Genomic DNA, 56,892 nt, shown 5'->3' with positions numbered 1-56,892 from the left:
CGAGGATCGTATCTTGCGAGGTCAGGCCGCGGCGCAGGAGCAGGCTTCTGTCAAGGAGGCATGAGGTGTTTGAATTTCTGGTTAGCGCCGAGCAGGTCCAGGCCGAGCTGAACAATCCGCAGTGGTTGATTCTGGACGTACGCCATGATCTGGCCGATCATCAGGCCGGGCGGCGCGCTTATGAGCAAGGACATATTCCCGGGGCAGTTTTTCTGGATCATGAATTGGATCTGGCCGCGCCCAAGACGGGTTTCAATGGCCGCCATCCTTTGCCCAGCCGTCAGGAGCTGGCCCAGCTTTTGCAGGGAAAAGGGTTGAGCGATGACACGCAGGTGGTGGTGTATGACGCCCAGGGGGCGCTGTTTGCCAGCCATATGTGGTGGATGCTGCGCTGGTTGGGGCACTCCCGGGTCGCTATTTTGAACGGCGGCTGGCAAGCCTGGCAACAGGTGGGGGGAGCCGAGCAGCAAGGGGCCGCCACGCCGGTTCAGTCCACTGGCACGGTAAGCCTGCCTGAGCACGCCGCCATGCCTACGGTCAGCACTCAGGAAGTGCTCAAAAACCTGACGACGCCTGTTTTCACGGTACTGGATGCGCGCGCTGCGGAGCGTTATCGGGGAGATGTGGAGCCGATGGACCCCGTGGCCGGCCATATCCCCGACGCCTTGAATCGTTCCCATCTGAATAATCTGGATGAACAGGGGCGTTTCAAGCCGGCAGCGCAGTTACGTCAGGAGTTTCAGGATTTGCTGGGTGCCACTCCTGCCCATCAGGTCGTACATCAGTGTGGTTCAGGTATTACCGCTTGTCACAATCTTTTTGCGATGGAGTTGGCAGGCCTGACGGGTTCCGGTCTTTATCCGGGCTCCTGGAGTGAATGGGTGAGTGATGCGAGCCGCCCCGTAGCGCGCAGTTAGGCTTGCCCTGCCACCCTGGCAGAATTGAAAAGGCCGCCCACGGGCGGCCTTTTTACCGCCGGGCCTCCTCAAGGTAAAAGAGTCCCCGTGGGGAGCTGCAAGCCGCTGGTGCAGTATGGAGTATGTTTTACTGCCAGGTCGCCCCACGGTAAAAGTTTCCCCTTTGGGGGCCGCAAGCCGCAGATGCAGCGTGGAGGCACGTTTTACCGCCGGGTCGCCCCACGGTAAAAGTTTCCCCTCTGGGGGCCGCAAGCCGCAGATGCAGCGTGGAGGCATGTTTTACCGCCGGACCTCTCCAAGGTAAAAGAGTCCCCTTGGGGAGTTGCAAGCCGCAGGCGCAGCGTGGGGGGCATGTTTTTACCGCCGGGCCGCCCCAAGGTAAAAAGCGCCCCCCTTGGGGGGCAGCAAGCCGCAGGCGCAGCGTGGGGGGCATGTTTTTACCGCCGGGCCGCCCCAAGGTAAAAAGCGCCCCCCTTGGGGGGGCAGCAAGCCGCAGGCGCAGCGTGGGGGGCATTTTTCTTTTTTGTACCGGCTCTCTATCCGGATTGTAGACTACCCTCCCGCGCCAGCTCCCGTACAATGCCACTTCCAATTGGGTGTCGGCTTGTCCGGACCGCCCTCATTGATCAGGAATAATTATGGTTAAATCTCGCGATGATAATCAAAGCGCCCAGGCGCCAGCCCAGCAGGATTTCGAGTCCGCTCTGGCGCAACTGGAGGCGCTGGTCGCTCGTATGGAAAGTGGGGCGTTGCCGCTGGAGCAAGCCTTGCAGGCGTATGAGCAGGGCGTGGAGTTAGCCCAGTTGTGTCAACGCAAGCTGGACCTTGCCCAAGAACAGGTCAGCGTATTGCAAGGCAATCTGTTGCGTCCCCTGTCCGGGGATGAGGCCGTTGGAGATAGTTAAGATGAGTTCTACCAGTTTTTCTGATTGGCTTCAGGCTCGGGTTGAGCAAACTGAACATGTACTGGATCAGTCCTTGCCCCCAGTCAGTCAGGAGCCTGCTCGTTTGCACGAGGCCATGCGTTATTCCGTGCTCGGGGGGGGCAAGCGTGTGCGTGCCGCCCTGGTGTATGCTGCCGGTGAGGCTGCCTTGCAAGGCAAGCCGATGGCCGCTGCGCAACAAAAAGCTCTGGAGTTGGCGGCTGCAGCCGTGGAGCTGATTCACGCCTACTCTTTGGTACACGATGATTTGCCTTGCATGGACGATGACAAGCTGCGTCGCGGCCGTCCGACCACGCATGTGCAGTTTGACGAAGCCTGCGCCATGCTGGCTGGCGATGCTTTGCAGCCCTTGGCCTTCGAGCTGTTGGCGCAAATGCCAATTGCGCCCGCTCTCATCGTGCAGGCGATCACCCAGTTGGCTCAGGCTGCGGGCAGTGCCGGTATGGCGGGCGGTCAGGCCATTGACTGCGATAGTGTGGGTATTGCCCTGGATCGCGATCAACTGCAGGAAATGCACAGCATGAAGACCGGTGCCATGCTGCAGGCCAGTGTATTGCTGGGCGGTATTGTGGCAGGCGCCTCGTCTACCGTGCGCAATGGCCTGGAGGAATATGCCCAGGCTGTGGGTCTGGCTTTTCAGGTTGTGGACGACATTTTGGATGTCACCGCGGATACGGAGACCTTGGGCAAGACGGCGGGCAAGGATGCCGCTGATAACAAGCCCACCTATGTGTCCATTCTGGGTATGGAAGGATCGCGAGAGTTGCTGGGGGCGCTCAATGAGCAGGCCCAACTGGCGTTGCGACCTTTGGGGCCTGCCGCGACACGCCTGACGCAACTGGCCGATTACATCGTGGGCCGCGATCATTAGACCGTTGCCGGTCTGTGTGACTTTGGCACAGGCCGCGAAGCGTTTTACAATAGCCGATTGGCGATTGTTCTTGGACAGTCGTTTCACTTATTTGCCCGGATAGACGTCTTTTAGTATGACAACCGTTTCCCTAGAGCAGATCCACTCTCCCGCCGACTTGCGCCAGCTTGATCAACGCGATCTTCCCGAGCTGGCCCGTCAGTTGCGCGAGTTTGTTCTGCAGTCTGTATCCAAAACCGGTGGGCACTTGTCGTCCAATCTGGGCACGGTTGAATTGACCACGGCCTTGCACTATGTGTTTGAGACGCCGCACGACCGTATCGTGTGGGATGTGGGTCATCAGTCCTATCCGCACAAGATTCTGACTGGCCGGCGCGAACAAATGGCCGGCTTGCGTCAGCAAGATGGTATTTCGGGCTTTCCCAAGCGCTCCGAGTCCGAATACGACGATTTTGGCACCGCGCATTCCTCCACCTCCATCTCGGCGGTGCTGGGTATGGCCGTGGCCTCGCGCAATGCCGGTATCGAACGTCAGCATATCGCCGTGATCGGCGATGGAGCCATGACGGCCGGTATGGCCTTCGAGGCCCTGAACAATGCAGGCGTGACCCCCGATGTGAATGTGCTGGTGATCCTGAACGACAACGACATGTCGATCTCGCCACCCGTGGGTGCCCTGAATCACTATTTGGCGCGCCTGATGTCGGGCCGTTTCTATGCCGCTGCCAAGAATGTAGGTCGTGCTGTTTTGCAGCATGTACCGCCCGTACTGGATCTGGCGCGCAAGTTTGAAGGCCATGCCAAGGGGATTCTGACGCCCGCTACCTTATTTGAAGAGCTGGGTTTCAATTATGTCGGTCCGATCGACGGCCATGATCTGGATGCCTTGGTCTCTACCCTGAGCAATCTGCGCGATCTGGGCGGCTTGCAGTTTTTGCACGTCGTCACCCGCAAAGGGCAGGGCTACAAGCTGGCAGAGGCTGACCCTGTGCTCTATCACGGCCCTGGCAAATTTGATCCCTCCGTGGGTTTGGTCAAACCTGCCACCAAGCCGCGTCCGACCTTTACCCAGATTTTTGGTCAGTGGCTGTGTGACATGGCCAGACACGACCAACGCTTGTACGGTATCACCCCCGCCATGCGTGAGGGCAGTGGGATGGTGGAGTTCGAGCAGCAGTTTCCACGCCGGTATTTCGATGTGGGCATTGCCGAGCAGCACGCTGTCACCTTTGCGGCCGGCTTGGCCTGTGAGGGGCAAAAACCCGTTGTGGCTATTTATTCGACCTTTCTGCAGCGTGGCTACGATCAGTTGATTCACGATGTGGCCTTGCAGAATCTGGACGTGACCTTTGCGTTGGATCGTGCCGGAATCGTGGGGGCCGACGGGGCGACCCACGCGGGTAATTACGACATCGCTTTTTTGCGTTGCATTCCGAACATGGTCGTTGCCACGCCGTCGGATGAAAATGAAACTCGCTTGCTGTTGACCTGTTGCTACCAGCATCCCGGGCCCAGCTCGGTGCGTTATCCGCGGGGTGCCGGCATTGGGGCGCCGGTCAGTCAGGAACTCAACACCGTGCCGCTGGGCAAGGCGAATTTGCGTCGTCAGGGCAAAAATCTGGCGATTCTGGCTTTTGGCCCAGTGTTGCACGAAGCCCTGAAAGCGGCCGAGGCACTGGATGCCACCGTGGTGGATATGCGTTTTGTCAAACCCATGGACGAGGCCCTGCTGCAAGAGCTGGCGCAAAGCCATCAGGCTTTTGTCACAGTGGAAGAGGGTTGTCTGATGGGTGGCGCAGGCAGTGCCGTGCTGGAATTTATCAGCCGTGAAGCGCTGGTCATGCCCGTTTTGCAGCTGGCTTACCCCGACGAGTTCATCGATCACGGCGATCAAAAGAAAATTGCTCAGGATTTGGGTCTGGATGCGGTTGGCATCGAACGCTCCATTCGTGCGCGTTTCTCAAGTCTGTTCGAGGAATGAGGCAATTTCTGCACAGTTTAGGGTTTAAATACCCCAATATGCGCGTTCTTGTTAAGGTTATCGAAGCTCGCTTGCGATAAGCGTAAGATAATCATCAATTATTCTTTTTATTTACAGTGGCGGCTCTGCCGTCGCTGAAGCTGATGGATATGAATACAGTGTCGGAATCGCCCTTGGCCATGCCAGATGTGCAAAGCAGCATGGATACACGCCGTGTTGCAATTCAGCGCGTGGGTGTGCGCGGGGTGCGGCATCCGATGATGCTGGATCTGCAGGGGCAGGCTGTGCCCACCGTGGCGCAATGGGAGTTGACGGTGGCTTTGCCGCCGGAAGAAAAAGGCACCCATATGTCGCGCTTTGTGGCCTTGCTGGAAGAGTATCGCCGTCAAGCCCTGACCCCAGCCGGTTTTGTACAGATGGCCCAGGCCATGCTGCCTTTGCTGAACGCCGGTCGTGGCGATATGACAGCGACTTTTCCCGTATTTCTTGAAAAAGTCGCGCCTGTATCGGGAGTGGCCAGCCTGATGGATTACACCGTCAGCTGGACGGCGCGTGTTGGCGTGGATGACCAGCCCGAGTTCGAGCTGTCCGTGCTGGTTCCCGTGACCAGTCTGTGCCCCTGCTCGAAAGCAATTTCCGAATACGGTGCGCATAATCAGCGCTCGCATGTGACCGTGCAAGCCGTTTTTTCCCATCCGGACGCTCTGGATCTGCCCGCCTTGATCCGGTCGGTGGAGGAGCAGGCTTCGTGTCAGCTTTGGGGCCTGTTAAAGCGCACTGATGAAAAATACGTGACCGAGTACGCCTACGACAATCCCAAATTTGTCGAAGATCTGGTTCGGGATGTGGCTGTCAGCGTGCGCAGTCTGCCCGGAGTGTTGCGTTATAGCATCGAAGCCGAGAATTTCGAGTCGATTCATAATCACTCTGCCTACGCAAGCGTGCAGGGCTAAGGCTTTTGGCTTGTCAGCCAGGCTTTTTTGGTGCTAGTATCTATTGTTTCTTGCTCGACCCGGATTGAATGGGCGGGCTGTCGCGCTTGGTGCCTGACTGTTTTTGCAGCGGGTAGTAGGCGATATCCACAAGGAGTTGTTCCATGCGTCACTACGAAGTAGTGTTCATTGTGCATCCCGATCAAAGCGAGCAAGTGCCCGCCATGATCGAGCGCTATTCGGCGATTGTTACTTCCGAAGGCGGTGCTATTCATCGTCTGGAAGACTGGGGCCGCCGTCAACTGGCTTACCCCATCCAGAAACTGGTCAAGGCTCACTACGTGTGCCTGAACATCGAATGCGGTCAGTCCACCTTGGACGAGCTGGAGCATTCCTTCCGCTACAACGACGCCATCTTGCGTTACCTCGTCGCTGGCACGAAGAAAGCCCCTGAAGGCGCTTCGGTCATGATGAAGTCCGTCGAACGCGAAGAAGCACGTAAAGCAAGCACCGAAGCCAGCGCTCCTGCAGCGGCTGACGCTGAAGCTCAAGCTGAAGAGTAATAGCTCCGACTGCGTGAACCAGTTCTCTCTTGCCGGCCAGCTTATCGACATCAAGCCTTTGCGTTATACGCCGGCTGGTGTCCCTGCTCTGGAATTGGTCCTGGAACACGAATCTTCCGTAATGGAAGCCGGTCACTCCCGGCAAATCGCATTGACGATGCAGGTAGTGGCATTAGGCAATAACGCCTTGGGTCTGGCAGACACTCCTTTGGGAGCCCATTTGCAGCTACAAGGTTTTATAGCCCCGGCCCGTAAAGGTTCGACGCGTCTGGTGCTGCATGTACAGCAGTATCAGCGTCACTTTCCGGGACAAGGCTCTGTTACGGTCTGACTGGTCTGGCTCGATCGTCGCGAAGTGTTCAACACCTCGCTTCACACTGAATTCTCCCGGGTATAGCCCGGTTACTAACGAGGCACAAAATGGCTTTCCGTAGAGGCAAAGACAAAAAACGCAAATTTGCACAACAGAACCCACTGTTCAAGCGCCGCAAATTCTGCCGCTTCACCGTCGCTGGCGTTGAAGAAATTGATTACAAAGATCTGGACACCCTGCGTGATTTCATCCAGGAAAATGGCAAGATAATCCCTGCACGTTTGACGGGCACCAAAGCTCACTACCAGCGTCAGCTGGACACCGCCGTCAAGCGCGCTCGTTTCCTGGCTCTGTTGCCGTACACCGACAACCACAAATAATCCAGAGGAACCTTAGTCATGCAAGTTATTTTGCTCGAAAAAGTCGCCAACCTGGGTAATCTGGGTGATGTCGTGCGCGTACGTGATGGTTACGCCCGTAACTTCCTGCTGCCACGTAAAGTTGCTCGCCGTGCAACGGCTGCTGCTTTGCAAGAGTTCGAAGCACGTCGTGCCGAACTGGAAAAGCTGCAGGCTGAAAAGCTGGCCGCTGCTCAGGCTCAGAACGAAAAGCTGAACGGTCAGACGTTCACGCTGGTTCAGAAAGCCGGTGTGGATGGTCGTCTGTTTGGTTCCGTGACCACCATGGACATCGCCAATGCGCTGAAAGCAGCAGGCTTTGAAGATCTGGTCAAGACCCAGGTTCGTTTGATCGACGGTCACCTGAAAGCTGTGGGCGAGTACCCTGTCCAGGTTGCTCTGCACCCTGACGTGATCGCTGAAATCAACGTTGTGGTTCAAGGCGACGTCGCCTAAGACTAGTGCGTTGACGCATGGTACATTCTTCTTTGGAGTGTATCTGCCAAGCTAGAAAAAGCCGGTGCAAGCCGGCTTTTTTGTTTTCTCTCCAGCCTGCCCGGGCAATGCGATCGCGCCCGAGCCTGTTTGTACTGCCGCATCCGGTCCTGTCGGCTCAATGTCTTATTGAGTCTGACTGTTCTGACCCCAGATACACCTCCTGCTTAAGACCGCGCAACGCATTTTGCGGGCTGCGGCGTCGATTTTTTTCCTTGATTTGAAGGTATATGCATGGAAAGCAAGTCAGCCAAATCCGATTCAACGCTGGATTACCTTCGGGTCCCGCCTCATTCAATCGAGGCGGAGCAGTCGGTGCTCGGTGGCTTGTTGCTCGATAATGCCGCGTTTGACCGGGTGGCCGACATTGTCACCGACGAGGATTTTTATCGTTTTGATCATAAGCTGATCTGGCAACACATTACCCGTTTGATCGGACTGGCCCGGCCTGCCGACGTCGTCACCGTATTTGAGTCTCTGTCCGTGGCGGGCAAGCAGGAGGAGGTGGGGGGGCTGGCCTATTTGAATGCCCTGGCGCATAACACGCCTTCGGCGGCCAACATTCGTCGGTATGCCGAGATCGTGCGTGAACGCTCCACGCTGCGCAAGCTGGTGACCGTGGCCGACGAGATATCCTCTGCTGCCTTCAATCCACAAGGTAAAGAAGCCCGTCAGATTTTGGATGAGGCCGAAACGCGGGTGTTTCAGATCGCCCAGGAAGGAGCGCGTGGTTCGCAGGGTTTTCTGGAAATTCAGCCCTTGCTCAGTCAGGTGGTGGAGCGCATTGACGAGCTGTACCACCGTGAGGGCGACTCGGAAGTGACGGGCGTGCCGACGGGTTTTGTCGACCTGGACAAGATGACCTCCGGTTTGCAGCCAGGGGACCTGGTGATTGTGGCCGGACGTCCGTCCATGGGTAAAACCTCCTTTTCCATGAACATTGGCGAGCATGTGGCGATTGCTCAGGGCCTGCCCGTCGCCGTGTTCTCCATGGAAATGGGCGCGGTGCAGTTGGCCATGCGTATGGTGGGTTCGGTAGGGTTGCTGGACCAGCACCGCATGCGTACCGGCAAGTTGACGGCAGATGACTGGCCGCGCCTGACGCATGCTGTTCAGCAAGTGCAGGAAGCCCAGATCTATATTGATGAAACCCCCGGCTTGTCGTCCATGGAGGTGCGGGCACGCGCACGGCGGCTGGCTCGTCAGTGTGGGCAGCTCGGCCTGATTATTATCGACTACCTGCAACTGATGTCCTCTAGTGGTGGTGAGAACCGGGCGACGGAAATTTCCGAGATCAGTCGTTCCTTGAAGGGTCTGGCTAAAGAGCTTAACTGTCCCTTGATTGCTTTGTCGCAGTTGAACCGCAGTCTGGAGCAACGTCCTAACAAACGCCCGGTGATGAGTGACTTGCGAGAATCAGGCGCTATTGAGCAGGATGCTGACTTGATCTTGTTTATTTACCGTGACGAGGTCTACAACCCAGACTCGCCCGATAAAGGCACGGCTGAAATCATTATCGGTAAGCAGCGTAACGGCCCGATTGGTTCGGTGCGCCTGACCTTTGCGGGAGCCAGTACGCGCTTTCTGGATTACATGCCTACATGACGACGGGCGCCGCAGTGTGCAATGGGCTGCCCAAGTAGCGCTTTGTAGCGGATACGGAAGGAAAACAATAGGAGGGGCCTGTGCACATTGTCGGGCCCCTCTTTTTTATCGTCTTGCCCGCCTGATTCCCGGCTCAGTCAATCGTTCCCAAGGGCCCTCGTCTTTTTAGTCTCCGCGGCCGGCCGCCAGTCGCTTGGCCAACCACGCACAGACCAGAAGCTGCCACTGGTGAAACAGCATGATGGGCAAGATGACAGGCCCCACCATGACGCTGGGGAAAATCACGTTGGCAATCGGGATGCCGCTGCTCAGGCTTTTATTGGAACCGCACATCAGCAAGCTGACTCGGTCTTCAAAGGAAAAACCCAGCCAGCGTCCCAGATTCCAGGCCAGCACCTGCGCCAAGGTCAACAGAATGGCGTTGGACAGCACAATCAGTCCCAAGGCACTGAGCGGCGTAGAGGTCCAGAGTCCGCCTACTACAGCGCCTGAAAAAGCCGTATACACCACCAGCAGAATTGAGCCCTGATCCACGACTTTGAGCAGTTGCTGGCGTTTCATGACCCAGGCTCCGATCAAGGGGCGCAGCAGATGCCCGAAGACAAAGGGGAAAAACAGTTGCAGCATGATTTTTCCCACCGCCTCCAGGGATACCGTTGCCTGGGCACTGGTCGTTCCGGCCAACATGATGCCGACCAGCAGGGGAGTGATGAATACGCCAAGCAGCGTAGAGGCAGAGGCGCTGCAAATCGACACCGGCACATTCCCCCTAGCCATGGCGGTCAGAGCCACTGCAGATTGCACGGTGCTGGGCAGGCAAGCCAGAAACAGAATCCCCAAGTACAGATTGTCGGTTAGCCAGGGGCGCAGCACGGCTGCCACGCCACTGCCCAGAACCGGGAAGAGCAAAAAGGTAACGGACAGAATCAGCAGGTGCAAACGCCAGTGGGACAGGCCGCCCCAGATAGCCTCGCGTGACAGGCGGGCGCCATGCAGAAAGAACAACAGTGCAATGGCAATCTGCGTGATGTGTTGAAACAGTGGCACGCCCCAGCCTTGGGCGGGCAGCAGACTGGCCAGTGCAACGGTAGCAAACAGTTTCAGCAAGAACGGGTCAATCGGTAAACGCTTGATCATGCCTGGTAAGCGCTCATGGAAAGGGCCATACGGTAGGCATAGCGCAGTGATGAGGCATCGGCCTTGCCTTGTCCGGCGATGTCGTACGCGGTTCCATGGTCCACGCTGGTGCGGATAAAGGGCAGGCCCACCGTCACGTTCACCCCTTCGTCCAGGCCCAGCAGCTTGATGGGAATCAGTCCCTGGTCATGATATTGGGCCACCACAATATCGAACGCCCCCTGACGGGCACGCATGAAAATCGTGTCACCGGGCCAGGGGCCGCTGGCTTGTATGCCTTCGGCGCAGGCTTGTTCAATAGCCGGGGTGATCTGTTCTATGTCTTCCAGGCCGAACTTTCCGCCTTCACCGGCGTGGGGGTTCAAACCGGCCACCGCCACGCGTGGCTTGGCGATCCCCGCTTGGGTGCAGGCCAGTTGTGCCAATCGTATGGTTTGCAGCACGCGCTCTTTCGTAATCAGGGAAGGGACGCGTGCCAGCGGTTCGTGAATGGTGACCAGAATGGAGCGCAAGTGCTCGTTGGCCAGCATCATGGCGTAGTGCTCTGTGTGACTGCGTTCGGCCAGAATTTCAGTATGCCCAGGGGCATCAATACCGCCTTTTTGCATGGCCAGCTTGTTGAGTGGTGCGGTGACAATAGCGCGTATCAGTCCGGCCTGGGCATCATCAATAGCGTGACACAAATACTCATACGCGCCGCGTCCGGCTTGGGCGCTGACCTGCCCATAAGGGAGATCAGCGGGCAGAGCCTGCCAACGGTTGAGAACGGCAATGACGCCAGCAGGAGGGCAAATCGCTTGCGTCATTTCCTGGACACGCCAGTGCGGGTCAGCGCCGATCACGGACAAGGCGCGGCGCAGGGCACCAGCATCGCCATAGACGACTGCCGGGTGGGGCAGACCCTCAACAATCAGACGGGCGATGATTTCCGGGCCTATGCCGGCAGCATCGCCCATGGTGATCCCAATGGGTTGTTCGGTTCGGTTCATGATAATGGCTATAAAAAAACTTCTGCGCTACGCCTTTGGCTGGTTCCCCTGCGGGGAGCATTTTGCCGGGGGCTGGACTGACGGTAAAAACACTTCACGCCGCGCCTATGGCTTGCTGCCCCGAGGGAGCTGTTTACCTTAGGGCAGCCTGGCTAAAAAAAAACCGGGTTCATGACCCGGTTTGAGTGAGCAGGGATGCCGTTTAGAGCGCGTCGCTGGCGTAATCGGCCAAGCGGGAGCGTTCCCCACGCTGCAGGGTGATGTGACCGGCATGTGGCCAGCCTTTAAATCGGTCTACCACATAGGTCAGCCCTGAACTGCCCTCGGTCAGATAGGGTGTGTCGATCTGGGCAATATTGCCCAGACAGACGATTTTAGTGCCTGGGCCAGCGCGCGTCACCAGTGTTTTCATCTGTTTGGGCGTGAGGTTCTGTGCCTCGTCGATGATCAGAAACTTGTTCATGAACGTGCGGCCGCGCATAAAGCTCAGGGATTTGACCTTGATCTTGGAACGTACCAGCTCCATGGTGGAGTTGCGCGGCGCCTCCGAGCCTTGTGGGTTGCTCAGGTTACTGGACGATTTGCCGGTACCCAGATGCAGTACCTCCAGGTTGTCTTCCAGAGCGCCCATCCAGGGCTGCATTTTCTCTTCTTCAGTGCCGGGCAGAAAGCCGATGTCGTCTCCCACCGGCACGGTGGCACGGGTGATGATGATCTCGTTGTAGCGCTTGGTCTCCAGCGTTTGGGTGAGCGCGCTGGCCAGTGCCAGCAGCGTTTTACCCGTACCGGCATGGCCCAGCAGCGAGACGAAATCAAAATCGGGGTTCATCAACAGGTTCAGGGCAAAATTCTGCTCGCGGTTGCGAGCCGTAATGCCCCAGACATTGTTCTTGCCATGGCTGTAGTCGCGCAAGGTGGCCAGCACCGCGGTGTTGCCGGCGGTCTCGCGTACCTGGGCGTACAGGGGATCGTCGCCTTCGGTAAACACGAACTGGTTGACCATGAACTGGCTGCACAGCGGCCCGCTGATGCGGTAGAAGGTGGTGCCACCTTGTTGCCAGGATTCCATGTTCTTGCCGTGCTTGGTCCAGAAATTGTCCGGCAAGGGCATGACACCGTCATAGAGCAGGTCGGAGTCATCCAGCACGTGGTCATGGCGGTAGTCCTCGGCCAGCAGGCCCAGGGCCTTGGCCTTCAGGCGCATATTGATGTCTTTGGACACCAGAACCACTTCGCGCTTGGGCATGCTTTTGGTCAGGGCGTTGACCACGGCCAAAATGGCGTTGTCCGCCTTGCCCAGCGGTAGCTGGATGGGCAGGCTGGTATCGAGCGCGCTGGTCTGGAAGGTGACGGCGCCACGCGCTTCGGTATTGCCGATGCCATCCAGATTGATGGGCTTGTCTAGGCCATGATCGCCTACCAAGCCTTCCAAGGAACGGCTGACCTGACGCGCATTGCGAGCCACTTCGGACAGGCCTTTTTTCTGGTGATCCAGCTCTTCGAGCACCATCATGGGCAGGAAGATGTCGTGTTCCTCAAACTTGAACAGCGAATTGGAGTCGTGTAGCAAGACGTTGGTATCGAGCACAAACAGTTTGCGCTGAGTGGGAGCCAGACGGGTGCGCTTGCTGGCCGTGCCGGCCGCAGGCCTGGGGGCCTGAGCCGGATTGGCTGCCGCACTTTTGTCGGGAGCGGTCTTGGCGGCGGTGGCAGGCGCGGGCACTGCTGTCGGGGCCGCGGGCGCTGTTTTTACGGGCGCAGGTTTTTTGGCGCGGGGCGTGGCAGCTGCCTTGTTGCTGGCAGCGGCAGGGCGGGCAGGGGGCGTGTCGGGTTCGTCTGGTTGTACGGGTGGATCGGCAAGGATGACACTGTCATCTTTTTCGCTAAGCAGGGTTCCCAGCTTGGTGGGCAACGTTGGTAGCGGCATATAACACGTACTCCTGGTTGTGTGTCGGCCCGCGGGCCGACACGGTAAGGTTTCAGGCGGTTTGCTGGACAGCCTGTAATACAGCCTGGACGTGGCCTGGCACTTTGATGCCACGCCATTCCTGAATCAAGACCCCGTGGGCGTCGATCAAGAAGGTGCTGCGCTCAATGCCACGTACCTGTTTACCGTACATGTTTTTCATTTTCATGACCCCAAACAGTTCGCACAAGCGCTCCTCGGTGTCGGCCAGCAAGGGGAAGGTCAGACCTTGCTTGTCGATAAAGCGCTCATGTGAACCTAGCGAGTCGCGCGAAACACCAATGATCTGCGCGCCTGCGGCCTCAAATTCGGCCTGGGCATCACGGAAATTCTGGGATTCGGTGGTGCAGCCCGGGGTGTTGTCTTTAGGGTAAAAGTACAACACTGTCATTTTTCCTTTAAGATCAGCCGCGCTGAACTCGCCCTGCGTGGAGGGCACGGAAAAGTCGGGAATGGGGGCACCTATTTTTACGGCTGTCATGCTTTTTCCTGTATGAGTAAGGCGGCAACGACTTTGCGGCCTTCGGACATGAGGATATTGTAGGTTCTGGCAGCGGCCTGGGTATCCATGATTTCCACCCCTATGCCCCACTGCAGCATTTCCTGGGTGACGGCAGGGTGCAAAAAATGCTGACGCTGTCCGGTCCCAATCAAAATCAGTTCCGGCGCATTGTCCGGGCGTGCGGGCGGGGCGTCATCCAGAAAGGCCATGGGGTCTTGCTTGAGCGATTCCAGTCCCGCAATTTGTCGCAGCAAGGCAGCGGTCAGCTCGGAAGCGCTTTGAATAGCCAGGGTCTGCACCGGTCCTTCAGGGCTAAAGAAGATGGAATGATCGTGGTTTTGAAAGTTGATCGCCACGTAGTCCTCACCGTAGGCGGTGATGGCATTTAGGGCGGGGTTATGTTCGCGTTGCAGTTGCACGATGAGTCTCTCCGGTTTTCAGCTATCGATGATAGCGCAAAGCGTCAGCGACGATGCGGCAGCTGATCTGTTTGCAGTGATTCTCAGTCAGTCAATCATGGATTAAACTCTTTGATTTACTTCGCGCCTTCTGGTTGGGGTCTTCGCTTTTCTCTCATCAAGGAATGTCATGATTCGCTTTCCGCGCATCGAGCGTTTGCCGCCTTACGTGTTTAACATTACAGGCGAGCTGAAAATGGCTGCCCGCCGTCGTGGCGAGGACATCATTGATATGTCCATGGGAAACCCGGACGGTGCGACACCAGCGCATATTGTGGAAAAGCTGGTCGAGGCCGCTACCCGTCCGGACACACATGGCTATTCTGTCTCAAAAGGCATCCCGCGTTTGCGTCGAGCCGTGACCAATTGGTACGAGCGCCGCTACAATGTGCATCTGGACCCGGATCGCGAGGCGATTGTTACCATCGGCTCCAAGGAAGGTCTGGCCCATTTGATGCTGGCGACCCTGGATAAAGGCGACACCGTACTGGTGCCCAACCCCAGCTACCCCATTCATATTTATGGTGCCGTCATTGCCGGTGCCAATATCCGTTCGGTACCGATGGTTCCCGGAGTGGACTTTTTTGATGAGATCGAAAAAGCCGTTCGCGAGTCCATTCCCAAACCCAAAATGATGATTCTGGGTTTCCCCAGCAATCCGACGGCCCAGTGCGTGGACCTGTCCTTTTTTGAGCGTATTGTGGCGCTGGCTCGTGAGCACGGTATTTTGGTGGTACACGATCTGGCCTATGCCGACATTACCTTTGACGGCTACGTGGCCCCCTCCATCATGCAGGTGGAAGGCGCGCGTGAGGTAGCCGTCGAGTTTTTTACCATGAGCAAAAGCTACAATATGGCCGGTTGGCGTATTGGTTTCATGGTGGGTAACGAGTCCCTGGTCAATGCGCTGGCACGGATCAAGAGCTATCACGACTACGGCACCTTCACACCGATTCAGGTGGCTGCCATTGCGGCGCTGGAAGGGCCACAAGATTGTGTCAAGGAGGTGGTGGAGCAATACCGCCGCCGTCGCGACGTACTGGCCAAGGGCCTGCATGAGGCAGGCTGGATGGTCGATGTTCCCAAGGCATCAATGTATATCTGGGCCAAGATTCCCGAGTTCTACAAGGACATCGGTTCGCTGGAGTTTGCCAAGCGCTTACTGAGCGATGCCAAAGTAGCCGTATCCCCCGGCATCGGCTTTGGTGAGTATGGCGACAACTATGTGCGCTTTGCGCTGATCGAAAACGAGCAACGTACCCGTCAGGCGGTACGCGGCATCAAAGAAATGTTCCGTAAGGACGGATTTGTTCAATGAGTCCTATCAAAGTAGGTTTGCTGGGTTTGGGTGTGGTTGGCAGCGGCACCTGGAACGTATTGAAACGCAACGCAGATGAAATCGCTCGCCGCGCCGGTCGCCGTATCGAGGTGGTCGCCATTGCTGTGCGGGACCTGGAAAAGGCACGCGCGCTGGTGGGGGACGAAGTCACCCTGACCACGGACGGCATGGACGTGGTGCGCAACCCCGAGATCGACATTGTGGTCGAGCTGGTGGGGGGCGACACCGTGGCACGCGAATGGGTGATGGAAGCGATTGCCCAGGGCAAGCACGTGGTTACCGCCAACAAGGCGCTGCTGGCCAAGCATGGCAACAAGATTTTTGCTGCTGCTCACGAGCGCAGTGTCATGGTGGCGTTTGAAGCCGCTGTGGCCGGTGGTATTCCGATCATCAAGGCGATTCGCGAAGGCCTGACGGCCAACCGTATTCAGTGGCTGGCCGGCATTATCAACGGCACCACCAACTACATCCTGTCCGAAATGCGCAATCGTGGCGTCAGCTTTGCTGAAGCCCTGGCCGATGCCCAGCGTTTGGGTTACGCCGAAGCGGATCCTACTTTCGATATTGAAGGTGTGGACGCGGCGCACAAGCTGAGCCTGCTGGCCTCTCTGGCCTTCGGTATTCCGGTGCAGTTCAGCAAGGCCCACGTGGAAGGTATTACCAGCCTGGCACTGGAAGACCTGCACCACGCACAACGCCTGGGCTACAACATCAAGCTGCTGGGTATTACCCGCGCTCGTGAAGAAGGCATTGAGCTGCGCGTCCACCCCACACTGGTTCCGCTGCAAAGCATGCTGGCCAATGTGCAAGGTGCCATGAATGCGGTGCTGGTGCACGGCGACGCCGTGGGCCAGACCGTGTACTACGGCGCCGGTGCCGGCGCCTTGCCCACGGCCTCGGCCGTGGTGGCCGACCTGGTGGACGTCACCCGTCTGCAAACGGCAGAACCCGAGCACCGTGTCCCTTATCTGGCTTTCCAGCATAACGCCATGTCCGATACGCCCATCCTGCCTATGGATGAAGTGGTGTCCTCGTACTACCTGCGTTTGCGTGTGGACGACCGTCCAGGTGTGCTGGCGGATGTGGCCCGTATTCTGGCTCAAGCCTCGATCTCGATTGGTTCCATGTTCCAGGAACCGGCCGGCGAGCAGGCCGACATCATTTTCCTGACGCACGAAGCGCGTGAAGGTGCCATCAATGGCGCAATCAGCCAGATTCAGAATCTGCCCTTTGTACAGTCTGCCGTGACCCGTTTGCGCGTGGAGAACCTGTAATGAATTACATATCCACGCGTGGCGGCATGAAGGCCCAACCATTTTCGGACATCTTGCTGGAAGGTCTGGCTCCCGATGGCGGTCTGGCCATGCCGGAAAGCTACCCTCAGGTCAGCGCCCAGATGCTGGAATCCTGGCGCGCGCTGAGTTATCCCGAACTGGCCGCCAAGGTGTTGGGGCTGTTTGTCACGGACATTCCCGCTGACGAACTGGCTACCTTGACTGCCCGCGCTTACGCACCCGGTGTGTTCGACAGCGAGCAGGTGGTGCCTGTCAAGGAGCTGGAGCCCGGTTTTGCTTTGCTGGGTTTGTCCCAAGGTCCGACCCTGGCTTTTAAAGACATGGCCATGCAGTTCCTGGGCCAGGTTTTTGAATACGTACTCACAAAGCGCAGCAGCACGTTGAACATTCTGGGCGCCACATCCGGTGATACGGGTTCGGCGGCTGAATATGCCTTGCGCGGCAAGCGTGGCGTCAGCGTGTTCATGCTCTCGCCTTACGGTCGCATGAGTGCGTTCCAGCGCGCCCAGATGTACTCCCTGCAGGATGAAAACATCCACAACCTGTCGGTGAAGGGGGTGTTCGATGATTGCCAGGACATCGTCAAGGCCCTGGCAGGCGACCTGGAGTTCAAGTCCCAATGGCATTTGGGTGCCGTGAACTCCATTAACTGGGCGCGTATTTCTGCTCAGGTGGTGTACTACTTCTGGGGCTGGCTGCGCAGCACCACAGCGGCCGGTCAGAAAGTTTCTTTTGCTGTTCCTTCGGGCAACTTTGGCAATATTCTGTCGGGTCACATTGCCCGCCAGATGGGTCTGCCGATCGCCAAGCTGGTTCTGGCCACCAACGAAAACAATGTGCTGGAAGAGTTCTTCCGCACCGGTATTTATCGTCCCCGTGGTTCCGAGCAGACATACGCCACGTCCAGCCCGTCCATGGACATCTCCCGCGCTTCCAACTTCGAACGCTTTGTGTTTGATCTGCTGGGCCGCGATGGCAGCAAGGTCAAGGCATTGTGGGAACAATTGGCCAAAGAAGGCCAGTTCGATCTGAGCGAGCATCTGCCACGCTTCCAGGAAGAGTTCGGCTTTGTGGCTGGTGCCAGCTCGCACCAGGACCGGTTGAACACGATCGCCCAGGTGAACGAGCAGTATCAGACGCTGATCGATCCGCACACGGCCGATGGCGTCAAAGTGGCCCAGGCCTACCGTGAAGATGGCATTCCCATGCTGGTATTGGAAACCGCCTTGCCCGCTAAGTTCTCCGAGACCATTGAAGAGGCCATTGGTCAGCCCGCTCCCGTGCCAGCGCACCTGGCCGGTCTGGCTGATTTGCCACAGAAAGTGGTGGTGATGGATGCGGACGTGGCCCAAGTGCGTCGCTATATCGAGGCACATGCCCCGCGCTGATACTCGTCACTGCGCTTGTGATGAGCAGGCGCCGGTCTAAGACTGGTTTAAAACCCCGATTTTGCTGTTCCCGCTGCTCTGATCCTTGTTCAGTCGGCGAATCAGGAAAGCATCAATCGGGGTTTTTTGCCTCTTGTCTGTGCCTGGCGTTCAGACAGACAAGGCGAGCTTTGCGAGGCGCGCTGAACCTTTGCTATCTTCTCTTCATCAAAAGAACACGATATGCAGGCATGATGACGATGGCCTGTGATATCGGCAGATAGGCGGTTCGTCTATTGAACATAGAAGAAAGGATAGAAAAATCATGAGTAAAACGACTCACGTGAAATTACGTCCCCTCGAGCGCGAGGACTTGCGCTTTGTGCACCTGCTGGACAATAACGCCAGCGTGATGCGTTACTGGTTTGAAGAGCCTTACGAAACCTACGGGGAGCTGGCAGCGCTGTACGATGAGCACATTCATGATCAGCGTGAACGTCGTTTTGTGGTGGAGTGGGAGGGGCAGCCCTCCGGTGTGGTGGAACTGGTGGAAATTGATTATGTGCACCGCCGGGCAGAGTTCCAGATCATTATTGCGCCCGAGTTTCAGGGCAAGGGCATTGCCTCACGGGCGACCAAACTGGCTATCGAGTACGGATTTGGGGTGTTGAACCTGTACAAGATCGTGCTGATTGTGGATAAGGAAAACCACAAAGCGATTCACATCTATCAGAAGTTTGGCTTTCAGGTGGAAGGCGAACTCAAACACGAGTTTTTCATCAATGGCCAATATCGGGATGTGGTGCGTATGCGTTTGTTCCAGGCTGATTTTCTGGCCGCTCACAAACCGGCGCAGACTTTGCTGACACCGTCGGCGCAATAGTGTCTTGCCCCAATGGCCCCTGTTTGAAGAGCGTCTTACGCGGGGCCTTGGTTGATGGCTGGGTTTCTTGGCATGACTTCGTGTGACTACCTGGATGCGTAGGGTGCATGTGCCAGTTTATGCAGGGTCGTTTTCAAAGAGCGGATGCCGTCATGCTCAGAGCAGCAGGAAAGACAGGGGTTCGGCACCCTCGTTTCGGCTGTGCTCTGCTTGAATCCAGGACTTACAGATGCGCCGCTGTCAGACCGCTGCGTACCGCGCCTTCCAGCACACCGGGATAGCCGGTATCAGTCCAGTCGCCTGCCAAACGAATGGCAGTCCAAGGTGTCGTCACGGAAGGTCGACGCAAGCCGGGCACGGCCGCAAAAGTGGCCCGTTTTTCGATAATCAGCTCGCTGGCCCGCACCGCAGGCATGGTTTTCATGTGCCGGGTTTGGCTGCGTACCTGGGCGATAATCGTGGCAATGGCTTGCTCCCGGTCCAGCGCCTGCAGGCGTACCGCATCGCTGATGACAATCCCCACCAGCGTTTCGCCGCTACCCGGTTTCAAGGCGCTGTGATCAAACAGCCATTGCCCGCCGCTGCCACTGCTATCGTCCAGCATCAACATGGAGTGGGGCAGATTCCAGGGCTGTTCCAGTTCCAGATAGAGGGTGGCGATAGGGATATAGCTGAACGCCTCCAGATCTGCCAGCAATTGTTCGCTGGCCGGGCTGCTAGGTAGGTTGTGGAGTAAACGTGCTGCCTGAACCGGCGGGCAAGCCACAATGGCGGCATCAAAGTGCAGCCCATCAATCTGAACTCCGGCTGCGTTCAGTTCCAGTCGCTGCACCCGGTGTCCCAATTGAAGTTGAATGTCGCGCAGCGCTGGCTCACACCAAAGCTGGCTTAAGTCGGTTAGCGGGATCAGGGTTTGGCTGGCTTGACGGGGACCGCCCAGGCTGTCGCGCAGGACATGGGCAAAGAGTTGGGCGCAGGCCTGCTCAATGGGCGTATTCATGGCGGCCACACACAGCGGTTGCCAGAATAGACGGATGACATGGCTGTCTTGCTGGTGTTGCTCCAGCAACTGCAATACCGTCAGGCCTTCAGGAGTGCGCCAGTGCTGTTTCATCAGCCAACGGCAAAAACGGGCCAGCTTGATTTTTTGTGACCAGCTCAAGCCTTGAGCACCCAGCAGGCCCGTCAATAGATGCAAGGGGGCGGGCAGGGGACGGTTGCGCAGACGAAAGTGGCCGTCAGCAGCAAGGACATCCAGATCCCGGCGTTGCAAACGGGCAGATTCATCCAGGCCCACTTCCCTCATCAAGCCCAGTGTGACGGAGTAGGCCCCCAGCAGGATGTGCTGGCCATTGTCGGTGTCGCGCCCCAGATTGGGGCTGTGGATGCGGCGTGCGCGTCCGCCTATGTGACGTGAGGCCTCAAAGACACTGACCTGATGGCCCTGCGTCTTTAAGCGCCAGGCAGCGGCACAGCCTGCCCAGCCCGCCCCGATCACCGCGACTTTCATCGGCCCAGTTTGCGTTGCAGGCTACGCCCGCCCGACACCCAGGTTTTCCAGGCCAGCCAGAACTTGCGGATGGGGGTCAGGGAGATGCGTTGTTCCAGTACATGCCAGCGTTCGTCAACAATTTCGAGCAGCAAGGCATGGTAGATGGCGGCCATCAACAGGCCTGGGCGTTGTGCCCGGCGATCTGCATCGGGCAGGGCGCGCATGGCCTGGCGGTACAAGTCCTGGGCGCGTTCAGTTTGAAAGGCCATCAAGGCCTCGAAGCGTTCCGAGTGCTGCTGATCCAGAATTTCATGGGGGGCTACGCCAAACCTATCCAGATCGTCCTGAGGCAGGTAGATACGACCACGTCGAGCATCATCGCCCACGTCACGGATGATGTTGGTCAGTTGAAAAGCCAGTCCCAGTTTTTGTGCGTAATCGCTGGTCTGTTCCTGGGTCTGACCGAAAATACGTGCCGACAGCAGGCCGACCACACCGGCCGCGTGCCAGCAGTAGCGCTCCAGCTCGTTCCAGCTTTGGTAGCGTACCTGATCCAGGTCCATTTCCATCCCGTCGATCACGGCCAGCAACTCGTCCTGTGGCAGCTCAAAGGCGTGGATATGCGGAGCCAGAGCCTGCATGACCGGATGCTGGGTGCGGCCTTCATACAGGTCGGCGACCTGTGTGCGCCACCATACCAGCTTCATGCGGGCAACCGACTCCTCGTGAACCTCGTCCACTACATCGTCGACTTCGCGACAAAAGGCATACAGGGCCGTGATGGCGCGTCGACGTTCGGGCGGCAGAAACAAAAAGGCGTAGTAAAAACTGGAGCCGCTTTGGGCCGCCTTGTTTTGACAATACTCGTCTGGGCTCATGGACGTTCAGGGTCGGTAAGAGGTACGGCTCAAGCCGCGGGTGATCAGGCGCAGCCAGTCCAGGCGGGACAGGGTGGGGCGGTGACTGAAGACATCAAACTCTACCGCTTCCAGTCGTTCCAGAATGCGCAGTCCGCCCAAGACCATCATTTTCAATTCCAGGCTGATTCGTCCGGACAGATGTGCGGACAAGATCAGGCCCGCTTGCAGACGCTGACGGGCATCGGTGACCAGCAACTGCATCATGTCCTGCCAGCGTGCATCGGCCTGGGGTTGCCGCAGCAGTTGAGTGCGAGCCTGGATGTAGTCGTCATCCAGATCATGCTGCGCCAGTAGATCCTGCGGAATATAGACACGGTTTTTGTGCCAGTCCACCGCCACGTCCTGCCAGAAGTTGACCAGTTGCAAGCCTGTACAGGTGGAGTCGGCCATCTCGACCCATTCTGGCTGGTGGGCCTGATACAAATGCAGCATCAGCCGACCGACCGGGTTGGCCGAGCGCGTACAGTAATCCAGTACCTGCGCCATATCGCTGTAGCGATGCGTGGTGACGTCCTGGCGGAAGGCGGACAACAGATCCATAAAGGGCTTGAGCGGCAATTGAAAATTGCGGATGCTGGCCGCCAATGGGACAAAAATCTCGCTGTGGGGCGAATCGGGCAGAACGGGCTGATGGTACTGCAGTTGCTCGATACTGGCTTCAAACTGCGCAAGCAGCTCCAGACGTTGGGCAGCGCTTAAGTAGCCTTCATCGGCAATGTCGTCGGCGCTGCGGGCAAAACGATAAATATCGGTGACGGGTCGGCGCAGGCGACGCGGCAGCAGCACAGAGGCGACAGGGAAGTTTTCATAGTGCTCGATAGACATAGTCCGCCAGTATACGGCTTTCGTTTCCACTAGGGCTGGTTTAGACTTTCGTATTGCTTCGGGGAGAACCATGCCACGTCCAATCTCGGCCACCATTCATATTGCGTCACTGCGTCACAATCTCGATATGGTTATTCAGAGCCTGAATAATGCTACGGCTCCATCTGGTGTAAAACGGCCCCATATCTGGGCCGTCATGAAGGCCAATGCTTACGGCCATGACATCGAAAATGCCGTGCGGGCATTCAGTGCCGCCGAAGGTATGGCGATGCTGGACCTGAAAGAAGCCATACGCTGCCGGGCTGCCGGCTGGACCGGTCCCATCATGTTGCTGGAAGGTTTTTTCCAGCCTGAAGATCTGGATGTGCTGGCTGAGTTTGGCCTGACCACCGTGATTCATTGCCACGAGCAGCTCAAGATGCTGGAGCAGTGGAAAGGCGGAGCGGCCCTGAACGCCATGGTCAAGCTCAACAGTGGCATGAACCGCCTGGGTTTCAGTGTGGATGATTACCCTGCTGCCTTTGAGCGCGCCCAACGGCTGCAAAAAGCGGGCAAGTTGGGTTCGGTGGGGCGCATGACGCACTTTGCGCGCGCGGACGACAATATTGATGCCACGTTGGAGCAGATTCGCTGCTTTAACCGGATTACCGATGGTTTGCCAGGCCCGGTCAGTGTTTGCAATTCGGCCGCTACCCTCAGCCCCGATCTGGGGGTTTACATGCCCTCTGGCCCGGATCATTGGGTGCGCCCCGGAATCTGTCTGTATGGCAGCTCGCCGTTTGCATCAATCAGCGCTGAAGATTTCGGTTTGCAGCCGGGCATGACCTTGGCTGCTGAAATCATCAGCGTGCGCGGCGTCAAGCAAGGAGAGGGTATCGGCTACGGCCATACCTATGTGGCAGAGCAGGCGATGCGAATTGGCGTGGTGGCCTGTGGTTACGCCGATGGTTATCCGCGTCATGCAGGAACCGGTACTCCGGTCACCGTCAACGGTGTCCGTACCCGTTTGCTCGGTCGTGTCTCCATGGATATGCTGGCCGTAGACCTCACCCCGGTGCCCGCCGCCGGTGTAGGCAGTCAGGCGGTGTTGTTCGGTCAAGGCGGGCCCAGTGTGGACGAGGTTGCAGCGGCTGCCGGAACCCTGGGCTACGAATTGATTTGTGCGGTGGCGCCCCGCGTGCCGCGCGTCGTCCAGAATTAACACCAACAAGGCATAGCCATGAAAAATAAATGCGTACTCGTTACCGGCGCTACCAAAGGAATCGGTTGGGCCATCAGCCAAAGACTGGCTGATGCCGGCGCTCATGTGGTGGGACTGGCCCGCCACACGGAAAATATTGATTTCCCCGGCTATTTGTATTCCTGCGATTTGAGCAATGCAGGAGAAACCGAGGAAATGCTGCGCGTCATCCGCGAAAAATACCCGGTGGATGCGGTAGTGAACAATGTAGGAATGGTCGCGCCTGAGCCTATTGGTCAGGTGGATCTGGGCAATCTCTATCAGGTGTTTGACCTGAATGTGCGCGTGGCGGTGCAGGTGGCCCAGGCTTTCATCCCGTCGATGAAGGCGCGCAAGGAAGGCCGTATCGTCAATATCTGCAGTCGTGTCGTGCACGGCGGTTTCGACCGTACCAGCTATGCCGCCGCCAAAAGTGCCTTGCTGGGATGTACCCGCACCTGGGCGCTGGAACTGGCTCCTTATGGCATTACCGTCAACGCGGTGTCTCCTGGTCCGATCGAAACCGAATTGTTCCGTGCCAACCATCCTGTCGGCAGTGAAGCCGAGCAACGCAGTCTGTCCTCCATTCCTTTAGGGCGTTTTGGACAGGCCGCGGAAGTGGCCGCGGCTGTCACCTTCCTGCTCAGCGATGAAGCGGCCTATATCACCGGCCAGAATCTGGGCGTGGATGGCGGCGGCAGCCTGGCCGGACGTTAAGGAATTATTATGGCCACCAGTACTCGTGCGGCCCGCAAGGCCAAAGTGGTATTTGTTTGCACAGAGTGCGGGGCAGATACACCCAAGTGGGCGGGAAAATGCCCTGCCTGTGGAGCCTGGAACAGTCTGCAGGAAACCGTGGAGAGTCCGGCCGCCGCCAGCGCCCACCGTTTTGCCTCTTTGGCAGGCTCCAGTCCGGTTCAAAGTCTTTCCGATGTGCAGGCGCGAGAGCTCCCGCGGGTGCCAACCGGCATTGGCGAGTTTGATCGCGTTCTGGGCGGCGGGCTGGTGGAAGGGGGCGTGATTCTGATCGGGGGTGATCCCGGTGTGGGCAAGTCCACGCTATTGTTGCAGGCCATGGCCGCTTTGGCCCAGCAAACCAAGGTTCTGTACGTCACTGGTGAGGAGTCTGCCGAGCAAGTTGCCTTGCGTGCCCGTCGTTTGGGCGTGCCAACGGAAGGGGTCGACCTGCTGGCCGAAATTCGCTTGGAATCCATCAGTCAGGCCTTGCAGTCTCATCAACCCAGCGTGGTGGTGATCGATTCGATCCAGACCCTGTATTCGGATCAGCTCAGCGCCGCTCCCGGCTCAGTCTCGCAGGTGCGAGAATGTGCGGCTCAACTGACGCGTCTGGCCAAGCAAAGCGGCACCTCCATGATTTTCATCGGTCACGTCACCAAGGACGGGACCTTGGCCGGTCCCCGTGTGCTGGAGCACATTGTGGACACGGTACTGTATTTCGAAGGCGATACCCATTCGTCTTTCCGCATGGTGCGCGCGTTCAAGAACCGCTTTGGGGCGGTCAATGAATTAGGCGTGTTTGCCATGACGGAAAAAGGCCTGAAGGGAGTCAGTAATCCCTCGGCCCTGTTTTTGTCGCAGCATTCCCAAACCGTGGCCGGTTCCTGCGTCATGGCCACCCAGGAAGGCACACGGCCCTTGCTGGTCGAGATTCAGGCCTTGGTGGATTCGGCGCATGTGCCAAACCCGCGTCGCCTGTCGGTGGGGCTGGAAAGCTCGCGTCTGGCCATGTTGCTGGCGGTGATGCATCGCCATGCAGGCGTGGTTACTTACGATCAGGACGTGTTCGTCAATGCCGTAGGGGGTGTCAAGATTACCGAGCCGGCGGCTGATCTGGCCGTACTTCTGGCCATATTGTCCTCGCTGAATAATCGTCCCTTGCCGCGTGGCCTGGTGGTGTTCGGGGAAATCGGCCTGGCCGGCGAAATCCGTCCTGCTCCTCGCGGCCAGGAGCGTTTGCGTGAAGCGGCCAAGCTCGGGTTCAGCATTGCCCTGATTCCCAAGAGCAATGCGCCGCGTCAGCCGGTTGAAGGCCTGGAAATCTGGGCGGTAGATCGGGTCGAGGACGCTGTCGATCGACTGCGCAACCTGTAATAGCCATGATAAGCCTTGAATTGATCCTGGCCTGCTTGCTGGGAGGCGCGCTTATTGGCTACACCGGTGGTGTCCTGGGCATTGGAGGCGGTTTGCTGGCTATCCCCTTGCTTGGCCTGGTGTTGGGCATGGACCAGCAAACAGCTCAAGGTACGGCGCTGATTATGGTGGTGCCCGCCGTGCTCATGACCGTGCGTCAGTACCATCGTCACAATCATATCGATTTTCGCCGGGCCGCCTTGGGGGCCATGTCTTCCATGCTCTTTACCTGGCTGGGCGCACGTCTGGCGCTGGGCATGGATGCCATCTTGCTGCGCCGTATCTACTCGTTATTTGTGATGGCGATCGCCTTGTATTATTTTGATCAGAGTTTGGGCTTTTCGCGGCGGCGCCGTCGCACTGGGACACCGCGGCCAGACCCGCAATCTTTTGGTCAAGCCTGGTATGTTGCCGTTGGCATGATGGCCGGTTTGGCGGGGGGAGTATTCGGGGTGGGGGGCGCAGTCCTGGTGGTGCCGTTTCTGACCAGTCGCATGGGCTACAGCCAGACCGGCGCACAAGGGTTGGCGCTGTCCATGATTATTCCGGGTACCCTGGTTGCATTGGCAACCTACGCTTTTCATGGTCAGGCCGCCTGGCAGGTCGGTATTCCCCTGGCGGTGGGCAGTTTGATGCTGGTACCTTTCGGTGTACGGCTGGCCCACCGGCTGCCCGAGAACCGCCTGAAGTTTATTTTTGCCTGCATGTTGGTACTGATCATGGCCTTGTTGCTGGTCCGAGCCTGAGGAGCCGTTGTGAGCGCCCAATCCGAAATTGTCTATTCTTTGCCGGGGGGCGGTGCCCTGCTGGCACCGGAGCTGGCCAAGCAGCTGGATCTGGAACCCCAGGCCTTGCAGCGCTGGTTCGAGGCCGCCTCCTACGGTGATCAGGCCAGCAAAGTGGGCCAGGGTGGCCGACAGGCCGCCTGGTTTGTGAACGGGCCCTTTGGCCAGGCTGTGCTGCGTCACTATCGCCGTGGTGGTCTGGTGGCCCGCTTCAATGAATCGGCCTACCTGTGGCAAGGGGCCTCGCGCACTCGCAGTTGGCGAGAATTTCAGGTGATGTCTTATTTGCACAACAAGGGTTTGGCCGTTCCCAAAGTGCTGGCCGGGGCATGGTGGCAACACGGTTTTTGCTACCGTGCGGCCTTGATAAGCCAGCGGGTGCCCGATGTGCAGCCTTTGAGTATGTGCCTGGACCGGGCCCGCCCCGAAGCGGTGGCGCACGAGATTGTCCGCATGCATCAATTCGAGGTTTGGCACGCTGACCTTAACGCCTACAATATTTTGCTGGATGCGAATGACAAAGTCTGGCTGATCGATTTTGACCGAGCACGACAGGGGCCTGTCAGCCCCGCCCAGGCGCTGGGCAATGTGCAACGTCTCAGGCGATCCTTGCTCAAAGTGTGTGGGTCGCAGGGCGACAGGTGGTGGCAGCAGATGTTTTCAGCTTACCGTCACGAAACGCAGCGTTAATTACGACTACGGGCTTTAAAAAAGCTTTATCATCTCGCCTTTTGGGTTTTTCGCTTTCGATAGGAAGGGGACTCGCGATGTCTTTTGGGATGAACACACCACAGGTGCTCGCTGGCCTGCTGGCCGCTGCCGCCATCATGCCTGTTGCACAGGCGCAGAATCAGGTTGTTAACGTTTATAACTGGGCTGAATATACAGCTCCCGACACCTTGTCCGGCTTTCAGAAAGCCACTGGGATTACCGTGCGGTATGACGTTTATGACAATAACGACACCTTGCAGGCCAAGCTGTTGACGGGTAAGTCGGGCTATGACGTCGTGGTCCCGTCCACCCATTACGCAGCCCGTCAGATCGAAGGTGGTTTGTTCCAGAAGCTGGATAAAAGTCAGATCCCCAACTGGTCTCACCTGGACCCGGACATCATGGCCCTGCTCTCGGATGTGGACCCGGGAAATGAGTATCTGATTCCCTGGGGTTACGGCACCAATGGCCTAGGCTACAACGTTACCAAGGTCAAGGAAATCATGGGCGAGCAAGTCGACCTGGGGAACTGGGACATGCTGTTCAAGCCTGAAAATGCCGAAAAACTGAAAGGCTGTGGCATTTCCATTCTGGATGAAGCCGCGCAGGTTTTTCCGGCCGTCCTGCACTACATCGGCAAAGACCCCAACAGCAGCAACGAGGCCGATTATCGTGAGGCTCTGGATCTGCTCAAACAGATTCGTCCATACGTGCGTCAGTTCAGCTCTTCGGGTTATATCGATGAGCTGGCCGCGGGCGATCTGTGCATGGTCTACGGTTTTTCCGGCGATGTCATGATCTCTGCCGACCGTGCGCGTCAGGCCAACAAACCCTACGCCATTGACTACTACATACCCAAAGGCGGGGCGCCGGTCTGGTTTGACACCATGGCCATTCCCAAGAGCGCGACCAATGTGAAAGAGGCGCATGCCTTTATCAACTACATTGAAACGCCGGAAGTACACGCCGCCATTACCAACACCATGTTCTACCCGAACGCCAATAAAGATGCGCGCGAGTTCGTGGTCAAGGAAGTGGCCGACAACCCCATGATTTACCCATCGCCCGAAGTCTCCAAGACTTTGTTCGTAATCAAACCGCAGCCATTGAAGGTGCAGCGTTTGCAAACGCGCCTGTGGGCTGAACTCAAGTCTGGACGTTAGGCATCATGCAAGATATCCGTACCGGAACCTCGCCCTGGATGGATGGCGAGGACGCTTTCGTGCGTGTGGACGAAGTCGTCAAGATTTTTGGCGACACCGTGGCTGTCCAGTCCGTGAGTCTGGACGTGGCCCGTCACGAGATTTTTGCCCTGCTGGGCAGTTCGGGCAGTGGCAAGTCGACCTTGTTGCGTATGCTGGCTGGATTCGAGGAGCCGACTTCCGGTCGGATTTATCTGGATAATGAGGACATTACCGACCTGCCGCCCTACCGGCGGCCGGTCAATATGATGTTCCAGTCCTATGCGCTGTTCCCGCATATGTCGGTCGAGGCCAATGTGGCCTTTGGCCTGAAGCAGGAAGGCGTGCCTCGCAACGAAATCCATGAGCGTGTCTTTGAGGCGCTGGATCTGGTGCAGATGGCTGGCTTTTCACGCCGCAAACCCAACCAGTTGTCAGGCGGGCAGCAACAGCGTGTCGCTCTGGCGCGTAGCCTGGTCAAGCGTCCCAAGCTGCTTTTGCTGGACGAACCCATGTCCGCCCTGGACAAGCAGATTCGTCAGAAGACGCAGATTGAACTGGTCAAAATCCTGGAACGCGTGGGCGTGACCTGCATTATGGTGACCCACGATCAGGAAGAGGCCATGACCATGGCCAGTCGTCTGGCAGTCATGTCGGATGGCCAGATCATCCAGTCGGGTACGCCGTACGATGTGTATTCCTTTCCGAACTCGCGCTTTGTGGCGGGCTTTATCGGTTCCACCAATCTGTTTACCGGTGTGGTGACGGTGGACGAGCCCGATCATGTGCATATCGAGTGCGAGGAGTTAAGCCGTCCGCTGTACGTTAGCCACGGGATCAGCGAGCCGCTGGGCATGGACGTGTACGTGTCCATCCGCCCTGAGCAGATCAAGGTCAGCCGCGAGCTGCCCTCCGAAGATACCAACTGGGGCCACGGCATCGTGACCCACGTGTCCTGGATGGGCAGCTACACCCGCTACCAGATCCGTCTGGATGCCGGCATGCTGATCGAAGCGCAAATGCCCAGTGGCACTTTGGCTCAACCCGACGCACCTGGCGTGGACGAAGAGGTCTACGTGTCTTGGTCTGATGACAGCGTAGCGGTGCTGAGCACATGAAAAATCTGTCCTGGCGCAAACTGCTGCCCACCAGTCGTACGCTGGTGGTGGCGCCCACGTTTTTGTGGATGATCCTGTTTCTGCTGGTGCCCTTTTTACTCGTGCTCAAGATCAGCTTTGCCGATCTTGATTTTGGGGTGCCGCCTTACACACCGTTGGCCCAGATTGCCGATGAAAGCATTTCCTTCGTGCTGAACCTGCGCGGGTATATTTTGCTGTTCAGCGACAATCTGTATCTGGCTACCTATTTCAGCTCCCTGAAGATGGCTGCGGTTACCACGATCTTCTGTGTGCTGATCGGCTATCCGGTGGCCTACTATATCGCCCGCTCGTCGCCGGCCGTTCGCAGCCTGCTGTTGCTGGCTGTGATTTTGCCCTTCTGGACATCCATGCTCTTGCGCGTGTATGCCTGGGTGGGCATTTTGCGTGGTGATGGTTTGCTTAATCAGGCATTGATGGGACTGGGGCTGATTGATGCTCCCTTGGAAATCTACCGTACCGATCTGGCGGTGTATATCGGTCTGATCTACGCGTATCTGCCGTTTTTTATCCTGCCCTTGTATGCCAATCTGGTCAAACTGGATATGCGCCTGCTTGAGGCGGCCTACGACTTGGGTGCCCGACCCTGGTCGGCTTTCTGGAACGTCACCTTGCCCATGTCCATGTCGGGTGTGGTGGCCGGTGCCATGCTGGTGTTTATCCCGGCGGTTGGCGAATACGTGATTCCGGAAATGCTGGGGGGGGCCGATACCTTGATGATGGGCCGGGTCATGTGGACGGAGTTTTTCAATAATGCCGATTGGCCGATGGCTGCGGCGGTAACCTGCGTGATGGTCTTGCTGCTCATCATTCCCTTGATCCTGTTCCAGTACAGCCAGATGCGACAAATGGAAGCACAGCGGGGAGGCCGTCGATGACCAAACCCAATCCCTGGTTGCGTGCCCTGGTCCTGACATTGGGCTTTGGCTTTCTCTACATTCCGATTCTGTTCCTGATCGTCTTTTCATTTAATGATTCGGCCATCATGACCTCCTGGTCGGGTTTTTCTTTTCGCTGGTACGAGTCCCTGTTTCAGGACAGGGCTTTGCTCAGTGCTGCCAAGCTGTCTTTTCTGATTGCGGTACTGACAGCGAGCATGGCCACGATTCTGGGTACCTGGGCTGCCTATGTGCTCGCGCGCATGGGGCGTTTTAAGGGCTTTGCCCTGTACATTGGCCTTGTCAGTGCTCCGCTGGTCATTCCGGAGGTGGTGCTGGGCATATCCCTGCTGCTGATGTTTGTGGAGCTGAATGCTTTGTTTGGCTGGCCGGAGCAAAACGGTATCTTCACCATCTGGATCGGGCACGTGGTGCTGTGTACCGCGTATGCCACGGTGATTTTGCAGTCGCGTATGCGTGAGCTGGATCGCTCGCAGGAAGAGGCGGCGCTGGACTTGGGCGCCACGCCCTTGAAAGCATTTTTCCAGGTTGTTCTGCCCTCGATTGTGCCGGCCTTGATGGCCGCCTGGTTGCTGGCCTTTACCCTGTCGCTCGACGATGTGGTGATTGCCTCTTTCCTGTCTGGCCCGGGCTTTACTACCTTGCCTGTGGAGGTGTTTTCGCGCGTACGTCTGGGCCTCAAGCCCGAGATTAACGCCCTGGCAACGTTGCTGATTTTGGTCATTGGTATTTTTTTCGTGTTCGCCAATCGCCTGCAGGCACGCCGCGAGCGCCGCGCTTGATTGATAAGGAGTTCTGCCATGTTCACCATGTACGGTTTGAAAAATTGCAGTACCTGCCAAAAGGCCATCGCCTGGTTTGAGCAAAACGGCCTGTCGCTCAGTTTTGTGGATTACCGCGAGCATCCTTTGGAAGCGGCTCGTTTGCAGCAATGGGCGCACGAGCTGGGTGGCTGGCCCAAGCTGGTCAACCGGGCTTCCATGACCTGGCGCAATCTGCCTGCGCAACGCAAAGAGCCGCAGGACGATGCCCAATGGCTGGCTTTGATTGCCGAGTTTCCCGCCTTGGTACGCCGCCCCTTGCTGATTACACCTGACGGTGAGGTCAGCGTGGGTTTCAATGAAGGCAAGTTTGCCGCTCGTTTTCTTAAATAAACCATGGGGGGCCAAGCCCCCCGATTTTTATATCTGCCATGTACACACAGTCCGAACTCAAACAACAGGTGGCGCAGGCCGCAGTTGAATACGTCCTTCCTTTCCTGACGCCTGATTCCATCTTGGGTGTGGGTACCGGTTCCACGGTCGATTTGTTTATTGATGCGTTGGCGATCCACAAGCATGCCTTCAAAGCCGCAGCGTCCAGCTCGGAGCGCTCGACGGCTCGTCTGCAAAGCCTGGGTATTGCGGTGCAAGACCTCAACACCATCGAACGCATGGACTGGTATGTGGATGGTGCAGACGAAATCGATGCGGCGCTGAACATGACCAAGGGAGGCGGCGGCGCCTTGACCCGCGAAAAAATCGTGGCTTCAGTGTCGGACAAGTTCCTGTGCATCGTGGACGAGAGCAAGCTGGTGGAGCGCCTGGGCGCGTTTCCCTTGCCGGTGGAAGTCATCCCCATGGCTAAAAACGCTGTCGCCCGTCAGCTGCGTGCCCTGGGTGGCACTCCTGTCGAGCGTGCGGGCTTTGTCACCGATAACGGTGGCCTGATTCTGGACGTGTCCGGTCTGTCCATTGAGGACCCGGCAGCCTTGGAGGCACGCATCAATAATATGCCTGGGGTGGTGTGTTGCGGCCTGTTCGCGATTGCGCCTGCCAGCGTGGCCTTGATTGCCGGTCAGCAAGGGGTGCGTACGCTCTTGGCTGACGGTTTCTGAATTTTAATGTCTCTGTCATAATCGGTGCTTAATCTATGAATGGATTAAGCGCTGGCGCGAGCCATTTTGCTGTTACAGAAGGCCACTATGAACGAACATACCAATAAGCAGTTTCACTCCGATCTGGAGGCTACCCGTTCACTGTTTTTGCAGATGGGCGGCATCGTTGAATCGATGGTCCGGAGTGCGACCGAAGCCTTGCAGACAGGGGATATGTCGCTGGTCGATCAGGTTCGCGAGCGTGAGAAAGAAATCAATCGCCTCGAGGTGGAGATTGACGAGCGCATCACCAACCTGATTGCCCGCAATCAGCCAACTGCCATTGACCTGCGCATGTTGCTGTCCATCTCCAAGATGCTGACCGATATGGAACGCTGCGGGGACGAAGCCGAGCGCATCGCCAAGATGGCGCGCCGTTTGCACGAAGGCACGGCAGGCTACGAGCCCGTTGTGGAGCTGCGCCACATGAGCGCCTCGGTCGCTGGCATGATCAACGATGTCCTCGATGCCTTTGCGCGTCAGGATGCGGTGCATGCGGCACAGATTGTGCGCAGTGACAAGGAAGTGGATCGTGAGTGGAAAGGTTCGTTGCGCCACATCATTACCTACATGATCGAGGACCCGCGCACGATCTCGCACTCCATCGACCTGATCTTTATTGCCCGTGCGCTGGAGCGCATTGGCGATCACGCCAAGAACATGGCGGAACGGGTGATCTACATGGTTCGCGGCGATGATGTGCGTCACACGGGTGTGAAAAACACCGAACGTACAGCGCGTGGTGAGCCGTTGCCAGAGCCGGAATCTGAAGACAAAGTCTGATTCTGATGTGGTGGGCCTGTGTGTTTCAAGCCTTGCATGCATCCATGCAAGGCTTGATTGCTTTCAGCACGTAGGGCGGCATCTGACTGCCGTGCCAGGACGGTAGGTTAAAAGCCCAGGCGATGGCCCAATGGTGCGCAGCCTGGGTAGAACCGGGTTCGAACGAGTACCGCGTCTTGCACGGTAATGAATGAGGGGTGCTCCCACCAGATAGGGGTCAGGGTAGGACGTGCCAGCAGGTAGCCTTGTGCCCCCTGTGCACCGGAATGGCGCACAAGGTCCAGATCCGCCTCATTCTCCACGCCCTCAATGATGACATAGGCGCTGTAGTCGGCGCAGACATTGACCAAATTGCGCAGCAAGTGCGTGGGTTGGCCGGGGCGTCGTGCTCGAAGCAAAATCGAGCGATCAATTTTCACAATATCCGCGTGGGTCTGTACCAGAAAGGCCAGGGTGCTGTTGCCTGAGCCGGTATCGTCCAGAGCAATGCGCGCCCCCAGGTTTTGCAGTTGGGCGATAAGACGCAAGGCTGTGGGTTTGTGGGCAATGGAGCCTGTCTCTGTTATCTCCAGAATAAGGCGTTGAGCGACATCCGGCCGGCTGTCCAGGTAGCTGAAGAAATCCTGCCACCATAAATCATCCTGCAAAGAGCCGGCAGACAGGTTGGCCCCCAGACACAGGGCAGGGTTGGCATTGAGTAGCCCCACCACACTTCCGAGCACGCTGCGATCCAGGCGTGAAATCAGCCCCAGCCGCTCCATGGCAGCTATTGCGTCGGGTAAGGAATAGTCCGCGCCGCGCGAGTGACGAATCAGGGCTTCCTCATAGAAGGCGGCACCCTGATGTTTTGCGTCCAGGTGATAAATGGGTTGAAAGGCCAACGCTAACAAGCCGTCTTGCAGGTCGTCCAGCATCCGGACCGCCAGGTTCATATCGTTCCGATAGGTCCTGGCCCAGACCTTGTGCCAGACAGCCAGTGTGGCGGGGTGATGGTGAGAGCTGGGGTTAGGAACCGGTGGATGGAGCAGGTCCGTATCGTACTGGCGACTGTCGTAGTGATAGGCCACTTGAGTATGCAGATAAATGCGCTTGTCGCCCTGGCTGATGGGGTCGCACTCCAGAGCAGCGCCCAGCAACTGGGCCAGGGCATTGGGGTGGGCACGTTGAAAGCGCGCCTGACTGCTCAGGCGGTGCAAGGTGATCAGAACATAGTCTCCCTGGATAAGCACCTCTCCAGCGTTCAGACCGCAGTCCAGTAGTCGCTGCTGCACCGTATCCAGCACAAAGCGATGAAACTCAGAACCATACAAGGCCTGCAGATAACTGAGATTGACCAGCCATAAACGCAAGTGGGTGGAGTAGGGGGCAATCTCGGGTAAGTCTAGGCGGCACATGAACTTCTTTTCCTGTGGGTAAAGCAGTAAGCGGCTGTGCGGTTCAGTGGCTCGGCGTTTGGCGCGTGCTTGACTGCGCAGACATGAACACGTGAGGGGCCTGTTTGGCTTGAGGGTCGGCAAACCGGTTATGGCTTGGCGTAGAAGTGGACCAAGGTAGGGGGCGGCTCTGGACAGGGTGTTCCTTAGCCCGTTATTCCTGTGTTTGTACTGCGTCCGCTACCTGGCTTGGACTCCCTGAGCGTGTATCAAGGCCAGCCGTGATTTTGTGCCTTGGGGCTCTGAGTAGCTTTTAAAAATGCTTTTTTATTTTGATTTTTGACCAGTCTGAAACGTAATTGTGGCGGAGGGTTTCATTTATTTACGTTCCTCTCGGGGGGGAAGTGCTGGGCGGAGGCGTGCGCAAAGAGGGAGGGCGGTGAGTGGAGAGCAATAAATAACCCCCGGAGCACGATGAACATGCTCCGGGGGCGGGTGTGTGGCCTGCTGGTACGTTTAGGCCTGGGGGGCGGTAAAGCCGTCGGCTTCCACGTCCTTGTCTTCAAACAGATATTGTTCCATCTGCTCTTTCAGGTAGCTGCGGGCACGGGCGTCAGCCAGATTCAGGCGGTTTTCATTGACCAGCCGGGTTTGCACTTCCATCCAGTTGGCCCAGGCCTGTTTGGAGATCGAGCGCCAGATTTTGGTGCCCAACTCGCCCGGATAAGGGGGGAACTCCAGGCCCTCGGCTTCCTGCTTGAGCTTCACACAGTGAATCATGCGTGCCATACGTATTCCTTTTTAATCAAATGCTTGAATGCGCGTATTGTACTGAGGGCATGGAGGCCGTCAAACCGGCCTGGAGTCGCTCAGCACGCCAGCTTATAGCTTCTTGATGAAAACCATGCTGTTGCGCGAACGGTTGTAATGCGATTGCTTGCCTTTGGGCAGATCCGACACACCGCCTTGGACAAACCCCCGTTTGATAAACCAGTGAGAGGTGCGGGTAGTGAGCACAAACAGGCGCTTGAAGCCCGCTGCACGAGCCTTGGCCTCGGTGTGACGCAAGAGGATTTCGCCTTCGCCCGAGCCCTGCCATTCCGGGTGGACGATCAGGCAGGCCATCTCGGCCATGCGTTCTTCTTCGTAGGGAATCAGGGCGACACAGCCATAGATAATGCCGTCATGCTCCAGAACGGTGAAGCGTTCCACTTCACGCTCAATGACCGAACGGCCCCGAGGCACCAGGGTGCCGTCAATTTCCAGGGGTTCGATCAACTGCACAATCGCGCCCACATCGTCCAGATTGGCCGGGCGCAAATCGTCCAGCGTGTCTTCCACCACCATGGTTCCCACCCCGTCGTGGGTGAAGATCTCCAGCAAGATGCTGCCGTCTTGCTTGTAGGGCACCAGATGCGCACGGGCAATGCCGCGTTTGACGGCCTGGGAGGCATAGCGCAGGAACGTGGAGCAGTCCTGGTCAAGTTTGCCTGACGCCAGCAGGGCATCGGCATCGGCGCGGGCCAGTTCCGAATCAATATCCAGATTGTTGGAATGACCAATATGCTCGGGTGTCAGGAAAATCAGTTTTTCCGCACGCAGCGCAATAGCTGTGCTGGTAGCCAGATCTTCCATGTCCAGGGTGAAGGCCTCGCCGGTTGGGGAAAAACCCAGTGGGGAGAGTAGAATAAGCGCTCCTTGATTCAGGATGACGCGCATGGCGTCCACATCAAGTTTGCGCACCGCACCCGAATGCTTGAAATCCAGGCCGTCAATCACACCGACAGGACGTGCGGTTACAAAGTTGCCCGAAATAATGCGGATCTGGGCATGGGACATGGGGGTGTTGGGCAAACCCTGGCTGAAAGCAGCTTCAATATCCAGGCGAATTTCACCCGCAGCTTCTTTGGCACACTCCAGAGCGACGGCGCTGGTCGGTTCCGTTCCTCGTCCAAACTGGGTGGTCTCGCCTTTCAGGCGTAGTTGTTCATTGACCTGGGGGCGTGAGCCGTGCACCAGTACCAGCTTGATGCCCAGGGCCGACAGCAGCGACAAGTCCGGAATCAGGGTGTAGAGCAGTCCATCATTGATGAGCTCGCCCCCAAAGGCCACCACGAACGTCTTGCCACGAAAGTCGTGCACATAAGGCGCCACCTCTCTGAACCAGCGCACAAATTGTGCTTGGGATTCATCAGGTGTGTCGATGGCGTTGTACGAGTCGGGGATGTCTGTGTTCATTGCGGGGGATCTTTGCGTCCAAATGGTTTCAAGCCAAAATTATAATGATGTCTGTACCAGAAACTACCTTTCATGCACGAGTCCGACGAATTGACTGAAAACCCACACTCTTTACCAACAATTTCTTATCCTGATGACCTGCCCGTCAGCGCCCGTCGGGCCGAAATTGCCCAGGCAATCAAAGACCATCAGGTGGTCATTGTGTGTGGTGAAACCGGCTCGGGTAAAACCACCCAGTTACCCAAAATCTGCCTGGAGCTGGGCCGCGGCCTGCAAGGCAAGATGATTGGCCACACCCAGCCGCGTCGTCTGGCCGCCACCTCGGTGGCCAAGCGTATTGCCCAGGAGCTGCAATCCGAGATTGGTGACTGGGTAGGGTATCAGATCCGCTTTAACGACAAGACTGGACCGCGTTCTGCCATCAAATTGATGACAGATGGGATCTTGCTGGCTGAGTCCCAGCGCGATCCCTTGTTAAGCCGTTACGACACCATCATTATTGACGAGGCCCATGAACGCAGTCTGAACATCGACTTTCTGCTGGGTTTTTTAAAGCAGTTGCTGCCACGGCGTCCGGATCTGAAACTGATCATTACCTCGGCCACGATTGATGCCGAGCGCTTTGCACAGCATTTTGGTCACAAGGGCAAGAATGCGCCTGTGATCGAAGTATCAGGCCGCCTGTATCCCGTCGATATTGTGTATCGCCCGATTCTGGACCCGTCTTTAGTCGATGCCGAGGAACGTCGTTCTGCCTCCGAGGAAGAACGGGATCTGATGCAAGGCATCGTGGATGCGGTGCAGGAATGCGCCCGACACGGTACTGGCGATATTCTGGTGTTCCTGCCCGGCGAGCGCGAAATCCGTGAAGCCACCGAGGCGCTGGAAAAAGACAAACCCAGCAACACCGTGATCCTGCCCCTGTTTGCGCGTCTGTCTCAGGCCGATCAGGAGCGTATTTTCCGCCCCAAAGGCAATGCCCGCCGGGTGGTGCTGGCGACCAACGTGGCAGAAACCTCGCTGACTGTGCCCGGCATTCGCTTTGTGGTCGATAGTGGTCTGGCTCGCATCAAGCGCTACTCCTGGCGCAACAAGGTCGAGCAATTGCGTATCGAGGCGATCAGTCAGGCCTCGGCCAGTCAGCGGGCGGGGCGTTGCGGCCGTATTGGCCCCGGTATCTGTATTCGCCTCTACGACGAGCAGGATTTCAACAGTCGTCCTCCTTTTACCGATCCCGAGATTTTGCGTTCCTCGCTGGCGTCGGTAATTTTGCGCATGAAGGCCCTGCATCTGGACGATGTGGAAACCTTCCCCTTTGTAGAGCCGCCCACTGGCCGCGCGATTGCCGATGGGTATCAAATTTTGCAAGAGCTGGGCGCACTGGACGAGCAACAGCGCCTGACCAAGGTAGGCCGGTCGCTGGCCAAACTGCCCGTGGATCCGCGTGTGGCCCGCATGATTCTGGCCGGACACGAGCATCATTGTTTGACGGAAATGCTGATTGTGGCTTCGGCCATGTCCGTTCAAGATCCGCGTGATCGTCCTGTTCATGAGCGTGAAGCAGCCAACCAGGCTCACGCCCGTTTCAATGACGACAAGTCCGAGTTTCTGTCCTATGTGAAGCTGTGGAACTGGCTGGAAGAACTGTCGCAGGAACAAAGCTCGCAGCGCAAGTTTGCCAATAGCGTCAAACAGGCCTTGCTGTCGCCGCTGCGCATTCGAGAGTGGCGGGATGTCCACACCCAATTGCGCAGTCTGGTGCAGGAACAGCGCTGGGTCGCCAATCCCTCGCCGGCGACCTATGAGCAGGTGCATCTGGCCTTGTTGACCGGCTTGATCGGCAATATTGGCTACAAGAGCGAAGAAACCGGCGTCTATCAAGGCACGCGTGAATTGCGCTTTGTGATTCACCCCGGTTCCAAGCTGGTCAAAAAAGCGGGCCGCTGGATTCTGGCGGGCGAGCTGATGGAGACCACACGGCTGTTTGCTCGCTGTGTGGCCCGGATCGAGCCGCAATGGATTGAAAAAGTCGGTGCCCATTTGCTGCGCAAAACCTGGAGTGATCCGCGCTGGGAGAAGAAAGCCGGCCAGGTGGTTGCGAACGAGCGGGCGACCTTATATGGCTTATTGATTTACAGTGGCCGTCGCATTCACTTTGGCCGGATTGATCCGGTGCAGGCCCGCGAACTGTTTTTGCGCCAGGCCCTGGTACCGGGCGAAATAGATTCCAACCTGCCTTTCCTGCGCCATAACCGTCAGCAGATTCAAGCAGTGGAACGCCTGGAGCATCAATCGCGTCGTCCTGATATTTTGGTGGACGAGGAACTGATCTACGCTTTTTACGACCAGCGTATTCCCAAGGACGTGTATCAGACAGCCACGCTGGAAAAGTGGTTCAAGGGCCTGACCAAAGAACAGGCCAAGGGCCTGGAGTTAAACCGCGACGAGCTGATGCAGCATGACGCTGCCGGTATTACGACGGAAGTGTTTCCGCGTTCGGTCCAGTGGCAGGGCGTGAAAATGGCGCTCGACTACCACTTCGAGCCTGGTTCAGTGCGCGATGGAGTAACGCTCAGTGTGCCTTTGTTCGCCTTGAACCAGATCGATGCGGCCCGCTGCGAGTGGCTGGTGCCGGGCATGCTCAAGGAGAAGGTGTTGGCCTTGTTGAAGTCCTTGCCACAGCGTATCCGTCGTCACTGCGTGCCGCTGCCCGAATATGCGGCTGCTTTTCACCAACGCTGGTTCGACAAGGCATCCGATCCGGGCATGAGTTTGCTGGATGCGATATCCCAGGATATGTGGGAGCAGGTCAAGCAGCGGCCACAACGCAGTGACTTCAAGCCCGAGACGCTGGCCACCCACCTGTTCATGAACTTTCGGGTGATCGACGAGCATGGACGCATGTTGTCGGGCGGTCGGAATCTGGATCAGCTCAAAGCTGAGCACGGACGTCAGGCCCAGGCCTCGTTCCAGCAACTGGCGGCCAGTGATGAGCAGGTGGCGCAGGTGTTGGAGCATGAGCAACTGAGCAGCTGGAGTTTTGGTGAACTACCCGAGCTCATGGAAATCAAGCGCAAGGGACGCAGCTTCATCGGGTACCCGGCCTTGATCGACAAAAAGACCCATTGCGATTTGGACGTATTTGACGATCCGGCCCAGGCCCAGCGTCATCATCGCCAGGGATTGCGACGCTTGTTCCGCTTGGCCTTGCGTGAGCAGGTGCGCTTTCTGGAGAAGAACATAACAGACCTGACGCGGATCAGCATGCTCTATATCAATCTGGGTACGCAGGAGCAGTTACGTGATCAGATTATTAATGTGGCCCTGGAACAGTCCTGCATGATGGAGCCCTGGCCTAAGAATCAGGCCGAGTTTGAAGCGCGTGTGCAAGAGGGGCGCAGCCGTCTGGGGCTGGTAGCCCAGGAGGTGGCGCGTCTGGCGGGCCAGATCCTGAATGAGTGGAGTGCGGCGCAAAAAAAACTGGCGCAGATTAAAGCACATCCCGAGGCATTGAAAGACATTCAACAGCAATTGAATGTCCTGATGCCCACCTTGTTTCTGGAAAGTAATGAGTATGCCCAGTTGGCACATATGCCGCGTTATTTGAAAGCCATCCAGACGCGGGTGGACAAGCTGCGCGCCGACCCGGCCCGCGATCAGCGTCTGATGCAGGACATGGCGCCCTTGCTGATGAAGTATCAACGTGCTGTTGCCGCTCTTAAAGGGGCCTCTGACCGCGGACTGCGCGATTTTCGCTGGATGCTGGAGGAGCTGCGCGTATCGTTGTTTGCCCAGGAGCTGCGCACACCCATGCCGGTGTCGGTCAAGCGTCTGGAGAAAGCCTGGGCTGCGCTGCAGCGTTAGGCCCTTGGCGCTTCGGTGTTCCCACCAGGCCCGCCTTCGGGTTGGGGACGCCCGGGCCGCTAGCCCCTCTCTGCGTCGATGAGCCTGCTTTTTAAGGCAGGCTCATCGGCTGCAGTCTTATTTCAGAGCCACCAATGTCGATCGGCTTAAGTACAATTCCATCATGAGCGAAATCACCCCTTCCTTTGTCCATTTGCGATCCCACTCGGAATTTTCCGTGGTGGACGGCATCGCCCGTATCCCCGAAATGATTAAAAAAGCGCAGGCCTATGGTCAGCCCGCGCTGGCCTTGACGGACCTGTCCAATTTGTTCGGGCAGATCAAGTTCTATACCTCGGCACGCAAAGCCGGGCTGAAAGCCATCATGGGATGTGATATCTGGCTGCAGAACGAGGAAGACCGTGAAAAACCGGCGCGCTTGCTGCTGCTGGTGCAAAACGAGGCGGGTTATTTAAGTCTGTGTGATATTTTGACTCGAGCCTGGCTGGGCAACCAGTACAAGGGGCGCGCCGAAGTGCAGCGTGCCTGGCTTAAGGAGTGCAGCGGTTTGATTGCGCTGTCCGGTGGCCGCATGGGGGATGTCGGCCAGGCCCTGGCCGATGGCAATCTGGAGTTGGCTCGTGAGTGTGCCCATCACTGGGAGTCCTTGTTCCCCGGCGCTTTTTATATCGAATTGCAGCGCAGTGGCGCGGACGGTGATGAGCTATACGTGCAGGCCGCCATGCGTCTGGCTGCGGAGCTGGACTTGCCGGTCGTGGCCACGCACCCGATTCAGTTCATTGCGCCAGAGGACTTTCGGGCTCACGAAGTGCGGGTGTGTATCGCCGAAGGCGAGCAGTTGGCCAATCCCAAGCGGGTCAAGCGTTTTACGCCGGAGCAGTACTTTCTGAGTACGGATGAAATGCAGCAGCGTTTTGCCGATGTTCCCGCTGCACTGGAGAACACGCTGGAGATTGCCAAGCGTTGCAATCTGGAACTGGAATTGGGCAAGCCTTATCTGCCCGATTTCCCAACGCCTGAGGGTATGTCGCTGGGCGACTTTCTGATTCAACAGGCCCAGCAAGGGCTGGAAAAGCGTTTGCTGCAGCTCTATCCCGATCCGGCCGAACGCGAAAAACAGCGTCCCACTTACGAGGAGCGCCTCTCTTGGGAATGCAACACCATCATTTCCATGGGTTTTCCGGGCTACTTCCTGATCGTGGCGGACTTTATCAACTGGGGCAAGCACAATGGCGTGCCCGTGGGGCCGGGTCGGGGATCGGGGGCGGGCTCCCTGGTAGCGTACAGCATGGGGATTACCGATCTGGACCCCTTGCGCTATGACTTGCTGTTCGAACGTTTCCTGAACCCTGAACGGGTCTCCATGCCTGACTTTGACGTGGACTTTTGTCAGGACAATCGCGAGCGCGTCATTGATTACGTCAAACAAAAATACGGTCGGCAGGCCGTCAGCCAGATCGCGACTTTTGGCACCTTGGGTGCGAAAGCGGTGGTGCGTGACGTGGGCCGGGTGCTGGAGCTGCCCTACAGCCTGTGCGATGGCTTGTCCAAGCTGATCCCGTTCAACCCTGCCGATCCGTGGACGCTGGAGCGGGCGCTGGCCGACGAGCCCGCCTTTCGCGAGCGTTACGAAAATGACGAGGAAGTCAAAGCGCTGATCGATCTGGCCCGTCCGCTGGAGGGGCTGACGCGCAGTGTGGGGATGCACGCCGGGGGCGTTTTGATTGCGCCGGGCAAGTTGATCGACTTTTGCCCCCTGTACGCGCAGCCAGGCCCGGACGCCAACGCCGTATCGCAATATGACAAGGACGATGTGGAGGCTGCCGGTCTGGTCAAGTTCGACTTTTTGGGCTTGCGCAACCTGACCATTCTGGATTGGGCGGTGCGCTATGTGCGCCAGTTCAACGCAGACAAGCGCGACTTTGACATCATGGCGCTGCCATTGGATGACGAGGCTTCCTACAAGCTCTTGTGCGAAGGAAATACCACGGCGGTGTTCCAGCTGGAATCGCGGGGCATGAAAGAGCTGCTGCGCAGTTTGCGGCCCTCAACCTTTGAAGACATCATCGCCATGCTGGCTTTGTATCGCCCGGGTCCGCTGGAGTCGGGCATGGTGGTGGATTTCGTGAACCGTAAACACGGTCGCGCCGAGGTCGATTATTTCCACCCTGATCTGGAAAGCACCCTGAGCAGCACTTACGGGGTCATTGTTTACCAGGAACAGGTGATGCTGATCTCGCAGATCATCGGTGGCTACTCATTGGGGGGCGCCGACTTGCTGCGCCGCGCCATGGGCAAGAAAAAGCCCGAGGAGATGGCCAAGCATCGTGTGCTGTTCCAGGAAGGGGCCGTCAAAAAAGGACACGACCCGGAACTGGCGGTCAAGCTGTTTGACCTGATGGAAAAGTTTGCAGGCTACGGCTTTAACAAGAGTCACTCTGCCGCCTATGCGCTGATCGCCTATCAGACGGCGTGGCTCAAGGCCCACCATCCCGCCGAGTTTCTGGCCGCCACCTTGTTGTCCGATATGGACGATACGGACAAGGTACAGATTTTCTGGAAAGACGCCCTGGCCAATGGCGTGGAAGTACTGCCACCCGATATCAATGCCTCCAATTACCGGTTTGAGCCGGTCAAGGATAGTTATACCGAAAAAGGCCTGCCGCCCCGCACCATGCGCTATGGTCTGGGGGCGGTTAAGGGAACCGGCCAGGCGGCAGTTGAGGCCATTGTGGAGGCTCGCAAACAAGGCGGTCCTTTTACCAGCCTGTTTGATTTCTGCCGTCGGGTGGATCGTCATCAGGTCAACAAGCGCACGATTGAGGCGCTGGTGCGGGCAGGCGCCTTTGACTCGATCGACGACAATCGGGCCGCCTTGCTGGCCAGTATTGGTGCCGCCACCGAGGCCGCGGAGCAGGCTGAACGCAGTGCCAATCAGTCCTCTTTGTTTGACGACGATTCCAACGATATTGTGGAAGGCGAAGTGGCCAAAGTGGCCCCGTGGAGTCTGCAGGATCGCTTGCGCCAGGAAAAGACGGCACTGGGTTTTTACTTCAGCGGTCACTTGTTTGATGCCTGGCGCGATGAAGTGCGCCGTTTTGCGCCCACACCACTGGCCCGTCTGGAGGCATCACGCAGTGCGCAGTGGTTTGCAGGAGTGCTCTCGGCCGTGCGTGTGCGCATGACCCGTCGTGGCAAGATGCTGTATGCCATGCTCGATGATGGCTCGGCCCAGTTGGAAGTCGCCATTTTCAATGAGCTGTTTGAAGAGCATCGTCAGCGTTTGAAAGAGGATCAGTTGGTCATCATTCAAGGCAAGGTCAGCAATGACGATTATACCGGCGGCCTGCGTATCAATGCGGATGCCATTTTTGATTTGCAACTGGCTCGCGAAGCGCGCGCCAGTTGTTTGAGCATCGGGTTGAATCATCATGCTGACGCGCAGCGTCTGCACAGTCTTCTGGCCCCGCACCGTGCTCAGGAGCAGGGCGGCGTGCCGGTTGAAGTGCAGTTACAGCGCCCCGATTATGAGTGTGTGGTTCAGTTGGGAGCCCAATGGCGCGTACGTCTGGCCGACTCCCTGCTGGAGCAACTGGAAGCATGGGACGCGACCACGGATGTGGAGATCAGCTACCGATGAAGCCGTTGCGCATTCTGCATTCGGAAGCCGCCACCAGCTTTGGCGGTCAGGAAAACTACATCCTGCATGCCATGCGCATTCTGCGAGAACGCGGGCATCAGGTAGAGGCGGCGTGTCAGCCGCATGCACAATTGACCGAACGGTTGCGTGATGAGGGCTTTGTTGTTCATACCTTGCTGATGGATGGTACGGCCAATTATCTGCGTGGCGTACGCCACTTGCGCCGCGTGTTGCGCCAGGGGCGGTTTGATGTCTTGAACAGTCACAGCCGTCGCGACACCATGTTGGCCGGCGTGGCAGCTCGCCTTGCGGGCACTCCCTTGATCGTGCGCACGCGCCATCTGGCCAAGAAGGTGGGCTCTTTGATGTCTTACACCATCGTGCCCAAGCGAGTGATTGCACCCAGCGCCTACGTGCGAGATCACCTGATCGAGCGGGGGGTGAAACCCGGGCAGGTGCAAGTGGTCTACCCCAGTGTCGACCCGGCGCGCATAGACCGTGCACCTGTGCTCGATTTGCGTGCGCAATTGGGGCTGGCCTCCGATACCTTGCTGGTGGGCTGTGTTGCCGTGTTGCGGCGCGATAAAGGGCATCATGAGTTGATTGTTGCCATGCAGACCTTGTTTGCCCGTTATCCCAAACTGCATCTGGTGCTGGTGGGAGGGGGGTCGCCGGGCTATGAGCAATTGCAAGCCCTGATTGCCAGTCTGGGCTTGCAGAGCCGTGTGCATTTGTTGGGAGCCCGTACCGACGTGCCGTCGATTCTTCCCAATCTGGATGTGTTCGCCCTGGCTACCCACATGGAAGCCTCGGGGACGGTCTTTGCGGAGGCAGGGTGTGCAGGCATTCCTGTTGTGGGAAGCCGCGTGGGCGGTGTGCCGGAAATGATGCAGGAGGGCCGTAGCGGTTTTCTGGTGGACCTGCATGATCAGCAGGCGTGGGGGGAGGCGTTGGAGCAATTGATTCAGAACCCCAGATTGCGGCAGGAGATGGGCGCCGCTGGCCGCCTGTTCTGTCGTAGTGACGAGCGTTTTACGCCAGTTGCCATGGGCGATCGGCTGGAGGGCGCTTATTATCGCTGGCTAAAGGAGCTTCAGGGATGAAAGTGGCCCATACCGTGCCCGTGATGATGTATCACCATGTCACCCCGCAAGGGGGCATGATCAATGCCAGTCCCGAGCATTTCGAGCAGCATTTGCAATGGTTGAAGAAAAACGGCTGGACCAGCCTGACAAGCGCGCAGTTTGCTGGCCATTTGCAAGGTCAGGGCGTACCACCCAAATCGGTGTTGATTACCTTTGATGATGGTTACCTGGATAACTGGGTCTACGCCTATCCCTTGCTGAAAAAGTATGGCTTTAATGCCGTGATCTTCCTGGTGACAAGCTGGATCAACGAGGGGCCTGTGCGTCCTTGTCTGGGCCAGGGCCAGGAGTTGCCTGTATGCCCGGACCATCGGGAATGCGAAGCACGGATTGCCCAAGGCCGGAGCGATGAAGTGATTTTGCGCTGGAGTGAAATTCACGCTATGCAGGCCGATGGGGTGTTTGAGTTCCATAGCCATACCCATACCCATACTCGCTGGGATCTGAGTGAGCAGCGCGATCAAAAGAATGACAAGATGCGCTGGGAGCTGGAGCAGTCCCGCAAAACTCTGATCGCCAACATGGGAATGGTCTCAGACCAGTTGTGCTGGCCTCAAGGTTATTTTGATCCGGACTATGTGCAGCTCGCCCAGCAGGCGGGCTTTCGCTATTTGTACACAACGCGAGCCTTTGGCTCCAACCAGCCCGGCAGTGATCCTTTGCATATTTATCGTTTTGCCGTGCGCGATACCACGGGCGTGTCCGTCGGGCGCAGGCTGAACGTGGCGGTCCATCCCGTGATCGGGCCGATTTTCAACAGGTGGAAAGCATGGCGCCGTCGTCAACGACAGAAGTAACAGCAGTCGCCCCCTTGGGCAGCGGGGCGCGCCTGTCCGTTATCGTGATCACCAAAAATGAACAGACACACATTCGTGCCTGTCTGGAGTCGGTCGCGTTTGCGCACGAGATCATCGTGGTGGACTCCGGCAGCACGGATGAGACGGTGGAGATTGCTCGCGCCATGGGGGCGAAGGTTACGGTCACTTCAGACTGGCCTGGGTTTGGACCGCAGAAAAACCGGGCATTGGATCAGGCTACGGGCGACTGGGTGTTGTCCATTGATGCGGATGAGCGCGTCACCCCTGAGCTGGCGCAGTTGATTCAGCAGGAAATCGCCCAGCCTCAAGGCACGGCGTACCGGATCGCACGCCTGTCTGAGTTTGCCGGGCGCTGGATGCGTCATAGTGGTTGGTGGCCGGATCGGGTCTTGCGCTTATTCAAGCGCGGTACGGCTCGTTTTAATGAGGCCAAAGTCCATGAAAGCGTACAGACTACCGCGCCCGTGCTCACTTTAGAAGGCCATTTTCTGCATTACCCCTACGCCAGTCTGGAAGTGTTTATTGACAAGATCAACCGCTATTCCTCGGATGCGGCGCGCCAGATGCAGGCCAAGGGCAAGACGACTAGCCTGCCCGCTATTGCAGGCCACGCCAGTTGGACGTTTGTGCGTCACTATGTCGTTCGGCGGGGTTTTCTGGACGGACCGCAGGGCTTTATCCTGGCCTGCATGGCCGCTTCGGGCAGTTTGTTTCGATATAGTAAGCTCTGGTATTACACCCGCCAGAAGTCTGATTAGCCCCTTATAATGCCGCCTATGATTCCGATACTTATGTACCATCAGGTCGGCGTGCCCGCGCCCAAAGGCTCGCCGTATCGTGGTTTGACCGTGCATCCCACCGACTTCCGGCGCCAGATGACCTGGCTCAAGCGCTTGGGTTACCGGGGCCTTTCCATGGCCCAGTTGATGCCGTACCTGCGCGGTGAAAAGCAGGGCAAGGTGGTGGGGATCAGCTTTGATGATGGCTATCGAAACGTCTTTCAGAACGCCATGCCGGTGCTGGACGAGTTGGGTTTTACCGCGACCAATTACATTGTTGCCCGTCATCTGGATGGCTCCAATTTCTGGGATCAGCCCAAAGGCGTACCGCATTCCGGTCTGATGTCCTTGCCCGAATTGCGGGCCTGGGTGAATGCTGGGCACGAAGCGGGTTCGCATACGCTCGATCATGTACATTTGACTGATGTCTCTTCGGAAATTGCGCATTACCAGATTGCGCAATCCAAGGCAGAGCTGCAAGAGGCGTTGCAAGTAGAGGTCAGCGCCTTTTGTTATCCCTATGGGGATCAGAATCAGGGGATTCGCGAGCGGGTGCGTCAAGCGGGCTACCTGAATGCCACCACCACCAACCGGGGGCTGGCCCGTCTCGATGATGATCTGTTTGACCTGCCACGTGTCACTGTCTCGCGTTCCACGAATATTTTGCGTTTCCTCCAAAAATGCGTGACGCGGCTGGAAGACAAGCGCCGGACGGTATCCCGCTCATGAGCTCAGGGCAAGCCCAGGATACTGACGTGGCGATTCCCGAGCGCCTGCGCATTGCGTTTGTGGTCGACCGCTTTGGCAACCGCTTCGGGGGCGCCGAGGCCTATGGCGTTGAACTGATGCGCGAGTTGGCGCAGCACCATGAAATCACTGTCTTTGCACGCGAATATGACAGCCGCTGCGACCTGAAGCTGGCCTATGTCCCTATCCGTCATTGGTCACGCTGGCCGGGCTGGATACGCGGTATCCTCTTTGCGCGCCAGGCGGCCAAGGCCACTGCCCAGGGCTTTGATATCGTTCATTCGCATATGAATGGTTGGTGTGGTGATGTGGAGGTCGTTCATGTGACCCCCGTTCGTTTTAACTGGCGGGTGCGGCCTTTGCCCTGGCTGAAAAAGCTGGGCTCGTATTTCAGCCCTCGGGTCTGGGGTTATCTGGGTTTGGAAAAGCGTCGTTTGCGTCCTGGACCGCATGCTGTTGTTGCGGTATCGGGATTGATTGCCGAGCAATTGCAGCAATCGTATGGCAATGTGCATGATTATCCGGTGATTGCTCCCGGTGTGCTTATGCCCAAAGCGGACCCTCAGGGAGTCGAGCGTGCCCGTGTTCGCGAGTCCCTGGGTTTTAACAAGGAACAGGTGGTGTGCCTGCTGGTGGCACGCAATCCGCTGCGCAAGGGCTTAAATACCGTCTTGCACGCCCTGGCGACACTACCCGATCATTACCGTCTGCTGGTTGTAGGAGGGAAACCAGGGCTGCGGGATCAAATTCGACAGCAGTTGCAGGCCTTGAACATGCAGGATCGCGTGATCTTGCAGGGGGAAACGTCCAACGTCGAACCGTTTTATCGTGCTGCCGATATTTACGTACACCCCACCCTGAATGACAGCTTTGGCATGGCGCCTTTAGAGGCTATGTCTTATGGCTTGCCCGTGGTCTTGAGTCCGGCCCCCTGGTGTGGCTTTGCCCAGTATGTGCAGGGTGGCTATCATGCGCTGTTGCTCAGCCATCCCGAAGATGCCCGGGAATTGGCCCAAGGTATCGAGGCAATCAGCAAAAATCCGGTGATGGCACGCAATCTGGTCGAAAATTCTCGTGAACTGCTTGTCCAGTTCAGTTGGCCGGCCGTGGCAGCGCGGTATCAAGACCTGTATCAAAAAGTGTTGCGTCGCCGCCAAGCATAAGGCTGCCCAAGACCCGTTTTTCTCTTTTACTGATATAAAAACGCCCGAGCTGGTGTTCAGTCATTGTTCAGCTTGTGAAATAGCGGATACACTTTGTGGCCGGTAGATGCTTGACCTGAGCATTTACTTGTCATCCACAGCCGCTGATGGAGCGAGTTTTGAAGGTCCTGATCACGGATATACACCACGGTAATGGCGGCGGCCATGTCACCTATATTTTGGGGTTGTTGCGCGGACTGTCGCATCGGTGTGACTTTACGCTGGCGGCGCCGACAACGGGTCGTTTATATCGCGAAGCCTCCCAGATCCCGGGGGTCAGGGTGCTGCCGGGCTTTTACACAGCCCGAGTAGGGGCCGCTTTGTCTGAAATGTGGCGTCTGCGCCATTTTTTGCGGCGCGAGAGCTTTGATATCGTGCATTGCAACGGCAGTACCGATCATCGTCATGTCATGATCGCCAGCAAGATGCTGCCCAAGCCCCCCGTCATTATCTGGACCAAACACAATACCAATCGCGTTCACAGTCTTGGCAATCGCTTGCGAGCACGCTTTGGAACCGATCTGTGTATTGCTGTCAGCGATTATGTGGCGCAACAACTGGCCCATTCGGATTATCGACGTTGCACGGTTGAGCGGATTTACCATGGTCTGGACCTGGAGCATTATCGTCCGGTCAGTCGGCAGGAAAAACAGGCTGCCCGTCTGGCGCTGTTTGGTCCGGGCGTGACAGAGGACTGTCTGGTTCTGGGCTCGGTAGGGGGAACGGATCTGGAAAAGGGCTGGCTGCTACTGGTGCAGGCCGTGGCCCGTCTGGAGCCCGCGCTGAAACAGCGCGTGCGGATTCTGGTGGCTGGCGATCCGCCAGCCCCTGCGGTCTGCGAACAGGTACAGGCCTTGGGGTGTGCGCAACAAGTGGTGTTTCCCGGATTGGTCAAAGACGTTCGTTCGGTATTGGCAGCGTGTGATGTCGGTTTTGTCTTGTCGTATAAAGAGTCGGCATCTTATGCGTGCTACGAGTCGTTGGCATTGGGGCTGCCGGTGCTGATCTCCAACGCGGGCGGTTTGCCAGAGAGCATAGAGCATCAGCATGAGGGCTGGGTAGTGCCATGTGGTGACGTGGCGGCCATTGAAACTCACGTACGGGACATGTTGTGTCAGAAATACTGTCTGCATACGGTGGGTAAACGGGCCAGAGTCAGAGCAGAAAAACGGTTTGATGCACAGCGTTTTTCATTAGATACCTATCAGGCCTATCTGAAAGCGAAAACCGGCAGCTAAGCGTCCCTGGTAAAAAAAGAGACATTCTGGACTTGAGCCTGAATGTCTCTTTGTTTAAGACTTCAAGCCAGGAGCGGTCAGCGTTTCCAAGGTGCTTAACCAGATCAACGCATCCTGCCGCTTTTCCCCGCACATTTCCCGACTAGCTTGCAAGCCAGAGCAACAGGCCGGCCGCTCTGGCTGACCAAAAATTCGGCATCGCTGTTGTTCATCAAGCTGGATACAGGGCACACCAGCGGGTTTGCCGTCGGGCATACCGGGAATGGGGCTGGAGATCGAGGGGGCGATACAGCAGGCCCCGCAGTCGGAACGACAGATCATGCGGCCCATCCTCGGGACCAGTAAACCAGAATTCCAACGTATTCCTTGATGATGGAACGGCTCGATTGCAAGGCCATCAGACTGGGCTTCCACAGGGAAAAGCCGGGACTGTTCGGTACCGTCAACTGTGGAGCGGCGCCTGCCGCAATCACATTGACCCCTTGCTTGCGAAAAATGGCCATGGCTCGAGGCATGTGCAGGGCAGAGGTGACCAGCAGAACCCGTCTGGCTTGCTTTTCCTGCAGCAACTGGGCCGTGTACTCGCCGTTTTGCTGGGTGGTCAGACTATTGTTTTCCATCAGTGTGGCGGAAGCGGGAACATCCAGATTGATCAGGGTGTTAGCCATGACCTGGGCTTCACTCACCCCGCCGTCCAGGGCTGCGCCGGACAGGACGATATAGGGGGCCCGGCCCGCCTTATAGAGTTCTGCAGCCCGCTCTACCCGTGCCGAGGTTCTTTGCGCCGTCTGTGGCAAAAACCAGTTGCTGCGGTTTTGGGCTGTATGCCCTCCCAACACCACGATGGCATCGGCTTGTTCCACCTGGGCGGCAGGCTGGTAAGGATACATCTTCTCCAGATAGCCACCGGCATACAGGCTGGTGGCGGGCAAGGACCAGGCGCCTGTCCAGAGTAAGCCGGCCAAGGCCAGCGCAGCGGCAGTTTTTCGCAGACGCACGATAAACAGCAGGACCGCCACTAGCAGCAGGGCGGCAAACAAATTCAGTGGAATGACCAGGCTGGTCAGAATGCTCGATAGGCTCATGGATGTTCCCGCTTGGACTCCAGGACATGTACCACCTCGTCCAACGTCGGCCATTGACCATCCCTACCCAGGCAGATCGCCCGTGGAGACCAGGGGCCGGTATCTTCGGGGTTGGTGACGCCACAGAGGGTCAGTTGCTGGGCCTTGATGGCGGCGGCGACGTGAGACACGCCGGAGTCATTGCAAATAACCCACTGCGCCTGCTGGCAAAGTCGTGCAAACGCGCCCAGGGGCAAAGGCGGCAAACAGCGTGCGCTAGGCGCATTTTGCAGGGCGGCCTCATACTCGTTGGGCGGGGGGCACATAATGACGGTTTTGCCTTGGGCTTGCAGATGGCGGGTCAGTTGGTCGAAATAAGGCCAGACTTTGACACGGCCTTTATGCAGTCCCGTTGCCGTCGGGGCGATCAGAATATAGTCACCGGGGCGCAGGGCGGCTTGGCGCAGACTGTTGTCGCCTTCTTGCCGTTGCAGGGGGCTGAGCGTCAAGTCCAGGGTGGCTGGGGCTTGTTCAGGAACCGGGCCTAGATGCCACAGTGCCAAAGCCTGCTGAACAATATAGAACCAGGATTGCACTGCATGCAACTGCTTTTGCGGTTTATTGATCGGCCAACGTAATAAAAGGCTACGACCATCGTCCCGGTAGCCGCAGGCTGGCAGGCCGGCCAGTTTGAAACTGAGAGCGCTGCTTAGCGAGTCGGGCAGCAGCAGGCCGTACGCATTGTGATGGCCATGCTGGCGGCGATAGCGACGTATGGCTTTGGCGTCCTGATGCCAGTGGCTGGTCATGGGAATGAAACCGTGCAAGGGGTAAGCCGAAAGCAGTTCGCGGGCCCAGGGACGGGCGCACACGACAACCGGCAAACCGGTATCCAGTAGAGCCTGTAGACACGGCAGGCTCATGCATACATCGCCTAGCCAATTAGGCAATCGCAGGTAAAGGGCAGAGGGATCAGACATGAACAGGACAACGAGACAGAGCGTACAAGAGCCGGGACGCTCGATTCAGGCAATGAGCGTTAGAATAAACACAATTAGATAGTATATAGGGTGTCCTCGTTGTCCAACGCCATACAATCCAAAATCAAGCCTGCTGGGCACGATCCCGTTAAATCCGATCTCTGGAAGCGCATTTACAGCCGTTTGCTCCCGTATTGGAAGGTTGTCGTGGTCGCGCTGATCCTGGTCAGCATTTCCTCTGCCACCCAGCCGGTCCTGGCAGTCATTATGAAGCCCTTGCTGGACGGGGGCTTTACCGGCGCCAATCCCGACTATATGTGGACCATCCCCTTGTCGGTGATCGGGTTGATGTTTGTACGGGGAATCACCACCTACGGCAGCTCTTATTTGTTTGCCTGGATCGCCAACAAAATGTTGCTGACGTTACGGGCAGACATGTTCTCGCGCCTGCTGGGATTGTCCGATTCGGAGTTCAAACAAGGCGACACGGGTCGCTTGCTGAACCGTTTCACGATTGATGCGGGCACCATGACAGGGGTGGCCACAGAAGTGGTCACGGTTGTGGTGCGTGAAACCCTGACGGTCATCGCCTTGCTGGGTGTGCTGCTTTACATGTCGTGGCAACTGACCGTCATCGTGTTTCTGGTCATGCCTGCCTCGGTCTTCGTGGCCAAAATGGTGTCGCGCCGACTGCGACGCATCAACCGCGATACCGTCAACATGAATGCCGAATTGACCCGGGTCGTCAGCGAAGCCATTGATGCCCAGCGCGTTATCAAGCTGTTTGATGGTTATGAGCGTGAAAACACCCGTTTCAGGTATGTGAACGCCCGCTTGCGTCGTTTTGCCATGCGCGCAGCCTCGGCCGATGCCGCCTTGTCGCCGATTACTCAGTTGTTTGTGTCCATTGCAGTGGCCGGGGTCATTTTTGTAGCCCTGTATCAGGCCAATACCGGCACATTGACCATAGGCAGCTTTGCGGCATTCATGGCTGCTCTGGGGCAGATTTTTGACCCGATCAAGCGCCTGACCAATATCACGGGCACCATGCAACGCATGTTGGTGGCCGCAGAAAGCGTGTTCAAGCTGGTCGATCAGGAGCCAGAGCCGGACACGGGCACCCGCGAACTCAAGCAGCCTGTGTACGGCCATATTGAATTCGATGCCGTGTCGCATCGTTTCCCCAATGCCCATCGCAACACCTTGTCAGAGGTCAGCTTTGCCGTCCAGCCGGGACAGACCATTGCGCTGGTGGGGCGCTCGGGCAGTGGCAAGACGACACTGGCCAATATGGTCCCACGCTTTCTGCTTCCGACTAGCGGACAAGTTCGAATCGATGGTATTGCGTCGGAAGAGCTGACCTTGCGCAGCTTGCGTAGCCACATTTCTCTGGTCAGCCAGGATGTCGTGCTGTTTGAGGCGACGATTGGCCAGAACGTGGCGTACGGCGCCGGCGTCGATGCCGATGTTTCTGTACAGCGTATCTGGGAAGCGCTGGACGCGGCCAATCTGCGTGAGTTCGTGGAAAGTCTGCCGCAGGGGCTCGATACGATGGTGGGCGAAAATGCCAACTCCTTGTCTGGCGGTCAGCGCCAGCGTCTGGCTATTGCTCGTGCCCTGATCAAAAATGCGCCGATCCTGATTCTGGATGAGGCCACCTCGGCGCTGGATAATGAGTCCGAACGCCAGGTTCAGATGTCGCTTGAGACCCTGATGAAGGGGCGCAGCACCTTGGTGATCGCGCATCGCTTGTCCACGGTTCAAAATGCCGATCAAATTCTGGTGCTGGATGAGGGGCGGATTATTGAGCAGGGTCGTCACGATGAACTGTTGGCCCGCAACGGTGTATACGCCGGTTTTTACCAAATGCAATTTCAGTTCAACGAGTAAGCAGCCGGGGGCTGCACCATAAGGAACATCATGAAGAAAATCATTCTTGCGCTGGCTGGTTTGGCTGTGTTGGCAGGGTGCGCCAAGCAGAATGCAGAATTGCGGGAGCAGGATTTGCGTCGCTCCAGCTATTTCAAGACCGAGCGGCGCATCAATATGGATTTTGTAGCCATTCAGCGCGCCTTGTTCAAACATCAGGCAGAGTGCGGTAAAGCGGCCGTATTCAAGATGGACGAGCGTCAAGCCAGCTATGGGACCTTGCGTTACGAACTGGAGCCGGGGGCGGGTTGGGAAAAAAGTATTCTGGTGGACCTGACCCTGATGCAAAAAGGCTGGGTAGATGCCAAGGTTTATAGCTACTCGGGCAACGTCAAAAAGGAAATCAATGAAATATTTACCTCTTTGCGTGCTCCCGGCGTATGTAACCCCGAGGATGCGCCTAAAGAGGTGGTGCCCGAGGATGACTTTGTGCCTGTTACGCCGCTTTAAGCATCACGGTTTTCTGGGCGTGAAGAGCACCGCGTCCGGCTCTGCTCAGACGCCACGCAGATGACAGGTAACACCCCTGAGTCACTCTTGACCCGCCTTTTTGGCGGGTTGATCGTTTTTGCAAGGGCTTTTCTTGACAAGGGTGAACCCGTGTTTTGTCCCGGAGCCCAAGACCGAGTCCCCGCCTGCTCAAGTTCTGGCGTGTGGGGCAGGGCGAGCCAGAGCGTTGCCCACAGTGTCCGCGCTGCTCGTCCCGGGCACCGTGGATTTACAGCAAAATAATGTCGTACTGTTCCTGGGAGTAATGGGGGTCTACCTCCAAAGAAATAGGCTTGCCAATAAAGTCTCCCGCCACCGCCAGATGCTGGCTTTCTTCTTCCAGAAACAGATCCACCACTTCCTGCGATGCCAGGATGCGGAACTCTTTGGGATTGAACTGCTTGGCCTCGCGCAGCACCTCACGCAAAATTTCATAGCAGACGGTGCGAGCCGTCCGTACTGAGCCGCGCGACTGGCAGGTTGGGCAGGGCTCGCAAAGTTGATGTGCCAGAGAGTCGCGCGTGCGTTTGCGCGTCATTTCCACTAAGCCTAACTGACTAAAACCGTTAATCGTCACACGCGTGCGGTCTTTGGCCAGTGCTTTTTGCAGCTCCTGCAATACCGACTCCCGGTGAGCGGGGTCGTCCATGTCAATGAAGTCCAAAATAATGATGCCGCCAAGATTGCGCAAGCGCAGCTGGCGAGCCAGGGCAATGGCCGCTTCCAGATTGGTCTTGAAAATGGTGTCGTCAAAGTTGCGTCCGCCCACAAAGCCGCCGGTATTCACATCTACGGTTGTCAGGGCTTCGGTCTGATCGATAATCAAATAACCGCCAGATTTCAAATCCACCCGGCGCGACAAGGCGCGGTTGATTTCCTCATCGACGTGGGCCGTGTCAAACAAGGCGCGGCTGCCTTTGTGATGGCTGATGCGCTCCAGTACGGACGGCGTGTAAATCTGGGCCCATTCCTTCATTTCTTGTACAACCGTACGCGAATCCACGATGATGGATTGAGTGTTGGGGGTGACCATATCGCGCAACACACGTTGCGCCAGGCTCAGGTCTGTATATAACACCGAGGGGGCGCCTTGTTCGCGGATGCGTTGCTGAATGCGCGTCCAGAGTGTACGCAGATACTGTTGGTCGGCGCTGATTTCTTCGTCTGTGGCACATTCAGCCTGAGTGCGGACGATAAACCCCCCCTTTTCATCCTTGGGCATCAGACGGCTGACACGTTCTCGCAGCTCGATTCGGTCCGCATCCGAGCCAATGCGTTGTGATACCCCGATATGAGGGTCAAAAGGCAGATACACCAACATGCGACCTGCGATGCTGATTTGCGTGGAAACACGGGCACCTTTGGTGCCCAAGGGGTCTTTGATGACCTGTACTAAGAGTGACTGGCCTTCGAACAGGAGCTTTTCAATGGGTGTAGTCGCACTACCTTGATTGCGTTCGGTACGGTTCTGGCGCAAGTCCGCAACATGGATAAATGCCGCGCGCTCCAGGCCAATATCAATAAAGGCACTTTGCATGCCGGGCAGAACCCGCGCCACCTTTCCTAGATAGACGTTCCCTACATAGCCGCGTTGGATGCTGCGCTCGATATGAATTTCCTGGACAGCACCTTGCTCGACCAGGGCAACACGGGTTTCGAAAGGAGTTACGTTAATCAGGATGTCTTCATGCATGGTTAGTTTCGCTAAAGGAATATCTGTTCCGGGCTAGTGTAGGGCCAAGTCAGTGAGGCTGCTATGCCTTTATGACTATATAGAGTGTTTAGGGAGGATGAATGCCTCGCTTGCCTTTGTTCTGGGGACTGCTTGTGGGCGCTTGTGGTTCAAGCCGCTCTATATAGGACGCCGCTCGGGGGCCCGGGACAGGGGGGGCGGACTACTTGCCGGTGCCCCGCGCCTGTCCCCTTGTCCGAGCCACCATCGGGGCGCAGTCTGAACTCGCCTAGTGATTGGTCCCCCGGACCAAGCACAAACCTTGGGCTCAAACAGCAGACTGCTTGCATCCCCGATGGTGGCTACACCTGCGGTAAGTCGTCTGACTCGCCCCAACCCCTGTCCCGGGGCCCCGAGTGGCTGACAGCACTGCATAATGCTTGATCAGGGTGGCTACTCAACCACCCCCTATCTATATAGAGACACTCTTGATTTGGGGCGAGGATCTGATGATGTGTGTTCTCCGTCGCCATCTGGTTTGCCAACCAACCCACAGGACGGTCAGTTAGTTAGCTAGTTAGTTAGTTAGGTAGTTAGGTAGGTAGGTAGGTAGGTAGGTAGGTAGGTAGGTAGGTAGGTAGGTAGGTAGGTAGGTAGGTAGGTAGGTAGGTAGGTAGGTAGGTAGGTAGGTAGGTAGGTAGGTAGGTAGGTAGGTAGGTAG

Annotated in this window: 52 protein-coding genes (1 of these 52 only partly in view); 37 read left to right on the top strand and 15 right to left on the bottom strand. The window is 57.4% G+C overall.

Going from position 1 to position 56,892, the window contains the following annotated elements:
• The 11 genes from V6936_RS08290 to V6936_RS08240 all read left to right on the top strand — a co-directional run.
• Positions 1-64: the final stretch of a DMT family transporter gene (locus V6936_RS08290; RefSeq protein WP_051010444.1), read on the top strand. The gene continues 836 nt to the left of window position 1, outside the view; only the last 64 of its 900 coding nucleotides appear in the window; the start codon falls outside the window, past its left edge; its stop codon occupies positions 62-64.
• Position 65: 1 nt separating this feature from the next.
• Positions 66-917, top strand: coding sequence for a sulfurtransferase (locus tag V6936_RS08285; protein WP_442892586.1), 852 nt, complete (start codon positions 66-68; stop codon positions 915-917).
• A gap of 638 nt (positions 918-1,555) precedes the next feature.
• Positions 1,556-1,822 carry an exodeoxyribonuclease VII small subunit gene (locus tag V6936_RS08280; RefSeq protein ID WP_003802451.1) on the top strand — a complete coding sequence of 89 codons (267 nt, stop codon included), beginning with the start codon at positions 1,556-1,558 and terminating at the stop codon, positions 1,820-1,822.
• 1 nt (position 1,823) lies between these two features.
• On the top strand, positions 1,824-2,732 hold the full coding sequence (locus V6936_RS08275) for a polyprenyl synthetase family protein (protein WP_003802450.1): 909 nt from the start codon (positions 1,824-1,826) through the stop codon (positions 2,730-2,732).
• Positions 2,733-2,847: 115 nt separating this feature from the next.
• Entirely contained in the window at positions 2,848-4,713 is a 1,866-nt protein-coding gene (gene dxs / locus V6936_RS08270; protein WP_003802449.1) for a 1-deoxy-D-xylulose-5-phosphate synthase, read from the top strand.
• A 149-nt stretch (positions 4,714-4,862) separates the two neighbouring features.
• Positions 4,863-5,666: a GTP cyclohydrolase FolE2 gene (folE2, locus tag V6936_RS08265; RefSeq protein ID WP_003802447.1), complete on the top strand. Its 804-nt coding sequence runs from the start codon at positions 4,863-4,865 to the stop codon at positions 5,664-5,666.
• A 143-nt stretch (positions 5,667-5,809) separates the two neighbouring features.
• Complete coding sequence (rpsF, locus tag V6936_RS08260) at positions 5,810-6,208, top strand: 30S ribosomal protein S6 (RefSeq protein WP_003802446.1); 399 nt, start codon at positions 5,810-5,812, stop codon at positions 6,206-6,208.
• A gap of 13 nt (positions 6,209-6,221) precedes the next feature.
• Positions 6,222-6,539, top strand: a complete 318-nt coding sequence (gene priB / locus V6936_RS08255; protein ID WP_003802445.1) for a primosomal replication protein N — start codon at positions 6,222-6,224, stop codon at positions 6,537-6,539.
• A gap of 89 nt (positions 6,540-6,628) precedes the next feature.
• Entirely contained in the window at positions 6,629-6,901 is a 273-nt protein-coding gene (rpsR, locus tag V6936_RS08250; protein WP_003802444.1) for a 30S ribosomal protein S18, read from the top strand.
• Positions 6,902-6,919: 18 nt separating this feature from the next.
• The gene (gene rplI / locus V6936_RS08245; RefSeq protein WP_003802443.1) at positions 6,920-7,375 is read left to right on the top strand and encodes a 50S ribosomal protein L9; all 456 of its coding nucleotides are present in this window, start codon (positions 6,920-6,922) and stop codon (positions 7,373-7,375) included.
• A 273-nt stretch (positions 7,376-7,648) separates the two neighbouring features.
• On the top strand, positions 7,649-9,019 hold the full coding sequence (locus V6936_RS08240; protein ID WP_003802442.1) for a replicative DNA helicase: 1,371 nt from the start codon (positions 7,649-7,651) through the stop codon (positions 9,017-9,019).
• Between the two features lie 165 nt (positions 9,020-9,184).
• Here the strand turns inward: V6936_RS08240 and V6936_RS08235 are convergent, their stop codons facing one another.
• The 5 genes from V6936_RS08235 to V6936_RS08215 all read right to left on the bottom strand — a co-directional run bounded on the left by V6936_RS08235 (position 9,185) and on the right by V6936_RS08215 (position 14,032).
• Complete coding sequence (locus V6936_RS08235) at positions 9,185-10,156, bottom strand: bile acid:sodium symporter family protein (protein ID WP_301606992.1); 972 nt, start codon at positions 10,154-10,156, stop codon at positions 9,185-9,187.
• A complete protein-coding gene (gene pdxA, locus V6936_RS08230; protein ID WP_301606994.1) occupies positions 10,153-11,145 on the bottom strand; it encodes a 4-hydroxythreonine-4-phosphate dehydrogenase PdxA in 993 nt (330 codons plus the stop codon). Before pdxA ends, V6936_RS08235 begins: the two co-directional genes overlap by 4 nt.
• A gap of 202 nt (positions 11,146-11,347) precedes the next feature.
• The gene (locus V6936_RS08225) at positions 11,348-13,072 is read right to left on the bottom strand and encodes a PhoH family protein (protein WP_131071409.1); all 1,725 of its coding nucleotides are present in this window, start codon (positions 13,070-13,072) and stop codon (positions 11,348-11,350) included.
• Positions 13,073-13,124: 52 nt separating this feature from the next.
• Positions 13,125-13,592 (bottom strand): peroxiredoxin, encoded by a 468-nt coding sequence (locus tag V6936_RS08220; protein WP_003802437.1) that lies wholly within the window; start codon positions 13,590-13,592, stop codon positions 13,125-13,127.
• The gene (locus tag V6936_RS08215; RefSeq protein WP_059318555.1) at positions 13,589-14,032 is read right to left on the bottom strand and encodes an Mth938-like domain-containing protein; all 444 of its coding nucleotides are present in this window, start codon (positions 14,030-14,032) and stop codon (positions 13,589-13,591) included. The genes V6936_RS08220 and V6936_RS08215 overlap by 4 nt, the downstream gene beginning before the upstream one ends.
• 169 nt (positions 14,033-14,201) lie before the next feature.
• Between V6936_RS08215 and alaC the strand changes: the two genes are divergently transcribed.
• The 4 genes from alaC to speG all read left to right on the top strand — a co-directional run bounded on the left by alaC (position 14,202) and on the right by speG (position 18,955).
• Positions 14,202-15,389, top strand: a complete 1,188-nt coding sequence (alaC, locus tag V6936_RS08210; protein WP_131071410.1) for an alanine transaminase — start codon at positions 14,202-14,204, stop codon at positions 15,387-15,389.
• Positions 15,386-16,684 (top strand): homoserine dehydrogenase, encoded by a 1,299-nt coding sequence (locus V6936_RS08205; protein WP_301606997.1) that lies wholly within the window; start codon positions 15,386-15,388, stop codon positions 16,682-16,684. Before alaC ends, V6936_RS08205 begins: the two co-directional genes overlap by 4 nt.
• The gene (gene thrC / locus V6936_RS08200) at positions 16,684-18,093 is read left to right on the top strand and encodes a threonine synthase (RefSeq protein WP_003802433.1); all 1,410 of its coding nucleotides are present in this window, start codon (positions 16,684-16,686) and stop codon (positions 18,091-18,093) included. The genes V6936_RS08205 and thrC overlap by 1 nt, the downstream gene beginning before the upstream one ends.
• A 304-nt stretch (positions 18,094-18,397) precedes the next feature.
• Positions 18,398-18,955: a spermidine N1-acetyltransferase gene (gene speG, locus V6936_RS08195; protein ID WP_219235844.1), complete on the top strand. Its 558-nt coding sequence runs from the start codon at positions 18,398-18,400 to the stop codon at positions 18,953-18,955.
• A 223-nt stretch (positions 18,956-19,178) separates the two neighbouring features.
• On the opposite strand, the gene hpnE is transcribed toward speG, so the two are convergent.
• From hpnE to hpnC, 3 genes are read right to left on the bottom strand one after another with little or no spacing between them, the layout of a single operon-like run.
• A complete protein-coding gene (hpnE, locus tag V6936_RS08190; protein ID WP_301606999.1) occupies positions 19,179-20,465 on the bottom strand; it encodes a hydroxysqualene dehydroxylase HpnE in 1,287 nt (428 codons plus the stop codon).
• Positions 20,462-21,325, bottom strand: a complete 864-nt coding sequence (gene hpnD, locus V6936_RS08185; protein ID WP_003802429.1) for a presqualene diphosphate synthase HpnD — start codon at positions 21,323-21,325, stop codon at positions 20,462-20,464. Before hpnD ends, hpnE begins: the two co-directional genes overlap by 4 nt.
• A gap of 6 nt (positions 21,326-21,331) precedes the next feature.
• Positions 21,332-22,192 (bottom strand): squalene synthase HpnC, encoded by an 861-nt coding sequence (gene hpnC / locus V6936_RS08180; RefSeq protein WP_336579716.1) that lies wholly within the window; start codon positions 22,190-22,192, stop codon positions 21,332-21,334.
• 70 nt (positions 22,193-22,262) lie between these two features.
• Here hpnC and alr point away from each other — a divergent pair, with 70 nt between their 5' ends.
• The 12 genes from alr (at position 22,263) to phoU (ending at position 32,993) form a co-directional block, all read left to right on the top strand.
• A complete protein-coding gene (alr, locus tag V6936_RS08175) occupies positions 22,263-23,393 on the top strand; it encodes an alanine racemase (RefSeq protein WP_003802426.1) in 1,131 nt (376 codons plus the stop codon).
• An 18-nt stretch (positions 23,394-23,411) separates the two neighbouring features.
• On the top strand, positions 23,412-24,128 hold the full coding sequence (locus V6936_RS08170; RefSeq protein WP_003802425.1) for an SDR family oxidoreductase: 717 nt from the start codon (positions 23,412-23,414) through the stop codon (positions 24,126-24,128).
• A gap of 9 nt (positions 24,129-24,137) precedes the next feature.
• Entirely contained in the window at positions 24,138-25,523 is a 1,386-nt protein-coding gene (gene radA / locus V6936_RS08165) for a DNA repair protein RadA (protein WP_059318558.1), read from the top strand.
• A gap of 5 nt (positions 25,524-25,528) precedes the next feature.
• Positions 25,529-26,308 carry a sulfite exporter TauE/SafE family protein gene (locus V6936_RS08160; protein WP_003802423.1) on the top strand — a complete coding sequence of 260 codons (780 nt, stop codon included), beginning with the start codon at positions 25,529-25,531 and terminating at the stop codon, positions 26,306-26,308.
• Between the two features lie 9 nt (positions 26,309-26,317).
• On the top strand, positions 26,318-27,037 hold the full coding sequence (locus V6936_RS08155; protein WP_003802422.1) for a 3-deoxy-D-manno-octulosonic acid kinase: 720 nt from the start codon (positions 26,318-26,320) through the stop codon (positions 27,035-27,037).
• Positions 27,038-27,126: 89 nt separating this feature from the next.
• Entirely contained in the window at positions 27,127-28,221 is a 1,095-nt protein-coding gene (locus V6936_RS08150; RefSeq protein ID WP_407927738.1) for a polyamine ABC transporter substrate-binding protein, read from the top strand.
• 5 nt (positions 28,222-28,226) lie between these two features.
• On the top strand, positions 28,227-29,357 hold the full coding sequence (locus V6936_RS08145) for an ABC transporter ATP-binding protein (RefSeq protein ID WP_059318559.1): 1,131 nt from the start codon (positions 28,227-28,229) through the stop codon (positions 29,355-29,357).
• On the top strand, positions 29,354-30,274 hold the full coding sequence (locus V6936_RS08140; protein ID WP_003802419.1) for an ABC transporter permease subunit: 921 nt from the start codon (positions 29,354-29,356) through the stop codon (positions 30,272-30,274). The genes V6936_RS08145 and V6936_RS08140 overlap by 4 nt, the downstream gene beginning before the upstream one ends.
• Positions 30,271-31,077 carry an ABC transporter permease subunit gene (locus V6936_RS08135; RefSeq protein ID WP_336579714.1) on the top strand — a complete coding sequence of 269 codons (807 nt, stop codon included), beginning with the start codon at positions 30,271-30,273 and terminating at the stop codon, positions 31,075-31,077. The genes V6936_RS08140 and V6936_RS08135 overlap by 4 nt, the downstream gene beginning before the upstream one ends.
• Positions 31,078-31,095: 18 nt before the next feature.
• A complete protein-coding gene (locus V6936_RS08130; RefSeq protein ID WP_003802417.1) occupies positions 31,096-31,449 on the top strand; it encodes a Spx/MgsR family RNA polymerase-binding regulatory protein in 354 nt (117 codons plus the stop codon).
• 38 nt (positions 31,450-31,487) lie between these two features.
• Positions 31,488-32,171: a ribose-5-phosphate isomerase RpiA gene (gene rpiA / locus V6936_RS08125; protein WP_003802416.1), complete on the top strand. Its 684-nt coding sequence runs from the start codon at positions 31,488-31,490 to the stop codon at positions 32,169-32,171.
• An 87-nt stretch (positions 32,172-32,258) separates the two neighbouring features.
• Positions 32,259-32,993 (top strand): phosphate signaling complex protein PhoU, encoded by a 735-nt coding sequence (gene phoU, locus V6936_RS08120; RefSeq protein WP_003802415.1) that lies wholly within the window; start codon positions 32,259-32,261, stop codon positions 32,991-32,993.
• A 107-nt stretch (positions 32,994-33,100) separates the two neighbouring features.
• Here the strand turns inward: phoU and V6936_RS08115 are convergent, their stop codons facing one another.
• The 3 genes from V6936_RS08115 to argA all read right to left on the bottom strand — a co-directional run bounded on the left by V6936_RS08115 (position 33,101) and on the right by argA (position 36,604).
• Positions 33,101-34,387: an EAL domain-containing protein gene (locus V6936_RS08115; protein ID WP_336579713.1), complete on the bottom strand. Its 1,287-nt coding sequence runs from the start codon at positions 34,385-34,387 to the stop codon at positions 33,101-33,103.
• 495 nt (positions 34,388-34,882) lie between these two features.
• Positions 34,883-35,155: an oxidative damage protection protein gene (locus V6936_RS08110; protein WP_003802413.1), complete on the bottom strand. Its 273-nt coding sequence runs from the start codon at positions 35,153-35,155 to the stop codon at positions 34,883-34,885.
• Positions 35,156-35,248: 93 nt separating this feature from the next.
• Positions 35,249-36,604 carry an amino-acid N-acetyltransferase gene (gene argA, locus V6936_RS08105; RefSeq protein WP_003802412.1) on the bottom strand — a complete coding sequence of 452 codons (1,356 nt, stop codon included), beginning with the start codon at positions 36,602-36,604 and terminating at the stop codon, positions 35,249-35,251.
• 72 nt (positions 36,605-36,676) lie between these two features.
• On the opposite strand from argA, the gene hrpA reads away from it, so the two are divergent.
• The 8 genes from hrpA to V6936_RS08065 all read left to right on the top strand — a co-directional run bounded on the left by hrpA (position 36,677) and on the right by V6936_RS08065 (position 50,037).
• A complete protein-coding gene (gene hrpA, locus V6936_RS08100; RefSeq protein WP_336579712.1) occupies positions 36,677-40,468 on the top strand; it encodes an ATP-dependent RNA helicase HrpA in 3,792 nt (1,263 codons plus the stop codon).
• A 163-nt stretch (positions 40,469-40,631) separates the two neighbouring features.
• The gene (dnaE, locus tag V6936_RS08095; protein ID WP_003802410.1) at positions 40,632-44,108 is read left to right on the top strand and encodes a DNA polymerase III subunit alpha; all 3,477 of its coding nucleotides are present in this window, start codon (positions 40,632-40,634) and stop codon (positions 44,106-44,108) included.
• Complete coding sequence (locus V6936_RS08090) at positions 44,105-45,211, top strand: glycosyltransferase family 4 protein (protein ID WP_131071417.1); 1,107 nt, start codon at positions 44,105-44,107, stop codon at positions 45,209-45,211. Before dnaE ends, V6936_RS08090 begins: the two co-directional genes overlap by 4 nt.
• Positions 45,208-46,050 carry a polysaccharide deacetylase family protein gene (locus V6936_RS08085; protein WP_003802408.1) on the top strand — a complete coding sequence of 281 codons (843 nt, stop codon included), beginning with the start codon at positions 45,208-45,210 and terminating at the stop codon, positions 46,048-46,050. Before V6936_RS08090 ends, V6936_RS08085 begins: the two co-directional genes overlap by 4 nt.
• Complete coding sequence (locus tag V6936_RS08080) at positions 46,023-46,829, top strand: glycosyltransferase family 2 protein (RefSeq protein ID WP_051010442.1); 807 nt, start codon at positions 46,023-46,025, stop codon at positions 46,827-46,829. Before V6936_RS08085 ends, V6936_RS08080 begins: the two co-directional genes overlap by 28 nt.
• A 33-nt stretch (positions 46,830-46,862) precedes the next feature.
• Positions 46,863-47,579 (top strand): polysaccharide deacetylase family protein, encoded by a 717-nt coding sequence (locus V6936_RS08075; RefSeq protein WP_131071418.1) that lies wholly within the window; start codon positions 46,863-46,865, stop codon positions 47,577-47,579.
• Positions 47,576-48,760, top strand: a complete 1,185-nt coding sequence (locus tag V6936_RS08070) for a glycosyltransferase family 4 protein (RefSeq protein ID WP_131071419.1) — start codon at positions 47,576-47,578, stop codon at positions 48,758-48,760. The genes V6936_RS08075 and V6936_RS08070 overlap by 4 nt, the downstream gene beginning before the upstream one ends.
• Before the next feature lie 158 nt (positions 48,761-48,918).
• Complete coding sequence (locus V6936_RS08065) at positions 48,919-50,037, top strand: glycosyltransferase (RefSeq protein WP_003802404.1); 1,119 nt, start codon at positions 48,919-48,921, stop codon at positions 50,035-50,037.
• 54 nt (positions 50,038-50,091) lie between these two features.
• Here V6936_RS08065 and V6936_RS08060 read toward each other — a convergent pair whose 3' ends face one another.
• The 3 genes from V6936_RS08060 to V6936_RS08050 are packed head-to-tail and all read right to left on the bottom strand — an operon-like array spanning position 50,092 to position 52,024.
• Positions 50,092-50,358 carry a YkgJ family cysteine cluster protein gene (locus V6936_RS08060; RefSeq protein ID WP_003802403.1) on the bottom strand — a complete coding sequence of 89 codons (267 nt, stop codon included), beginning with the start codon at positions 50,356-50,358 and terminating at the stop codon, positions 50,092-50,094.
• Complete coding sequence (locus V6936_RS08055; RefSeq protein WP_003802402.1) at positions 50,355-51,122, bottom strand: YdcF family protein; 768 nt, start codon at positions 51,120-51,122, stop codon at positions 50,355-50,357. Before V6936_RS08055 ends, V6936_RS08060 begins: the two co-directional genes overlap by 4 nt.
• Positions 51,119-52,024 (bottom strand): glycosyltransferase family 9 protein, encoded by a 906-nt coding sequence (locus tag V6936_RS08050; RefSeq protein WP_059318570.1) that lies wholly within the window; start codon positions 52,022-52,024, stop codon positions 51,119-51,121. The genes V6936_RS08055 and V6936_RS08050 overlap by 4 nt, the downstream gene beginning before the upstream one ends.
• A 147-nt stretch (positions 52,025-52,171) precedes the next feature.
• Here V6936_RS08050 and msbA point away from each other — a divergent pair, with 147 nt between their 5' ends.
• Entirely contained in the window at positions 52,172-53,971 is a 1,800-nt protein-coding gene (gene msbA / locus V6936_RS08045; RefSeq protein WP_153008924.1) for a lipid A export permease/ATP-binding protein MsbA, read from the top strand.
• Between the two features lie 30 nt (positions 53,972-54,001).
• Entirely contained in the window at positions 54,002-54,460 is a 459-nt protein-coding gene (locus V6936_RS08040) for a hypothetical protein (protein ID WP_003802399.1), read from the top strand.
• A gap of 268 nt (positions 54,461-54,728) precedes the next feature.
• Here the strand turns inward: V6936_RS08040 and rng are convergent, their stop codons facing one another.
• Positions 54,729-56,192 carry a ribonuclease G gene (gene rng, locus V6936_RS08035; RefSeq protein ID WP_003802398.1) on the bottom strand — a complete coding sequence of 488 codons (1,464 nt, stop codon included), beginning with the start codon at positions 56,190-56,192 and terminating at the stop codon, positions 54,729-54,731.
• Positions 56,193-56,892: the final 700 nt, after the last annotated feature.

Origin of the sequence: Alcaligenes sp. CHO6 (assembly GCF_037120595.1) — a bacterium.
Classification (GTDB): Bacteria; Pseudomonadota; Gammaproteobacteria; order Burkholderiales; family Burkholderiaceae_B; genus Alcaligenes; species Alcaligenes ammonioxydans.
This window is presented reverse-complemented; position numbering and strand designations above follow the sequence as displayed.

What these genes read in the sequence shown, in the direction of transcription:
- V6936_RS08280 (WP_003802451.1), top strand. Translation starts at nt 1,556, where the DNA reads ATGGTTAAATCTCGCGATGATAATCAAAGCGCCCAGGCGCCAGCCCAG.
- V6936_RS08275 (WP_003802450.1), top strand. Translation starts at nt 1,824, where the DNA reads ATGAGTTCTACCAGTTTTTCTGATTGGCTTCAGGCTCGGGTTGAGCAA.
- dxs (WP_003802449.1), top strand. Translation starts at nt 2,848, where the DNA reads ATGACAACCGTTTCCCTAGAGCAGATCCACTCTCCCGCCGACTTGCGC.
- folE2 (WP_003802447.1), top strand. Translation starts at nt 4,863, where the DNA reads ATGAATACAGTGTCGGAATCGCCCTTGGCCATGCCAGATGTGCAAAGC.
- rpsF (WP_003802446.1), top strand. Translation starts at nt 5,810, where the DNA reads ATGCGTCACTACGAAGTAGTGTTCATTGTGCATCCCGATCAAAGCGAG.
- rpsR (WP_003802444.1), top strand. Translation starts at nt 6,629, where the DNA reads ATGGCTTTCCGTAGAGGCAAAGACAAAAAACGCAAATTTGCACAACAG.
- rplI (WP_003802443.1), top strand. Translation starts at nt 6,920, where the DNA reads ATGCAAGTTATTTTGCTCGAAAAAGTCGCCAACCTGGGTAATCTGGGT.
- V6936_RS08240 (WP_003802442.1), top strand. Translation starts at nt 7,649, where the DNA reads ATGGAAAGCAAGTCAGCCAAATCCGATTCAACGCTGGATTACCTTCGG.
- V6936_RS08235 (WP_301606992.1), bottom strand. Translation starts at nt 10,156, where the DNA reads ATGATCAAGCGTTTACCGATTGACCCGTTCTTGCTGAAACTGTTTGCT.
- pdxA (WP_301606994.1), bottom strand. Translation starts at nt 11,145, where the DNA reads ATGAACCGAACCGAACAACCCATTGGGATCACCATGGGCGATGCTGCC.
- V6936_RS08225 (WP_131071409.1), bottom strand. Translation starts at nt 13,072, where the DNA reads ATGCCGCTACCAACGTTGCCCACCAAGCTGGGAACCCTGCTTAGCGAA.
- V6936_RS08220 (WP_003802437.1), bottom strand. Translation starts at nt 13,592, where the DNA reads ATGACAGCCGTAAAAATAGGTGCCCCCATTCCCGACTTTTCCGTGCCC.
- alaC (WP_131071410.1), top strand. Translation starts at nt 14,202, where the DNA reads ATGATTCGCTTTCCGCGCATCGAGCGTTTGCCGCCTTACGTGTTTAAC.
- V6936_RS08205 (WP_301606997.1), top strand. Translation starts at nt 15,386, where the DNA reads ATGAGTCCTATCAAAGTAGGTTTGCTGGGTTTGGGTGTGGTTGGCAGC.
- thrC (WP_003802433.1), top strand. Translation starts at nt 16,684, where the DNA reads ATGAATTACATATCCACGCGTGGCGGCATGAAGGCCCAACCATTTTCG.
- speG (WP_219235844.1), top strand. Translation starts at nt 18,398, where the DNA reads ATGAGTAAAACGACTCACGTGAAATTACGTCCCCTCGAGCGCGAGGAC.
- hpnE (WP_301606999.1), bottom strand. Translation starts at nt 20,465, where the DNA reads ATGAAAGTCGCGGTGATCGGGGCGGGCTGGGCAGGCTGTGCCGCTGCC.
- hpnD (WP_003802429.1), bottom strand. Translation starts at nt 21,325, where the DNA reads ATGAGCCCAGACGAGTATTGTCAAAACAAGGCGGCCCAAAGCGGCTCC.
- hpnC (WP_336579716.1), bottom strand. Translation starts at nt 22,192, where the DNA reads ATGTCTATCGAGCACTATGAAAACTTCCCTGTCGCCTCTGTGCTGCTG.
- alr (WP_003802426.1), top strand. Translation starts at nt 22,263, where the DNA reads ATGCCACGTCCAATCTCGGCCACCATTCATATTGCGTCACTGCGTCAC.
- V6936_RS08170 (WP_003802425.1), top strand. Translation starts at nt 23,412, where the DNA reads ATGAAAAATAAATGCGTACTCGTTACCGGCGCTACCAAAGGAATCGGT.
- radA (WP_059318558.1), top strand. Translation starts at nt 24,138, where the DNA reads ATGGCCACCAGTACTCGTGCGGCCCGCAAGGCCAAAGTGGTATTTGTT.
- V6936_RS08160 (WP_003802423.1), top strand. Translation starts at nt 25,529, where the DNA reads ATGATAAGCCTTGAATTGATCCTGGCCTGCTTGCTGGGAGGCGCGCTT.
- V6936_RS08150 (WP_407927738.1), top strand. Translation starts at nt 27,127, where the DNA reads ATGAACACACCACAGGTGCTCGCTGGCCTGCTGGCCGCTGCCGCCATC.
- V6936_RS08145 (WP_059318559.1), top strand. Translation starts at nt 28,227, where the DNA reads ATGCAAGATATCCGTACCGGAACCTCGCCCTGGATGGATGGCGAGGAC.
- V6936_RS08140 (WP_003802419.1), top strand. Translation starts at nt 29,354, where the DNA reads ATGAAAAATCTGTCCTGGCGCAAACTGCTGCCCACCAGTCGTACGCTG.
- V6936_RS08135 (WP_336579714.1), top strand. Translation starts at nt 30,271, where the DNA reads ATGACCAAACCCAATCCCTGGTTGCGTGCCCTGGTCCTGACATTGGGC.
- V6936_RS08130 (WP_003802417.1), top strand. Translation starts at nt 31,096, where the DNA reads ATGTTCACCATGTACGGTTTGAAAAATTGCAGTACCTGCCAAAAGGCC.
- rpiA (WP_003802416.1), top strand. Translation starts at nt 31,488, where the DNA reads ATGTACACACAGTCCGAACTCAAACAACAGGTGGCGCAGGCCGCAGTT.
- phoU (WP_003802415.1), top strand. Translation starts at nt 32,259, where the DNA reads ATGAACGAACATACCAATAAGCAGTTTCACTCCGATCTGGAGGCTACC.
- V6936_RS08115 (WP_336579713.1), bottom strand. Translation starts at nt 34,387, where the DNA reads ATGTGCCGCCTAGACTTACCCGAGATTGCCCCCTACTCCACCCACTTG.
- V6936_RS08110 (WP_003802413.1), bottom strand. Translation starts at nt 35,155, where the DNA reads ATGGCACGCATGATTCACTGTGTGAAGCTCAAGCAGGAAGCCGAGGGC.
- argA (WP_003802412.1), bottom strand. Translation starts at nt 36,604, where the DNA reads ATGAACACAGACATCCCCGACTCGTACAACGCCATCGACACACCTGAT.
- hrpA (WP_336579712.1), top strand. Translation starts at nt 36,677, where the DNA reads ATGCACGAGTCCGACGAATTGACTGAAAACCCACACTCTTTACCAACA.
- dnaE (WP_003802410.1), top strand. Translation starts at nt 40,632, where the DNA reads ATGAGCGAAATCACCCCTTCCTTTGTCCATTTGCGATCCCACTCGGAA.
- V6936_RS08090 (WP_131071417.1), top strand. Translation starts at nt 44,105, where the DNA reads ATGAAGCCGTTGCGCATTCTGCATTCGGAAGCCGCCACCAGCTTTGGC.
- V6936_RS08085 (WP_003802408.1), top strand. Translation starts at nt 45,208, where the DNA reads ATGAAAGTGGCCCATACCGTGCCCGTGATGATGTATCACCATGTCACC.
- V6936_RS08080 (WP_051010442.1), top strand. Translation starts at nt 46,023, where the DNA reads ATGGCGCCGTCGTCAACGACAGAAGTAACAGCAGTCGCCCCCTTGGGC.
- V6936_RS08075 (WP_131071418.1), top strand. Translation starts at nt 46,863, where the DNA reads ATGTACCATCAGGTCGGCGTGCCCGCGCCCAAAGGCTCGCCGTATCGT.
- V6936_RS08070 (WP_131071419.1), top strand. Translation starts at nt 47,576, where the DNA reads ATGAGCTCAGGGCAAGCCCAGGATACTGACGTGGCGATTCCCGAGCGC.
- V6936_RS08060 (WP_003802403.1), bottom strand. Translation starts at nt 50,358, where the DNA reads ATGATCTGTCGTTCCGACTGCGGGGCCTGCTGTATCGCCCCCTCGATC.
- V6936_RS08055 (WP_003802402.1), bottom strand. Translation starts at nt 51,122, where the DNA reads ATGAGCCTATCGAGCATTCTGACCAGCCTGGTCATTCCACTGAATTTG.
- V6936_RS08050 (WP_059318570.1), bottom strand. Translation starts at nt 52,024, where the DNA reads ATGAGCCTGCCGTGTCTACAGGCTCTACTGGATACCGGTTTGCCGGTT.
- V6936_RS08040 (WP_003802399.1), top strand. Translation starts at nt 54,002, where the DNA reads ATGAAGAAAATCATTCTTGCGCTGGCTGGTTTGGCTGTGTTGGCAGGG.
- rng (WP_003802398.1), bottom strand. Translation starts at nt 56,192, where the DNA reads ATGCATGAAGACATCCTGATTAACGTAACTCCTTTCGAAACCCGTGTT.